This window comes from Schumannella soli (assembly GCF_006517435.1).
Classification (GTDB): domain Bacteria; phylum Actinomycetota; class Actinomycetes; order Actinomycetales; family Microbacteriaceae; genus Schumannella; species Schumannella soli.
This window is the reverse complement of the sequence record NZ_VHQG01000002.1, coordinates 529,097-586,514: the sequence shown is the minus strand read 5'-3', so window position 1 is coordinate 586,514 and position 57,418 is coordinate 529,097. Positions and strand designations below refer to the sequence as shown.

Sequence of the window (57,418 nt, the reverse complement as noted above, 5' to 3'; positions counted from 1 at the left end):
GCCCTGGACAACATCAGCCGCGACCCGAACGGCGGATTCCTGTCCCGCATCTACTACTACGTGCTCACCTCGGTCTACGAGAACGAGCTCGTGCGGCGCCTCTACCTGACCGATCCGCGCTCGCTCGGCCGCATGGTCAGCGCGATCGACGGCTTCGAGTTCCGCCCGCGTACGGCGATCCCCGAGCAGCTCGTGATCGATCTGCAGAACGCCGGCATCGTGCGTCACGACTCGCATCCGGCGACCGTCGCGGCGATCCTCACGGCGCTCTCGGCCGGACTCGCCCTCAGCGCGCCGACGATCGACTTCGATCGCGCCGCGCGCGGGGCCGAGGATGCGCTGCGCACGCTCGTCGACGCCGACATCGTCGACACCACGCGCGGCAAGGAGATCTACCACGCCTACGCGCTGGAGCTGCAGACCGCGTTCCGCTGACGCTGCGGACCGCAGCACGGCATCCGCGCCGAGCTCGGGCGCCATCCACGACGCCCTCGCCCCGTCGGCCTCGTCCCTTCGGCCTCATCGCGCGTCGGGTCAGTCGCGCGGCACGACGGCGAAGCGCCGCAGCGCGAGGGCGGGGTTGACCTCACGCACCTCGGCGACGCGCTGACGCGACACCCGCGCGACCGCGACGCCGGTCTGCTCCCCCAGCGACGCGAGCGCGACGCCCATCGGGTCGACGATCATGCTGCTGCCCGCGCCGATCGGCGGGGCGTGGTCGGGTGCGGCCACGTAGATCGTGTTCTCGAGCGCGCGGGCCGTCACGAGCGTGCGCCAGTGATGCTCCTTGAGCGGTCCGCGCACCCATTCGCTGGGGATCAGCACGAGCTCGGCGCTCGCATCCGCCAGCCGACGCGTGACCTCGGGGAAGCGCAGGTCGTAGCAGGTCTGCAGTCCGACGCGGATGCCGTCGACCTCGAACACGGCGGGCTCGACGATCGGCCCCGGCACGATGCGGTCGCTCTCGCGCGAGCCGAAGGCGTCGTAGAGGTGCAGTTTGCGGTACTCGGCGATCACTCCGCTCGCGTCGACCGCGACGAGCGTGTTCGAGAAGCGCTGCGACTCCCCCGGGATGCGCTCGGCCATGCCGGCGACGATCACGGCGCCAGTCTCGGCGGCGAGGGCCGCGAGAGCGGTGACGAAGGGCCCGTCGAGATCCTCGGCCGCCTCGAGCCAGGATTCGTCGAGCTGCGGGGCGAAGTACGACGAGTACTCCGGCGCGGCGATGAGCCGCGCGCCATCGGCGGCCACTTCGCGCGCCAGGGAGGCAAGCCGCTCGAGGTTCGCGGCCCGGTCCGCTCCGGGAGCGAACTGCAGCACGGCGACCACGAGCTCGGCGCTGGGTGTCGTTCCGCTCACCCGCCCACCCTACAAACCCACGCCACCTTCGTGCCGCACCGGGCATGACCGCGAGGTGCGTGACGTGCCGCGACAGAAGGAAGCGACCCCGACGTGCCCTCCGGGATGAGAACTCGCCCGCGCGACGTGCCGACCAGGAGCGGAGTTTCCCGCGCGACGTGCCGCCCGAAGGGCGGACCATAAGAGAGCAAACAAGAAGGCCCGTGACCGAAAGGTCACGGGCCTTCTTTCTTGACGTACCGCCCGAAGGGCGGACCATAGGAGGGCAAACACGAAGAGGCCCGTAACCGAAAGGTTACGGGCCTCTTCTTCGTGGTTGCGGGGACAGGATTTGAACCTGCGACCTCTGGGTTATGAGCCCAGCGAGCTACCGAACTGCTCCACCCCGCGGTGCGAGAACAACGTTACCACGGTTGCGGAGCGCTCTTGACCACGCGGGGCACGGAGGGTGAACGCCGTCAGTCTCCGGCGGCGGCGATCGCGGCTTCGACGGCGGCCTGCATGCGCTTGTCGGCTTCTGCCGCGGCGACGAGGTCGTTGTCGGCGTAGGCCTTGTTGCGGTCGGCGAGCGCGGTCGAGTAGTCGGAGAGCGCCTTCTTGAGGGCGGCGTTGTCACCGGTTCCGGTGCCGGTTCCGGTGCCCGAACCACTGCCCGTGCTGCCGTCGCCGGCGCCGGTGCCGCTGCCCGCGTCCGTGCCGCCGCTGCCCGAGCTGTCACCGCCCGAGCTGTCGCCGCCGTCGCCCGGTGTCACGCCGTTGTCGCCGGCCGCGGCTCCCGAGTCGCCGTCGAAGAGCTTGTCGAGCGCCAGGTTCAGGGTGTCTTCGAACTCGACCTTGTCGCCGAACGCGACCAGCACCTTGCGCAGCAGCGGGTACGAGGTCTCGCCGCTCGACTTCACGTAGACGGGCTGCACGTAGAGCAGTCCGCCACCGACCGGCACGGTGAGCAGGTTGCCGCGCACGACCGTGGTGTCACCGCGTTGCAGGATGTTCAGCTGCGTGGCGACGTCGTCGGAGCTGTTGAAGGTGTTCTGCACCTGACCCGGTCCGGGCACGGTGTCGTCCTTCGGCAGCGTGAGCAGTGTCAGCTTGCCGTAGTCGGCGCCGTAGTCGGCGTTCGCGGTGAGGTAGCCCTTGAGCACGCTGCGCGACTCTTTGGCGGAGGCGGGGATGAAGGTCGAGTAGAGCGTGAACGCGGGCTTGTCGGTGCCGGGCACCTTCATCGTGAGGTAGTAGGGCGGCTGCTTCTTGTCCGCCTCCTCCTTCGACGCGGTCGGGTCGGTGGGCGTCGCCCACTGGTCGTCACGCGCGTACCAGGTGCTCGGGTTGGTCACGTGGTACGTCTCGAGGATCGACCGCTGCATCTTGAACAGGTCCTCGGGGTAGCGCACGTGCTCGAGCAGCTGCGTGCTCATGTCCTTCTGCGACTCGAGCGTGCCGGGGAAGATCTTGCTGTAGGTCTTCAGCAGCGGGTCCTTGTCGTCCCAGGCGTAGAGCGTGACCTTGCCGCTGTAGGCGTCGACCGTGGCCTTGACGCTGTTGCGGATGTAGTTGACGTCATCGAGCGCGTACTCGGGCTGCGGCGTGTTCGTGTCGGCGATCGACGACGACAGCTGCTCGACCTGCGAGTAGGGATAGTTGGCGGTCGTGGTGTAGCCGTCGACGATCCAGACGACGCGCTTGTTCACGATCGCCGGGTAGGCGTTGCGGTCGATCGTCAGGTACGGCGCCGCCTTCTTCACGCGGTCGATCGGGTTGCGGTCGTAGAGGATCTGCGAGTCGCTGTTGACGGCGTCGGAGAGGATGATCTGCTCCGAGCCGAACTTGATGGCGTAGACGAGCTGCTTGAAGGCGTTGTCGAGCTTCGGCCCGCCGTCGCCGGTGTAGGTGTACTTGCGGGCGGCGCTGTCGTCGTCCTTGTCGCTCGACGGATAGTCGATCTCGACCGGCGACGTCGACTTCGGCGCCCCGACGATGGAGTACGTGGGCGACTTCTGCCCGAAGTAGATGCGCGGCTCGTAGTCGCCCAGCTCGCCGCGCGAGGGGATGCCGCTCTCGAGGAAGTTCGGCTGCCCGTCTTCGGAGCGCTGGTTGCCGTAGGCGGCGACGACGCCGTAGCCGTGAGTGTAGACGGCGGTGTTCGTCAGCCAGGTGGGGTTCTTCTGGTTGCTCTGGTCGAGCTCGCGCACGGCGATGACGGTGTCCTGCGTCGTGCCGTCGATCGTGTAGCGGTCGACATCGAGCTTGTCGTCGAACTGGTAGTACTGCTGCACCTGCTGCAGCTGCGCGAAGGTGGGGCTGACGACGTTCGGGTCGATCAATCGGATGCTCGCCGTCGTGTCGGCGTCATCGCGCAGGGCGCCCTGCTCGACATCCGTCTTGGCCGAGTAGGCGACGGTGTCGATGCCGTCGATGTTGTAGCCGACCTGAGTCGCCTTGATGTTGCGCTGGATGTAGTCGCGCTCGAGCGAGAGGGCGCTGGGGTCGACCTGGAAGCGCTGGATCAGCGCCGGGTAGGCGGTGCCGATCACGAGGCTCGCGACGACGAGGAGGCCGGTGCCGATGATCGGCAGGCGCCAGCGGCCGATGACCGCGGTCACGATGCACAGCACCGTGACGAGGGCGAAGGCGATCGCGAGGATGAGCTTGCCCGGGATGACGGCGTTGACGTCGGTGAAGGTGGCGCCGGTGAACAGGCTGCTCACGCCGCGGGTGTCGGTCAGCGTCGAGAACTGGTCGAGGTAGATGCTGACGGCCTGCAGCAGCAGGAACACGGCCGCGGTCACGGCGATCTGCACGCGGGCCGCGCGCGTGATGCGCACCTCGCGGTTGCCGACGCGGATGCCGCCGTAGAGATAGTGGGTGGCGAGCATCGCGATGCCGGCGACGATCACGACGGCCGAGGCGTAGCCGAGCACGCCGTGGAAGAACGGCAGCTCGAAGACGTAGAAGGAGTTGTCGAGGCCGAACTGCGGGTCCTTCACACCGAAGGGCGTGCGGTTCAGGTACTCGAGCACGGTCTGCCAGCGCATGGCGGTCGAGACGCCCATGAAGAGGCCGAGCACGGCCGGCACGCCGAACATGGCGAGACGGCGCAGCGGCTCGACGACCTGCTGGTAGCGGTCGAGCTGGGCGCTGAGCTTGGCGTAGACCGGCCGGCTGCGGAACGCGACCTGCACGCTGAGGAACACGGGGACCGCCATGCCCACGAAGCCGATCGCGAACATGACGATGCTCGCGAACCACTGCGTGGTGAGAACGTTCTGGAAGCCGAGCTGGTCGTACCAGAGGAAGTCGGTGTAGAGGCTCGCGAAGATGAAGAACGCGGCGACGATGGCCGCGACGATGATCGCCGCGATTCCGATGGTGCCGCGCAGGCGGGAACGAGCAGGCCGGGGGCTTGTGGCGGTCACGAGAGTGCTCCTGATGGTGTGCGCCGGTGCCGAGACGCCGCGGCGTCTTCCGATCCTAGGCGGCGGGCCGCGGGCCTCTCTGCGAGATGACCGAGGGGATGGCCCGGTTCGCGCAGGGCGGAGCGGTGCGCGTCAGCCCGCGCAGGTCGGCAGCGCCGAACGGCCCTTCCCCGACGCGATCGCGGCGACCGCCGTCTCGGCCTGCTTCAGCGTGCTCACCGAGTAGACGGTGAGCCCCGAGGGGATGTGGCCGACGACCTCGTCGCAGTTGCTCCTCGGCGCGAGGAAGAAGGTCGCGCCGGCGCGCTGGGCGCCGTACATCTTCTGCCGGATGCCGCCGATCGCGCCGACGTCGCCGGCTGCGTCGATCGTGCCCGTTCCGGCGATGTGCTCGCCGCCGGTCATCGCGCCCGGCGTCAGCTTGTCGACGATGCCGAGCGCGAACATCATCCCGGCGCTCGGGCCGCCGACCTTGTCGAGCTTGAGCTCGACGTCGATCGGGAAGGTGTACTCGATCGCCGTGTAGACGCCGACCGCGACCGTGTCGCTGCCGTCGGCCGCCTTGGTCGCGGCGGGCACGACCTCGATCGTGCGCTCCACTCCCCCGCGGCGTACGACCAGCGAGACCGCGCTGCCGTCGCCGTGCTTCGTGATCACGTCGCGCAGCGCATCCAGGTCGCCCACTGCCGTGCCGTCGGCCGAGACGACGACGTCATCGGCCTTGAGCTTGCCGTCGGCGGGGCTGCCCTTCTGCACGCCGGCGACCGTGACGGCGCCCTGCACGTCGTAGTCGAGGCTGCGCAGCGCCGCCGCGATCGCCTCCTGCTGCGAGTTCTGCATCTCGACGGCGCTCTGCTCGTCGACCTCCTTGTCGGAGACGCCCTCCGGGTAGATCGACTCGAGAGGCACGACGGCCTCAGCGGGGTCGAACCAGGCGAGGGCGATGTCGACCCAGTTGAGTCGCTGCTCGCGCGAGCCGAGGATGTTGACCGTCAGCAGGTCGAGCTGGCCCGACGTCGGGTAGGTCTTCGCTCCGTCGACCGAGATGAGCGGCGTCGACCTGCCGTCGACCTTCTGCGAGCCGAGGGTGTCGTACACGGGGCCGGGTCGCTCGATCACGTACGGCGCCGGCGTCATGCCGACGACGAGGGTGCCGACGACGCCGAGCACGAGCAGCGCCCATCCGACGACCACGGATCGCGGCGCACGGCGACGCGGACGCGGGGCGGGCGCCGGGGCGGGCTGGTCGGCGAAGAAAGTCATGCGCTGAGGTCTCGTCTCGGGAGGGGCTGACTCGCGGATCACGGCTCGTGCCGTGATCGCGGCGGGGCCGGGCGGTGTTCGCCAGAGGCGCACGGGAACCGGCCCGGAATGCCCCGTTTCCCCGGCTCCGCCGGAGGGGCGACGGCTAGCGTAGTCGCCATGTCTGAGGAACCCCGGCAGAGCGAACCCGGCGACGAGGAGTTCCGCGAGATGCTGCGGCAGTTCCTCGCGGGCGGCGGTCAGGGCGGCGATCTCGATCCCGCCAAGCTCGCCGCGGCGGCGGGCCTCCCCGCCGATCCCGAACTGCTGTCGCGCCTGATCGGGCAGCTGCAGCAGGCGCTGCAGAACTCGGCCGACGGCGTCGACTGGAGCGTCGGCCTCGACCAGGCGACGCAGCTCGCCACCCGCAGCAGCGTCGTCTCCACCCCCGCGGAGCGCTCGGCGCTCGAGCAGGCGCTGCACGTGGCCGCCCTGTGGCTCGACGAGGCCACCGAGATCAGCTCGCTCACCGCCGCGCCGGCTCTGCTGAGCCGCACCGAGTGGACGAAGCAGACGATGCCGGTGTGGACGCAGCTGGCCGCCCCGGTCGCCGACTCGATCGCGACCGCGCTGAAGCAGGTGCTCGAAGACGAGGGGGTCGGCGACGCTCCGGGCATGGAGGGCGTCGCGCAGAGCGCGGGTCGCATCATGCGCAACGTCGGCGGCACCCTGTTCGCGATGCAGCTGGGTCAGGTGGTCGGCCGGCTCTCGACGGAGGTCGTGTCGGGTGGCGACGTCGGCATCCCGCTGCTCGACGGCGAGACGACGCAGGCGGCGCTCGTGACGCAGAACGTGCACGAGTTCGGCCGCGACCTCGACATCCCCGACGACCAGGTCGCGCTCTACCTCGCGGTGCGCGAGCTCGCGCACGCCCGACTGTTCCGGCACGCGAAGTGGCTGCGGCTGCACCTGCTCACCCAGATCGGCGACTTCTCGCGCGGCGTGCGCATCGACACCGAGCGGCTGCAGGAGCTCGCGGCCGACTTCGATCCCTCGAACCCCGAGGAGCTGCGCGACGCGATGACGAGCGGCGCCCTGATCCCGCCGAAGAGCGCCGAGCAGGAGGCCGCGCTGCATCGCCTCGAGACGATGCTGGCGCTGATCGAGGGCTGGGTCGACGTCGTGACGCTGCAGGCGACCGCACGGCTGCCGAGAGCGGATGCGCTGGCCGAGACGATGCGCCGGCGCCGCGCGACCGGCGGCCCGGCCGAGTCGGCGTTCTCGACGCTCGTCGGGCTCGAGCTGCGACCGCGCCGGCTGCGCGAGGCCGCCGCGATGTGGCAGGCGGTGACGGATGCGGTGGGACCGGCCGGGCGCGACGCGCTCTGGGCGCACCCCGACATCCTCCCCGGCAGTCAGGACATCGACGACCCGTCGTTCCTCGTCACCCGCCTGACCGGCGGCCTCGGCGAGCAGGAGGACGACGTGGACCGGGCACTCGAGGAGCTGCTCGGCGACGAGGGCGGCGAGCGCCCGACCGAGTAGGCGCGCCCGCCGGCGCCCTGTGGATGATTCGCTCGCCGAGCGGCGCACCCGGCGCAGGATGTGCGCATGGTGCTGCGACTCGACCCCGACGTGCCGGTGCTGTGGCGCTCGCCCGACTCGCTGCAGATCGGGGCGCTGCGGGTGCACGGCGTCCTCGAGCAGGTCGGCCCCGCCGAGGAGCGCGTGCTGCAGGCGCTGCGCGGCGGAGCGAGCCGGGCGGCTCTCGAGGTGCTCGCCGAGCAGGCGGGCGGCACGCATCTGCCCCTCGACGCCGTGCTCGCGATGCTGCGGCCGGCCCTGGCTCGGTCCCCGCGCACCGGGACGCGCGCCGCGCTGTTCGGCGCCGGGCGGATCCCCGACGCCGTGCACCGGCTGCTCGCCGACCGCGACCTGCTCGATGAGGCGGGCCCGGCTCCCGGCGACACCGCTCGATCGGCGCGGCCGTCGTCCCGCACACGATCGGCCGGGCGGGGCGAGGTGATCGCCGTCCCCATCTCCCCGTGGATCATCCGGCCGGCCGACTCCGGGCATTGGCTGCGCCGCGACGCCCTGCACCTGCCGGTCGTGGTCGGCGACGGCGCCCTGACGATCGGGCCCCTCATCCGGCCCGGCTCGACGGCCTGCCTGCATTGCATCCACCGCCATCGGGTGGATGCCGACCCGGCGTGGCCGGCCCTCGCCGCGCAGCTGATCGACCGACCGGCGCCGAACCTCGACGCCCTCGAGTCAGCGCGGGCCGCCGTCGCGATCGCGGAGCGGATCGAGGAGGTTCTCGACGACCCCGCGGCCGCGCTCGGCCACCAGATCGAGGTCGACCTGCGGGCGCGCGACGTCAGCGGACGACGCTGGCCGCCGCACCCGGAGTGCCGCTGCGGAGCTCATCCAGGAAGCGACTGGGCGCACGCCGCCGCGCCGACGGCCCCGCCTCTCCTCCGCCCGGCGACGCCGACCAGCTGAGCGACAGGCGGCGACGTGCCCGCGTGATGCCGACGTACAGCAGCCGGCGCTCCTCGTCGATCGCGTCGAAGCCGCGCGCGTGCACGATCGGCAGCAGCCCCTCGCTGAGGCCCACCAGGTGCACCGCATCCCACTCGAGTCCCTTGGCGCTGTGCAGCGTCGCGAGGGTCACGGCGGCGATCGCCGGCTCGTGCTGCGCCTGCTGCCGTTCGAACAGCTCGTCGGCGAAGGCGCGCAGCGTCGTGCCCGCGGGGGCGGCGTCGGCGAGGTCGACGATCGCGTTGAGCAGCTCCCAGCGCTCGCGCTCGGCCGGGCCGGCGGCGGGCGGCTCCAAGGTCCAGCCCACGCTCTGCAGCACGTCGCTGACCGACTGGAACAGCGGCTCCTGACGCGGGGTCTGCGCGATGCTGCGCAGCTCGAGCATCGCCCGCTGCACAGCGGGGTGGTCGAAGAACCGGGTCGAGCCGAGCACCCGCGTGGCGATGCGCCGATCGGAGAACGCCTGCTCGAGGGCGATGCTCTGCGCGTTGACCCGGTAGAGCACGGCGATGCGGTCGGCGGGGATGCCGGACGCGAGCTCGTCGGCGACCGCGGCGGCGACGGCCTCGGCTTCAGCGCGATCGCTGTCGTGAGCGGTCACGCTCACCGGCTCGCCGCGGTCGCCGGCCGCGACCGGGTGCAGCTCGAGCGCGCCGGGCCGACCCCGCATGAGCCGGTTCGCGAGATCGAGAACGGCGCCGGTCGAGCGGTGATTGTTCTCGAGCTGCACGACGGTCGCGTCGTCGTAGCGCGAGCCGAAGCCGAGCAGGTAGTCGCTCGTGGCGCCGGCGAAGGAGTAGACGGTCTGACTCGCATCCCCCACCACGCAGAGATCGGTGCGCGGTCCGAGCCAGAGCTCGAGCAGTCGCTGCTGCAGCGGCGAGACGTCCTGGTACTCGTCGACGACGAAGAAGCGGTACTGCCCGCGCACCTCATCGGCGACGGCGGGCTCGGCGTCGAGCATCCCCGCCATCACGAGCAGCACGTCTTCGAAGTCGATGCGGCGCTGCTCGTCTTTGAGGTGCTCGTAGGCCTGATGCAGGCTCACCATCGCGCTGACGCCGAGACCGCCGGGCATCGGCTTGCCGTGCGCCTGCCGCTCGTAGGCCTCGAGCGTGAGCATCGAGACCTTGCGCCATTCGATCTCGCCGGCGACGTCGCGCAGCGCGGCCTTGTCGAGACGCAGCTTGAGCCGCTCCGAAGCCTGCGCGAGCACGCCGGCCTTGCCGGTGAGGATGCGCGGCGGCAGCCCGCCCGCGATCGTCGGCCAGAAGTAGTTGAGCTGCGACAGGGCCGCCGCGTGGAAGGTGCGCGCCTGCACGCCCCCGGCGCCGAGCGCACGCAGCCGGGTGCGCAGCTCGCCGGCGGCGCGCGCCGTGAAGGTCAGCGCGAGCACGCGGTTCGGCGCGTAGGCGCCCGTCTGCACGCCGTGCGCGATGCGGTGCGTGATGGCGCGGGTCTTGCCCGTGCCGGCGCCGGCGAGGATGCAGACCGGGCCGAGGAGGGTCTCGGCGGCGAGGCGCTGCTGGTCGTCGAGTCCCGCGAGCAGATCGGGGGCGCTCATCCGATCACCAGCTGTCGTCGCCGAGGTCGCCGCCGAACCACTCCTCGATGATCGCGCGGGCGATCGAGCTGCGGCCGGGCAGACGCAGCGCGCCGTCGGCGACGGCCGCCGCGAGCTCCTCCCGCGTCAACCAGCGCAGATCGAGGATCTCCTCGCCGTCGGGCCGCGTCTCGACGCCGGCGCCGTCGGCGACGCGCGCGAGGAAGCCGAGCATGAGCGACGCCGGGAACGGCCAGGGCTGGCTGCCGAGATACCGAGGGTCGGCGACGCGCACGCCCGACTCCTCGAACACCTCGCGCACGACGGCCGCCTCGAGCGACTCCCCCGGCTCGACGAACCCGGCGAGCAGCGAGAAGCGATCGGCGGGCCAGAGCGCGTTCGAGCCGAGCAGCAGCCGGTCGTCGGCGTCGGTCACGCCGACGATGATGGCCGCGTCGGTGCGCGGGAAGAACTCCTTGCCGGTCTCCGCATCCACCCGCACCCAGCCCGCCTGGCCGTGCTCGGTCGCGCGTCCGGATGCCGGGGCGAAGCCGTAGGAGCGGTGCCAGTTGGCCAGGGCGAGCGCCTCGGTGAAGATGCCCGCGTCGCGCGTAGTCATGTCGGCGCCGAGGCGGCGCAGGTCGCCCCAGGCGAGGTCGTGACCCGATGCGCGCGCCGCGTCGACCGCGGCGGAGGCGGCCTGCTCATCGGTGATGACGAGGGCCGAGACCGGGGCGCCGAGCACCGCATCCGGAGCGTCGACGAGGGTGCGCCCGAGGTAGAGCGCGAAGCCGTCCGCACGGGCGGCGACCGCCGCCGCGGCACCCGTCGGCAGGAGCACGAGCCGGGTTCCGTCGACCAGCGCGTGACCGTCGTGCAGCAGCACCACCCGCGCGTCAGCCGCGTCGAGCAGTTCGTCGATCGGGGTCGCCCGGCTCAGGTGATCGCGGTCGAGCTCGGCGCGGGACAGAGTGAGCCGCTCGGCGAACGACGGGGTCACGGCAATTCCTCCAGGCTCGCCGACAGCGGGGTCGGCGTTCGTCACGTGTTCGCTGCGGATTCCGACGCCGGCGCCGCGCAAGTCACGAGCCCGGGCGTGGCGCGGGCTCCGTGCGGGGCTTGCCGACCTACCCTGTGGGGCATGGCCAGAACCCCTCTCACTCTAGCCGCGCTCGCCACCTCGGCCGTGGCCGGACTCGACGTGGTCGCGGCCTCGCGCATCGGCTCGCCGCGTGCCGGCGACTTCGACACCGCGCTGCTCAGCACGCGCGACGAACGCTGGTACGTCGTGCGCGTTCCGCGCACCGAGGCGGCCGAGAGCCGCCAGTCGGCCGACCTGCTCGCCCTCGGCGCGCTCACCTCCGGCATCCGCTCGCGCCTGCCGTTCGAAGTCACCCTGCCCTCCGGCCAGGCGCCGATCGACGGCACCCGCGCCGTCGTCTACGAGTTCGTCGGCGGCGCGAAGACCCCCGTCTCGGCACTGACCGCCGACCTGGCTGCGTCGATCGGCCGGGCCGTGGCCGCCATCCACTCGCTGCCCACCAGCTGCGTCACCGAGGTGGGCCTGCCCTCCCTCGGGCCCGTGCACGCGCACCAGACCTCCGGCGCGATCGTCGGCAAGGCGATCGAGACCGGCCTGCTGCCCGCCGCACTGCGCGAGCGCTGGGAGGCCGCCCTCGCCGATGACCGGCTCTGGCAGTTCCAGCCGACCGTCGTCAACGGCGACCTCAGCTCGGAGACCGTGCTGAGCCACGCCGAGCAGGTCACCGGGGTGCTCGGCTGGCACGAGCTGCGCGTCGCCGACCCGGCCCGCGACCTCGCCTGGCTGTTCTCCGGACGGCGCAGCGAGCTCAGCGAGACCGTCGTCGCCGCCTACCTGCAGGAGCGCCCCGCCGCCGACCGTCAGATCGGGCAGCGCGCCAGCTTCTACGCCGAGCTCGAGATCGCCAGCTGGCTGCTGCACGGCACCCAGACCCGCAGCACCGAGATCGTCGACGATGCGGTGCAGATGCTGCACGGGCTCGTCGACGACGTGCAGTCGTCGCTCGGCAACCAGATCGGCACGCCGACCGGACCCGTGCTCGCCGCTCACGAGGTCGAGGAGCTGCTCGACATGGTCGAGAGGGACCGCGTCGAGCAGGCCCGCCGATCGGGGTCGGGCGACATCGCGTCGAGCGGAAGCGGCGTCGGTCGCGTCGAGCGCGCGAGCTGACCCGCGCGCCTCAGGCCGGTCGCGGGGTGATCCGCACCGGACGGCCCCGCCACGGCAGCGCGAACGTCAGCGCCAGGCGCCCGCGTCGGGCGAGCAAGATCGCGACGGTCATCGCCGTGAGCGCCGGGACCCCGCCCGCGACGACGAAGGCGACCGTGGGGCCGAAGGTCTCGGCGATCGCGCCCATGATCACGCCGCCCAGGGCTTGACCGCCGACGACCGTCATCAGATAGAACGACATGATGCGGCCGCGGATCGCGAGATTGGTCGAGAGCTGCGTCAGCGACTCCGCGCCGGTGGCGAAGGCGATGCGGGTCACGCCGATGCCGACGAGCGCGCCGAGGAACAGCGGGTACCACGGAGCGAGCCCCGCGACGACGGTCACGAGTCCGTAGCCGATCGCGGCGAGCACGATCGCCCGCAGTCGCAGCGCCCGACGGCGCGTCGAGAGGATCGCCCCCGCGAAGGCGCCGACCGCGGCGAGCGAGCTGTAGAGCCCGTAGCCGGCAGCGCCCGTGTGATAGCCCTCATTCGCCGACGCGGTGAACAGCACGGGCAGGTTCATGCCGAAGATCGCGACCGACGCGAGCACGATCATCGGGAACAGGATGGTCGGCTTGCCGACGAGGTAGCGCAGCGCCTCGCGGATCTGCCCCGGCGCCGACGGCGCGCGCGTCACCGCGAGGAGCTCGTGGCGGCGCATGAGCACGAGCGCGGTCACCGCGACGAGCGACGTCGTCGCGTTGATCGCGATCGACCAGCCCGACCCGACCACCACGATCAGCACCCCGCTGATCGCCGGGCCGAGCAGCCCGCCGAGATGGAAGATCGTCGCGTTCATGCTGATCGCGTTGCGCAGCCGATGCGTGCCGACCATCTCGGCCACGAACGCCGATCGCGACGGGCCGTCGATCGCCATCGAGGTGCCGGTGACCGCCGCGATCACGAACACGTGCCAGGCCTGCACGACACCGGTGAGCACCAGCGCGGCGAGCACGCCGTTCGCGACGGTGCCGACGCTCTGCGTGCCGATGAGGATCGTGTGCCGGCGGAACCGGTCCGAGAGCACGCCCGCCCACGGCCCGAGCAGAAGCGTGGGCGCGAACTGCAGCGTGACCGCGAGACCGACGAGCGCGACGTTGCCGGTCAGCTCGAGCACCAGCCAATCGATCGCGATGCGCGCCATCCAGCCGCCCGAGTTCGCGAAGACCTGGCCGAGCAGGTAGAGGCGGTAGTTGTGCGCCCGCAGCGCGCTGACGGTGTCGCGCCAGCGGGGCCGCTGCTCGAGCACCGGGATGGGCTCGGTCACGGTCGGATCGACGTACGGCGCTGCGCTGCGGGCGGGTCGAGAGGTCACCCTCCCAGGTGACCACGATCCCCGCCATTGAGCCAACCGATCGCGGCTATTAGTCTCATTGCTGACCGCAATGAGAGGTGGATGCCGTGTTCGATCCCCAGCTGCTGCGCTCGTTCACGGCCGTCGCCGAGACGCTCAGCTTCACCCGCGCGGCGGAGCAGCTCGGGCTGAGCCAGCCGACCGTGAGCCAGCACGTCCAGCGCCTCGAGAGCGCCGCGGGCCGCGCGCTCGTGCAGCGCGACACCCGCCAGGTCGCGCTCACCGACAACGGACGCGCGATGCTCGGCTTCGCGCGCGGCATCCTCGCCGCCCACGACGGCGCCGCCGCCTACTTCAGCGGCTCCGCGATGCGGGGCCGGCTGCGGTTCGGCTCGGCGGACGACCTCGCGCAGACCGAGCTGCCGCGCATCCTGCGTCGCTTCCGTCGCGTCCATCCGCAGATCACGCTCGAGCTGACCGTCGCGCAGAGCGGGATGCTCGCACGCCGCCTGGCCGCCGGAGCGCTTGACCTCGTCTTCGTCAAGCAGGAGAGCGGCAGCGCCGAGGGTCGGCTCGTGCGCCGCGAGCGCCTGGTGTGGGTCGCGCACCGCGACCTCGAGATCGACCCCGCCGCTCCCCTGCCGCTCGTCGCCTACCAGGCGCCGAGCCTGTCGCGATCGGTCGCGCTGCAGGCCCTCGAGGATGCCGGTCGCAGCTGGCGCATCACCTGCACGGTGAAGGAGATCAACGGCGTGCACGCCGCGCTGCGCGCCGGCCTCGGCGTCACCGTGCTGCCGCAGAATCTCGTGCCCGAGAACCTGCGCGACGTCACCGCCCAGCTGGGGCTGCCGCTGCTGCGCGAGGTCGACTTCACGCTGCTCGACAACCCGCGGGCGCCGCGCGAGCCGGTCGAGGCGCTCATCGCGGCGATCATCGGAACCGACGGCCCGGCCGGCTCCCGGCACGATCGCTGAGCTGCACCGCGGCCCGAGCCGGCTCGGACCGCAAGCTCGTCGGCTCGTGCCCGGCTCAGCTCGGCCGCGCGACGCGCGCCATCGCCTCCGCCCAGCGGCCGGACAGCGACTCCTCGTCGTCGATGCGCTCGGGACGGAGAACCTGGTCGTCGGCGACGAAGTAGAACGCCGCGTCGATGCGCTCCGGATCGACGCCGCGCCAGCGCGCGTAGGCGAGTCGGTACAGCGCGAGCTGCAGCTGCTTCAGCTCCCGGTCCGAGGCGTCGCGCGGCGCCTTGCCGGTCTTCCAGTCGACGATCTCGTAGCGCGCCGCATCCCCCTCGCCCTCGACGTAGACGGCGTCGATCTTGCAGACGACGGTGCGGCCGGCGAGCGGCAGGTGGATCTCGCGCTCGACGTCGACGGGGCGCCGATCGGCCCAGGGCGAAGCCTCGAAGGTCGCCCGCAGCTCGGCGAAACGTGCCGCGTCGACCGCCGTCAGGTCGTCGCCGTCCACGCCCAGGTCGAGCTCGCTGCCGAGCGCGTCCAGGTCGTCGAAGCCCGCCATCGCCGCATCGGGATCGCTGCGCTTCTCGACCCAGGCGTGGAAGAGGGTGCCCAGCCGGGTCGCGCGATAGGGGCGCTCGGGCATCGGCCGACGCAGCTCGGCGAGCACCCGGGCGGGGTTCTCGACCCAGTCCTTGAATCGTGACGCGGGGATGCGTTCGGGTACCGTCACCGCGTCGGCGCCGCGCAGTCGCTGGCGACGCTCCTCGAGCAGCAGCTCGACGTCGCGCGTCCACCGGCCCGCGTCGGCGGGGTCGGCGGTGCGCACGAGCTCGGCAGCCGCCTCCACCCGCTGACGGCGGGAGCCGAGCGGATCGCGCGGCCAGTCCACCCGCTCGGGCTCGGCCACGAGCGGGTTCTCCTCCGACTCGGGCGCCTCGGGCAGCGGCGGGATGATCCCGTCCTCCGCCAGCTCGCGCAGGAACGCGCCCGGCGACCGGGGCTTGGTCTGCGACGACCAGAACGAGCCGCTCACGAGGAGGTGCCGACGGGCGCGGGTGATCGCGACATAGGCGAGCCGGCGATCCTCGAGCAGCTGCTGCTCGCGCACCTCGCTCTTGAACTCGGCGAAGAGGTCGAGCACCTCCTTGCGCGTCGTCGCCTCGCGCCAGCGGAACTCCGGCAGCACCGAGGCATCGCCGCGGAACTCGTAGGGCAGCTCGCCGAAGGCGACCCAGGCACCGGTGTCGCGGGCGGCCGACGGCATCTCGCCCTCGACGAGCCGCGGCACCGCGACGAGATCCCACTCGAGGCCCTTCGAGCCGTGGATCGTCACGATCTGCACGCAGCCGGGCTCGGGCGGGTCCGACCGCGGCGAGAGGCGCTCCCGCGACTCCGCCTCGCGCAGCCAGCCGAGGAAGGCCCGCAGCGAATTCTGCTGGCCGAGCTGCTGGAACCCGGCGAGAGCGTCGAAGAAGGCCTCGAGCACGCGACTGGACCCGGGCCGCGCGTCGTTGGCCTCGGCCTCGATGTCGAGGCCGAGCTCCTGCAGCACGGTCGTCACGAGGTCATCCAGATCGAAGCGCACGCGACGGCGCAGGCGGGCGAAGGTCTCCCCCGCATCCCGCAGCCGCGCGAGGCCCTCCTCGCTGAAGCCGCGCACCGCACCGTGATCTTCGGCCGAGGTCGCCAGGAAGTCCAGGGCGTCGATGAGCGAAGCGCTGTCGTCGTCGGCGACGCTGGCGCGCAGCTGCCGAGCCACGTCCTCATCGAGCGGCTTCTGACGCAGGTCGCGCTTCTCGAACCAGCGCGCCAACTCGCGCAGTGCCGCGATGTCGGCCGTGCCGAGACGCCACCGCGAGCCGACCAGCAGCCGGATCAGCTCGGAGTTCGCGCCGGGATCGTCGACGACCGCGAGAGCGGCGACGAGGTCGGCCACGAGCGGCTCAGCGAGCAGACCGCCGACGCCGAGCACGTGATACGGGACGCCCGCGCGGCGGAAGGCGCCGAGGAACTGCTCGAGCGTGCCGCGCGAACGCAGGATGAGCGCAGCGGAGGGCGGCTGCGCCTCGCCGGCGTCGTCGGTGCCCCACTCGGCGCGGTCGGCGAGTCCGCCGCGGAACCAGGCGGCCACCTGATCCGCCTCCTCGACGACGGTCTCGGGATACAGCAGCCGCACGGGGTTGGCCTCGGCCCCGGGCCGGGCCGCGAGCGCCGCGACCGACACCGGCGAGCTGAGCGCGAGCGGGCGGATGAGCCGGTTCGCGGCGTCGAGGATGCGCTCGCCGTTGCGCCAGCTCGTCGTGAGCTCGAAGCGCGCATCCGACCCGAACCACGAGCCGAACTGTCCGAGCCCGGCGGCGCTGGCCCCGCGCCAGCCGTAGATCGACTGGTTCGGGTCGCCGACCGCCATGACCGGATGCCGTGCGAAGAGCAGCGCGAGCAGGCGCGTCTGCACGACGCTCGTGTCCTGGTACTCGTCGAGGATCACGACACGGTAGCGGTCGCGCAGCTCCGTCACGACGTGCGGGTTGCCCTCGACGATGCGCAGTGCGATCGCGACCTGGTCGCTGAACTCGATCGCGGCCCGGTCGCGTTTCGCCTGCTGCAGCTGTCGGGCGAGACCGAGCAGCACCGGCAGCGCCGCGATGCGATCGGCCATGGTCACGACGTCGGCGTAGGCGCCGCGGCCACCGCTCGGCAGGTCGCCGAGGGCGCGGAACTCCTCCGCCATCCGCTCGACGTCGTCGGCATCGGCGACGTTCTCGGCGAGCTGGGCGGCGAGGCGCACGACCGCGGTGGCGAGCGCATCCACCGACTTCTCGGCGTCGGCGAGGCGCAGGTCGTCGCTGCGGGTCACGAGCTCGCGGGCCAGCAGCCAGGTGGCCGCCTCGCCCAGCAGCACGGCGTCGCCGTCGTAGCCGACCAGCGGCGCGTTGTCGCGGAAGATCGCGCTCGCGAAGGAGTTGTAGGTCGACACGGTGGGGCTGTCGAGCAGCTCGGCGGCCGGATCATCGTCTCCGTCGCGCTCGGGCATGAGGCCGTTCTCGCGCAGCTGGGCGATGCGATCGCGCATGCGGTGGCCGAGCTCGCCGGCCGCCTTGCGGGTGAAGGTCAGCCCGAGGATCTGCGCGGGCGCGACGAGGCCGTTCGCGACGAGCCAGAGCACACGGAAGGCCATGGTCTCGGTCTTGCCGCTGCCGGCGCCGGCGACGACGAGGGCGGGGCCGAGATCCGATTCGATGACGAGCGTCTGCTCGGGGGTGGGCGGGTGCAGGCCGAGGCGCTCGGCGATCCTGCGCGCCGAGATGCGGGTGGCCGTCGTGGTGGTGTCAGTCACCGGTGACCTCTCCGGGCAGGTGGATGGCGCGCACGGCTCCGCCGTACGCGAAGGGGTCGTCGATGAGCGTCGCGGGATAGTGCGGCCCGGCGATCGTCGCGGCCGCCTCCCGCAGTGTGGTGCGGAAGCTCTCGAGCTGCTCGCCGTCGAAGGGCTTCTGGTCGCGCAGCGTGTACGGCGCGTCTCGCGTGCCCTTCTTCGTGAAGAGCAGACGCGCGCCGCCCGGCTGGTGGCCCTCGGGCAGATCGGCGAGAGCCCCATCGGCGTAGGCGAGCTGGTACGCCGACATCTGCGGATGCTCGGCCGCCTCCTTCGCCGCCAGCACGCTGCCGGTCTTGAGGTCGACGATCACGATGCGGCCGCCGTGCGACTCGACGCGGTCGATCTTGCCGTTCACCCGGGCCGGCGGCACGTCGAAGCGGAACGCGCCCTCCGAGCTCACCAGCACGGCGCCCTGCGCGTGCACCGCGCGCAGGTAGGAGCCGAGGGCCTCGATCGCTCCGCGCGCGCGACGCCGTTCCAGCTGCTCCGACCAGCTCGACTCGAAGACGAGCTCGCCCCAGCGCTGCTCGAGCAGACCCCAGAGCTCCTCGACCTCCACGCCCGTCGCGTGCTCGAGCGCGTGGTGCACGAGCGAGCCGACGTTCGCGCTCAGGCTGGAGGATCCGCCCGCCATGGTCTCGACGAACCACTCCATCGCCGAGCGGTCGAGCGTGCCGAGCGCGGAGGGCGAGACAGGCACCCGGGTCTCGTCGTCATCGAGGTCGTAGAGCGGCGCGTCGGTGCTCGCCGCGAGCGTGCCGTGCCACTGCCGCGGCTCGGCGCCGGGCACCTCGTCGCCGATGAGACGGGCGAGGGCCGCCGCGGCCGCACGACGCTGCTCGGGAGTCGAGCCGAGCTGGGTGACCGTGCGGCGCAGGCATCCGGTCATGCCGCGCAGGTCGAGCGGCGGCGCATCCCCGTCGGGCTCGACCAGGCGGTCGCCGGCGACGCGCGCCGCGAAGCCGTGGAACGGGCTCGGGATCTCGTCCTCGCCCGCGACCGCGGCGAGCACGACCCGGCGGCGCGCGCGCGATACCGCGAGCGCGAACATGCGCAGCTCGTCGGCGAGCACGACGCGACGCTCGTCGAGCACGGTGTCGGGCGGCCCCGGCCTCGTCGCCGCCGCATCACCGCGCAGAGGGGCGCCCGCGTCGGCCGACTCGAGGGCGCCGAGCAGATCGCCGGCGCGCAGCAGCGATCCACGCGGCCGCAGGTTGGGCCACTGCCCCTCCTGCAGTCCCGCGACCACGACGGTGTCGACCTCCAGCCCGACGGCCCCCGACGGCGTCGTGACGAGCACGGCCTCGGCCACGGTGCGCGGCGCGAGTGTGTCTTCGGGGATGTCGGCGTCGAGCACCGAGGCGAGGAACGCCTCCGCCTCGCGGTCGGGTTCGCGCTCGACGAAGCGCCGGGCGGCGGCGAAGAGCGCGACGACGCCGTCGAGTGCGCGGTTCGCCTCCTCGGCGGCGATCCCGGTGCCGAGCGCCGCATCGCGCCAGGCGTCGGCGACGCCGCTGCGCTCCCACGCCGACCAGAGCAGCTCCTCCACGGTGGCCGCCGCCGCGTGCTGCGCCCGCAACCGGGCGAGCAGCCGCGCCATGCGGGCGGCACGACGTCCGACCGCGTGATCGATCGTGGCGAATCCGTTCTCGACACCGAGGCCCTCGGCGAGCAGTCGCGCTCCGAGCCGGGCTCCCCCGCCCGCGAGCTCCTCCGCTCGCAGCGCGGCCCGCAGCCGACGCAGTCCGATCGCATCGAGACCGCCGAAGGGCCCGGTGAGCAGTCGCTCGGCGACGAGACCGTCGAGCTCGATCCGCCCCGTGCCGACCGCGACGATCTCGAGCAGCGCGGCCGCCGCCGGGTCGTCGCGCAGCGCCCGGCTGGCGGCCGTCGTGCGCGTGGGCACCTGCGCGAGCGCGAGAGCACGGGAGATCGCGGGGATCGCGGCGCCCGAGCGCACGATCACGGCGAGCTCGGACCAGGCGACACCGTCGAGGAGGTGACGTTCGCGCAGCACCCGCGCGATCGTGCGGTGCTCGGCGGCGGGGCTCGGCGCCGAGATCGCCGAGATCGCGGCGGGATCGTCGTCGCCCGACGCCGCGGCGGCGCGCTGGGTGCCGGCGCCCGCCGCGCCGATGCGGGCGGTCACCTCGGCGGTCAGCTCGCGCAGCACCGGACTCTGCCGGTGGACCCGCTCCAGCCGGAGCGTGCGCGTCGGCACGCCGACCCGCGCCGGGAATGCGGCCAGCGCATCCGCCTCTCCGCCGCGGAAGGCGTCGGTCGCCACATCCGGGTCGCCGAACGCCACGATCGTGACGCCACGGGCCGCGACGGCGCGCAGCAGTCGGATCGCGCCTTCGGTCGCCTGCTGCAGGTCGTCGACGACGACGAGCCGGGTTCGCGCGAGTCGCTCGCCGGTGTGTCCGTCGAGCACGGCGGACTCCGCGTAGGCCATGAGCTCGGCCGGATCGAGCGCGGTGCCCCCGACCGCCGAGACGACAGCGCGGTAGCTGTCGGCGAAGTCGGCGACGGCCTCCCATTCCGGCCGCGCGACCGCCTGGGCGATGCGACGGAGTCGCGTCGTGTCGATCTCGTATTCCGTCAGCCGCATGAGCATCTCGCGCAGCTCGGTGCGGAACACGGGCAGCCGCCGCACGGCCGCGGAGAGGTGGTCTGGCCAGGACCCCGGCGCGCCGTCGTCGATCTCGCCGTGCAGCAGCTCGGCGATGAGCAGATCCTGCTCGGGCCCCGACAGCAGGCGGGGCCGCGGCGCCCCCTCCGCGGCAGCGCGAGCCACGACCGCGTCGAAGGCGAGGGAGGGGAGCGTGCGAGCGAGCGGTCCTGCCGCGACGGCCCGGAGCCGACTCGCGAGCTGGTCGCGCAGCCGGTTCGCGCCCGCGCGGTTCGCTGCGAGGGCGAGCACCTCGTCGGCCGAGAAGCCGTCGTGCTCGACCCGGCGCGCGACGAGCTCGACCAGCGTCGAGGTCTTGCCCGAGCCCGGCGCGCCGATCACGACCGCCGTCGCGTCGGGGGGAAGGTCGAGCACGGCGCTCTGCGAGGGGTCGGGTTGCACGTCGATCACGCTAGCGACGCCGTCCGACAGCGGCCTCCTCCGCGCCGCGCAGCCGTTCTGCCGTGGGCGGAATCGGGAGCGAATCGAGCTCGACGCTCGCTAGCCTGACCCCGTGGACATTCGCATCGGCATCGCCAACTCCGCCCGTGAGATCTCGTTCGAGACCAGCCAGAACCCCGATGAGATCGAGAAGGCCGTCAGCACGGCCCTCGAGTCGGAGAAGTACCTCAAGCTGAGCGACGACCGCGGCCGCCTCTACATCGTCCCGGTCGCGAGCTTCTCGTACCTCGAGATCGGCGCCGAGGAGACCCGTCGCGTCGGCTTCGTCGCCTGACCTCCGGTCGGCTAGGGTTCCCGCCATGGAGATGATCTACGCCACCGTGGTCGGGCTCGGCATCGCGACGGTGCTGCGGTACCTCATCCCGGGTCGTCGCTCCTACGGCATCCTGCTGCTCCCCGCGGTCGGCGCCGCGTGGACCGCGGTCTCCTGGACCGGGCTGACCTGGGTCGGCTGGAAGCCGGATGAGCCGTGGATCTGGCTGGTCGCCCTCGGCGGCGCCGGAGTGCTGGCTATCGTGCTCGCTCTGGTGCTGAACCGCGCGCGTCATGACATCGACGCCCAGCGCCTGCACCGCCTCTCGGGGGGTCGCGCCTCGCGCGCCTGAGAGCAGCTTCCGTCGAAGCCCGTCGAGTCCGCTCGGCGGGCTTCGTCGTTCCCCGGCCGCGTGCGCGCACATCCGTCGAGCGGTGCGAGCCGGCCGCCGGTCCGCACCGCGGTCGAGCCGTCGAGCGCTCAGGCCGTCAGGCCGAGCGCATCCATCCGCCGGGTGTGCGCCGCGACGAGCTCGGTGAACACCGGCTCGATGCGCTCCTCGCCGGGCGCCTCGTCGCCGACGCCGAGCGCCGAACGCGCGACGAGCATGGTGTCGCCGACGAGTCGACGGCCCCACATCGCGAGACGCGAGCCGAGGCGCGGGTTCGCGTCGATCCCGGCGCGCAGTTCGTCGATCAGCACGTCCTCGCCGGCCTCGACGTCGAGCAGCGACTCGACGCGGCCCCGCAGCTCGGCGGGAAGCCCGGCGGCGAGCCCCAGGAAGAAGTCGGTGAGGAAGCCGGCGGTCACGTAGCAGGTGGCGAGGGTCTCGAACCAGTCCTGCCCGAGCGTGCGGCGCTGGAAGTCATCGATGTCGAGGCGGTAGGGCTCCATCGCCTCGGCCGGGTCGACGCCGCGCGCGACGAGCTCGGCGACGAGGCCGCGGTGCGCATCCAGGTGAGGTCCGGCGACGCGCGCGAGCGAGGTCTTCGCGACCGTCGACGGCGCAGCGGAGATGGCGCGCGAGACGTCTTCGAACAGCGCGAGCTGCAGATAGGCGGCGCGACCCAGGTAGGCGTCGATCGCGGGGGTGAGATCCGCGAGCTCGACGCGGGCGGTCACGGTCGATCGGGGTCTGCCGACGAGCACCGCGGGGGTCGCGGGACGCCGCCGCCGGAACCAGTTCGCCACGCCCTCATCGTAGGGCAGGGCCGCAGCTCGATCGCTCGTGGCGCCCGTCCTGCCCCGCGCGGCTCGACGGGAGAGGATGCCCGACCCGGGTAGACTCGGCGGATCGACTTCCACGACAGGTGATCAGTGACCTTCTCCGATCTTGACATCGACCAGGACATCGTCGACGCACTCGCCGCCAAAGGCATCGTCGAACCGTTCCCGATCCAGACTCAGACCATCCCCCTCGGGCTCGCCGGCCAGGACATCATCGGCCAGGCGAAGACCGGAACCGGCAAGACCTTCGGCTTCGGCCTGCCGGTGATCCAGGCGCTCGGCCTCGACCCCGCACCCGGTGTGCAGGCTCTCGTCGTCGTGCCGACGCGCGAGCTGTGCGTGCAGGTCGCCGAAGACCTCGAGCTCGCCACCTCGAACCGCTCGACGAGCGTCGTCGCGATCTACGGCGGCAAGGCCTACGAGGGCCAGATCGAGCAGATCAAGGCGGGTGCGCAGATCGTCGTCGGCACGCCCGGCCGTCTGCTCGACCTCGCCGGCCAGCGCCTGCTGAGCCTCGCGAACGTCAAGGTGATGGTGCTCGACGAGGCCGACAAGATGCTCGACCTGGGCTTCCTGCCCGACGTCGAGAAGCTCTTCGCGCAGACGCCGCCGGCGCGCCACACGATGCTGTTCTCGGCCACGATGCCCGGGCCCGTCGTCACGCTGGCGCGCCGCTTCATGAACCGGCCGATCCACATCCGCGCGAGCGACCCCGACGAGGGCCAGCTGCAGGCGAACATCAAGCACCTCGTCTACCGCGCGCACAGCCTGGACAAGGATGAGGTCGTCGCCCGCATCCTGCAGGCCGAGGGTCGCGGCAAGACCGTCGTCTTCACGCGCACCAAGCGCGCGGCGTCGAAGCTCGTCGAAGAGCTCAACGACCGCGGCTTCAACGCGGCGGCCGTGCACGGCGACATGACGCAGGAGGCGCGCGAGCGCTCGATGGCGTCGTTCAAGGCCGGCAAGAAGGATGTGCTGATCGCGACCGACGTCGCCGCGCGCGGCATCGACGTCGACGACGTCACGCACGTGATCAACCACACGATCCCCGACGACGAGAAGACCTACCTGCACCGCGCCGGCCGCACCGGCCGCGCCGGCAAGACCGGCATCGCGGTGACCTTCGTCGACTGGGACGACCTGCACAAGTGGGCCCTCATCAACCGCGCCCTCGAGTTCGGTCAGCCGGAGCCGACGGAGACCTACTCCTCGTCGCCGCACCTCTACACCGACCTCGACATCCCGGCCGGTTCGAAGGGCCGCCTCAAGCCGTCGCCGGCCGCTCCGCACGCGGAGAAGCCGCGCGGCGATCGCGGCGGCGGCGAGCGCTCCGGATCGTCGCGCTCGCGCAGCCGCGGCGGACGCGGACGCGGTCGCGGCGAGGGATCGGGAAGCGGCTCGGGCGCCCCCGCCTCGACCGACGGCGGCGCCACGACCACCACCGAGGAGGCCCGCTCCGAGGGCGGCGGCACGCACGACGGCGTCGCGCCCGAGCGTCGTCGTCGCACGCGTCGTCGCCGCGGCGGCAGCGGGAGCGGCGCGCCGACTCCCCCGCCCGCGAGCTGACGCTCAGCGCAGCAGACACGACGAAGCCGCGTCCGACCTCCGGGTCGGGCGCGGCTTCTCTGTCGACGAGGGCGGTCGAGTCGCGCACCACGCGGAGCGTGCGGCGCGTCAGCCGATGAAGGGCTCCGATCCGCTGCCGAGCTCGACGAGGCGGGCGTACTGCTCGCGCGCGGTGCTGTTCTCGCCGAGCCGGTTGGGCTTGCCGGCGCCGTGGTAGTCGCTCGAGCCCGTGATGACGAGGTCGTACTCGGCGGCGCGGCGCGTCCAGAGCTCCCGCGCCTCGGGCGGGTTGTCGCGGTGGTTCACCTCGACGCCCCCCAGCCCGGCGTCGACGAGGGAGCGCACCCGGTCGCCGGCGAAGAGCCGTTCCGGTCCGCGGGCGCCAGGATGGGCGATCACGGGCACGCCGCCGGCCTCGGCGATGAGGCGGATGCCGACGGTCGGCTCGGGGGCGCGGTGCGGTCGGTAGTAGCCGCCGCGCCAGTGCAGGATGCTGCCGAAGGCGGCGCTGCGGTCGGGCACGAGCCCCTTCGCGACGAGCGCATCGGCGATGTGCGGGCGGCCGACCGTGGCGCCGGGCGCCGTCTGGGCGAGCACGTCATCCCAGCTCAGGTCGTAGTCCTTCGCGATGCGCGCCACCATCGACTCGGCGCGGTGCAGGCGCTCCTCGCGGGTGCGCTCGACCTCGGCGAGCAGCGCGGGGTTGTCGGGGTCGATGAGGTAGCCGAGCACGTGCACGCTCGCGTAGTCGAGCTGGGTGCTGAGCTCCATGCCGGGCAGCACGGTCATGCCGGTGCCGCGCGCGGCGTCGAAGGCCTCGGCCCACCCCGCCGTGGAGTCGTGATCGGTGATCGCCATGACGGCGAGACCGGCCTCGACGCCGGCGCGCACGAGCTCCCGCGGCGACTGCGTCCCGTCGGAGACGGTGCTGTGCGTGTGGAGGTCGATCAGCCCCTCGGCGGGGCGTTCGGAGGGGCCGGCGGGCATCCTCTCATCGTAGGTGTCTAGGCTCGCCGGCGTGTTCCGCCGTGTGCTCGCCGCCCTGCTGATCGTCGCGCTGGCGGCGGCGCTGCTCGTGGCGGGGTGGCCCCAGCTCCTCGGGCTGCAGTGGCAGCTCGGGGTCGCCCAGGTCGTGTCGCTGCGGGCTCTCGCGGGCGGCCTGTCCGCGGTGCTCGCGGTCGTGCTCCTGCTGATTGCGCTGGCCTCGCGCCGAGCGCGGCGGCTCACCGCATCCCTCGCCGTGGCGCTCCTGCTCTTCACCGGACTCTCCGCGGCGGTGCTCGCGACGCGCGGCTGGGGGTCGGAGCATTTTGCGGCGAAGGGCGAGCAGGGCGTGACCGTGCTGAGCTGGAACACCCTCGGCGACGCCCCCGGCGCCGAGCGCATCGCCCGCCTCGCCCTCGACGACGGCGCCGACATCGTCGTGCTGCCCGAGACGAGCGTCGAGCTCGCGCAGCAGATCGCCGACCGGATGGGCGCGGAAGGCCGCACCATGGCCGTGCACAACATCACCTTCGACAAGATCGCGAAGGCGCGCACGACCTCGCTGCTGATCAGCTCGACGCTCGGCCGCTACCAGCCGGACACGAGCGCGGGATCGACGCGCGTCATCCCGAGCGGGGTCTGGCGCCCGGTCGACGGCAGCGGCCCGGCGATCGTCGCCGCGCATCCGGTCGCTCCGGTTCCGGGCGAGATGCCGGCCTGGCGCGAGGGTCTCGAGTGGCTCGCCGCACGCTGCACCGAGCCCGACCTCATCATGGCGGGCGACTTCAACAGCACGATCGACCACTGGTCGGCGCTCGCGAGGTCGGGTGAGCTCGGCGACTGCCACGACGGCGCGAAGGCGATGGGGGATGCGGCGATCGGCAGCTGGCCGACCCGCATCCCGGCCGAGCTGGGCGCCCCGATCGATCATGTGCTCTCCGGGTCCGACTGGCGCTTCACCGGGTTCCGGGTGATCCGCGACCAGGATGGCGCGGGCAGCGACCACCGGCCCGTGCTCGCTCAGCTGGAGCGCGTGAGCTGACCCGGTGGGACAATGGCCCCATGGCCGATTCCTCTCGCTCCACCACCGGCACGACCTCGACGACGACGCCCGCGTCGCCTCCGCGCGCGACGCAGAACCGGTCGACGACCCCGGTCTCCGACGCCTTCGCCGCCTACATCTCCTCGAAGTGGGCCGACCGCGCCGAGGCCCCGGTCACTCCGCGCGACGCGGCGAGCCACGCGGCCGAGCAGCGTCGCCGCATCTCGGCCCTGCACCTCGGCGAGCGCCTGATCATCCCGGCGGGCCCGGCGAAGGTCCGCTCGAACGACACCGACTACCCCTACCGCGCGCACTCCGCCTTCTCGCACCTGACGGGATGGGGCAGCGACACCGTGCCCGGAAGCGTGCTGGTGCTCGAGCCGCGCGGCGAGGGCGAGCCGGCAGGCCACGACGCCGTGCTCTACTTCCGCTCCCCCGCCGGCCGGGGAACCGACGAGTTCTACGCCAACCCCGACATCGGCGAGTTCTGGATCGGCGCCCGCCCCTCGCTCGACGCCGTCGCCGTCGAACTCGGACTGGCGACCCGCGACCTGGCCGAGCTGCCCGCCGTCATCGACGCCGTGGATGCGACCACCCGTCTCGTCCGCGGGGCCGACCGCGATCTCACCGACCAGATCGACGGCCGCCGCCTGCTCGCCGCCGAGGGCGCCGACGCCGCCGACTGGGCCGACGCGGTGGATGACGACGCGGATGCCGCGCTCGCCCGCGACCTGAGCGAGATCCGCCTGGTCAAGGACGCCTGGGAGATCGAGCAGCTCGGCGCCGCCGTCGACGCCACCAAGCAGGGCTTCGACGACGTGATCGCCGACCTGCCGCAGATCATCGCGCACCCGCGCGGCGAGCGTCTCGTCGAGGGCACCTTCAACCGCCGCGCCCGCGCCGACGGCAACGCGGTCGGCTACGACACGATCGCGGCGAGCGGACCGCACGCCTGCATCCTGCACTGGACCCGCAACGACGGCCCCGTCGTGCCGGGCGACCTGATCCTGCTCGACGCCGGCATCGAGCTCGACAGCCTCTACACGGCTGACATCACGCGCACCCTGCCGATCAGCGGCACCTTCTCCGAGGTGCAGCGCCGCGTCTACGAGGCCGTGCTCGAGGCGGCGGATGCGGCGTTCGCGATCGTGAAGCCCGGCATCCGCTTCCGCGAGGTGCACGCCGCGGCGATGCGGGTGATCGCCGCCAAGACGGCCGAGTGGGGGCTGCTGCCCGGCACTGCGGAGGACTCGCTCGAGCCCGAGAAGCAGTACCACCGCCGCTACATGGTGCACGGCACTTCGCACCACCTCGGCCTCGATGTGCACGACTGCGCGCAGGCTCGCCGCGAGATGTACCTCGACGGCGTCGTCGAGCCGGGCATGGTCTTCACGATCGAGCCGGGCCTCTACTTCCAGCCCGACGACCTGACGGTGCCCGCGGAGCTGCGCGGCATCGGCGTGCGCATCGAGGACGACATCCTCGTGACCGACGACGGGGCCGTGAACCTCTCGGCCGGCATCCCGCGCACGGCGGATGACGTCGAGGCCTGGCTCGCGGGGCGCTGACCCGGCGGCATCGCGACATCGACGGCGGCGGCGATCTTCGGATCCCGCCGCCGTCGTCGTGCCGGGATGTCCCGCCGATCGCCGTGATCCGCGCCGTTCCGGCAGCAGCCGACCGCATCCGGGTCGGTAGAACGGTCACGGCACTGGATCGGATCGCAACGCAGCGGTAACGTGACCGGAACATTTCAGATCACTTTGATCTGTTTAATGGTCGCGATGGATGAAGGAGTCCCCGTGTCCTACCGCATCGCCGGCTTGCAGCATCCCGGCGTCCCCGGTTCTCCCGCCGAGAACCTCCGAGTCCTCGAGCGCGCCGCCGAGCAGGCGGCCGCCGACGGCGCGCGCCTGCTCGTCACGTCGGAGATGTTCGTGACCGGCTACAACATCGGCGAGCGCGCCGCCGAGTTCGCCGCGCGCCCGCTCGAAGCCGAGCTCGCCGGGATCGCCCAGCGCACCGGCATCGCCCTCGTCGCCGGACTGCCCCTGCCCGCGCCGGGCGGCGTCGGCACGACGAACTCGCTGCTGCTGATCGACCGCGATGGCCGACGCGTCGTGCGCTACGACAAGACGCACCTCTTCGGCGAACTCGACCGTGCGATGTTCGTCGCGGGCGACGAGCTCGCCGAGCCCGTCGACTTCGAGGGCCTGCGTCTCGGCTTCCTCATCTGCTACGACGTCGAGTTCCCCGAGACGGTGCGCGCCGCCGCCCTCGCCGGCGCCGACCTCGTCATCGTGCCGACCGCGCAGATGGAGCCCTACGCCTTCATCGCCGAGCACCTGCTGCGCGTGCGCGCCTGGGAGAACCAGGTGCACCTCGCCTACGTGAACCACAGCGGAGCCGAGGGCGAGCTGCGCTACGTCGGCCGATCGAGCATCGTCGCGCCCTCGGGCGAGGTGCTCGCGGCCGCCGGCCCCGATGACGCCGAGCTGATCATCGCCGACATCGACGTGGATGCGGTGCCGCGCGCCCGGCGCGACAACCCCTACCTCGCCGACCGCCGCCCCCGGCTCTACGCGGCCGGCGGCGCCGCCTGATCCGCGACCTGCCCCTCCGCAGCCCCGCACCTCGATCCCTCTCCGCTCTTCCGCACCTCACCCACCCGGTTCCACTCCTGCGTCACCCGCCCATGAAAGGCCACCGCATGACCGGCTCCACCTCCCCCGCGGGCACCCCGTCCGCCTCCCCCGCTCCCCCCGCGGAGGCCGACCGCCTCAGCGGCCGGCTCGGCACCGGATCGATCGTCTTCATGGTGATCGCCGCCGCGGCTCCGCTCACCGTGATCGGCGGCAACGTGCCGCTCGCGGTCGGCGTCGGCAACGGCGTCGGCGCCCCGGTCGGCTTCATCGTCGCCGCGGTCGTGCTGCTGATCTTCTCGGTCGGCTTCGTCACGATGACCCCTCACGTGCGCGAGGCCGGGGCGTTCTTCTCCTACGTGACGACCGGCCTCGGCTCGCGCGCGGGCCTCGGAACGGCCTTCACCGCCCTGGTCGCCTACACGGCCGTGCAGGTCGGGGTCTACGGCTACCTCGGCTGGGCCGTCAACGACCTCGTCGTCTACTTCGGCGGACCCGAGGCTCCGTGGTGGATCTACTCCTTCCTCGCCCTCGTCGTCGTGGCGGTGCTCGGCTACCGGCACATCGAGCTCAGCGCCCGGGTGCTCGGCGTCGCGCTCGTGCTCGAGATCGCCGTCGTCGTGATCATGGATGTCGTGATCTTCGCCCAGGGCGGCCAGCACGGCCTGGTCACCGAGACCTTCGCCCCGAAGAACGTGTTCACGCCCGGCATCAGCGTCGCGATCCTGTTCGCGCTCACCGGCTTCATCGGCTTCGAGGCGACGGCCGTGTTCCGCGACGAGGCACGTGACCCCGAGCGCACCATCCCTCGGGCCACCTACCTCGCGGTCGTGATCATCGGCGTCTTCTACGCGCTCTCCTGCTGGGCGCTCATCACGGGCGTCGGCGCCGACAACGCCGTGGCGGTCGCGCAGCAGACGCTGGCGGGCAAGGGCAACTTCCTGCTCGACACCGCAGAGCAGTACCTGGGTCCGATCCTGCGCGACGTCATGCAGGTGCTGCTGATTTCGAGCCTGTTCGCCTGCGTGCTCTCCTTCCACAACGTGATCGCGCGCTACCAGTTCACCCTCGCGAACAAGGGCGTGCTGCCCGCGCGACTCGGTCACCGCAGCGCCAAGCACCACGCGCCGTCGTTCTCCTCGGTCGTGCAGACGGTCACGGCCGCCGTCGTGCTGCTCGTGCTGGTGCTGCTGCAGCTCGATCCGCTGGTCGGCGTCTTCGGCTCGATGGCCGGCGTCGCGACGGTCGGGATGGTGCTGCTCATGCTGACGACCTCGATCGCCGTGCTCGCGTTCTTCGCCCGCCGCCCGAAGCTCTCGGGCCGCCACGTCGTCACGACCCGCGTCGCGCCGGTTCTCGCGGTCATCGGACTCGCGGCGAGCATCTACCTCGTGCTCTCCAACTTCACCCTGGTGACCGGCGGGAGCGTGCTGGTCAGCGTGATCCTCGCGATCGTGCCGCCGATCGCCTTCGTGATCGGCTTCATCGCGGGAGGTCGTTTCCGTCTCACAGCCGACGGCGACGAAGATGGAGTCGACGGGATCTCGACCCCGTCCGCCGCCGATCCGATCGCGGACCAGCTGCCCGGCTGAGTCGGCCCCGGACGGCGTCGATCCGACGCACCGAACGGCAGGAGCCTTCCCGTGACCCGCGAGACCCTGCCGCTCGGCGCGATCCGACGCGTGACCGCCGTCGACGCCGTCCGGGCCCGTATCACCATGGCCGTCCAGCTCGGCCTGCTCGCTCCGGGCGAGCGGCTGCCGGTACCCGAGGTCGCCGCCGCGGCTCTCGGGGTCAGTGCGATGAGCGTGCGGCGCGCCTACCGGCAGCTCGACGACGAGGGGATGCTGCGCCGCGCCCGGGGTCGCACGGGGGGCACCTTCGTCGCCGACGATCCCGTCTCGACGCAGCCGCCCGCGCTGGCGGCGCTGGCCGCCTTCGATGACGACCGCGATCTCGTGCACGCCCTGATCGACGAGCGCGCCGCGATCGAGACCGGGCTCGCCGTGGTCGCCGCCGGACGCGCCGACCGCACGGATGCGCTCGCCGAGCTCGACGCCCTGGTCGAGCGGATGTCGGTCGCCGTCGACTGGGCCGACTTCCGCGACGCCGACGGGCGCTTCCACCGGCTGCTGGCCGAAGCGGCGCGCATGCCGGCCGCGGCGGAGCTGCATCACCGCGTGGCGAGCGAGCTCTACGCCTACTTCCTGCCGTATCGCATCGACTACCTGCGCGCCTCGAACCACGAGCACCGCGACATCCTCGAGGCGCTTCGACGCGGTGACGCGGGCGCACTCGGGGCGGCCGTGCACGCGCACATCGTCGAGCTGCACGAATCGATGTACGTGGCACTCGCCCAGCGACTCGAGCCGGCGACGGAGCCGGTGTCGACGCCGACGCGCGTCAGCGACCGGGGCTGATCAGCCGCGCGGCGTCGGCTCGGCCTGGGGCGCCGGATCGACGGGCGGGATGACCGGGCCGGCGGTGCCCGGAGCCTCGGCCGGCGGCGCGGCGGGAGGGGTCGCCGGATCCGGAGCGAAGGTCGGTGCGACGCTCACCGGGGCCTCGACGCCCAGGGCGTTGCGCGCCCGATGGATCAGCTCGGGATCGACGATCACCTGGTAGTTCGAGGCGAGCACGTTCGTCATCGACGTGAAGTCCTTGCGACGGCGGCTGACGGCGTAGCTTCCGAGCCCGAAGAACATGCCGCCGGCGGCGCCGATGAGGATCGCGGCGAACAGCGGCGTCAGCGAGGTCGAGCCGAGCACGGTCAGCAGCAGCCCCACCATGAAGCCGAACCAGAGCCCGGTCACCGCACCGCCGAGAGCGGCACGCCCCCAGGTCATCCGCCCGGTCACCCGCTCGACCGTCTTCAGGTCGTTGCCGATGATCGAGAGCTTGTCGACGGGGAAGTCGCTCTTCGCGAGCCGGTCGACGGCGTGCGCGGCCTCGAGGTAGGTCTCGTAGGTGCCGAGCACCTCGCCGCGGGGCAGAGTGGGGGCGGTGTTGCCGCGTCGGCCGAAGGCGCCGGGGGTGCTCATACGGCCATTGTCGCAAAGGCTGTCCGATACCGCCTGAACGCGACCCGCACGACAGCCGGACGCCGGCCGACGACGCGGGCACGGGGACCCGGCGGCGGAGGTTCGCGCTCCTCCGGCGAGTAGGCTCGACGCGTGAGCGCCACGAGAGTCTTCGTCGCCCGACTGGCCGGGTGCTCCGTCTTCGACCCCGCCGGCGACAAGGTCGGCCGCGTGCGCGACGTCATCGTCGTCTACCGCGCGAGCGGGGCTCCCACCGTCGTCGGCCTCATCGTCGAGATCCCCGGCAAGCGCCGCGTCTTCCTCTCCATCGGCCGTGTCACCAGCATCGGCTCCGGCCAGATCATCACGACCGGCCTCATCAACCTGCGCCGCTTCGAACAGCGCGGCGGCGAGGTGCGCGTGATCGCCGAGCTGCTGGGCCGCAAGGTCGTGTTCCGCGACGGCAGCGGCGAGGCGAGCATCGAGGATGTCGCGATCTCCGAGACCGGACCCGGCGAGTGGGAGGTCGAAGACCTCTTCCTGCGCCGCCCCCGCACCGGCGCATCGCCCTTCGGCCGCGGCAAGACGACCTTCGCGCGCTGGGAGCGCGTCACCGAGAAGACCACCGCCGGCGAGCCGCAGTCGGCCGAGCAGCTGATCGCGACCTACACCGACCTGCTGCCCGCCGACCTCGCATCCACTCTGCTCGACCTGCCCGAGGAGCGTCGCCTCGAAGTCGCCGAGGAGCTGCCCGACGAGCGCCTCGCCGACGCGCTCGAGGAGATGCCCGAGACCGAGCAGGTCGAGCTCATCACCCACCTCGACGACGCCCGCGCCGCCGATGTGCTCGACCAGATGCAGCCCGACGACGCCGCCGACCTCATCGCACAGCTGCCCGAGGCGAAGGGCGAGGCGCTGCTGCAGCTCATGCAACCCGAGGAGGCGGAGGACGTCCGCTTCCTGCTGAACTACGCGCCCGAGACCGCGGGCGGCCTCATGACGACCGAGCCGATCATCGTCTCCTCCGACGCGACCGTCGCCGAGGGACTCGCGCTCATCCGGCGCCACGAGCTCGCGCCCGCGCTCGGCGCCATGGTGTGCGTCACCCTGCCGCCGTACGAACCGCCGACCGGCCGCTTCCTCGGCGTCGTGCACTTCCAGCGGATGCTGCGCTACCCGCCGCACGAGCGTCTCGGCACCCTGCTCGACCCCAACCTCGAGCCGGTCTCCCCCGAGACCAGCGCCGCCGAGGTCTCGCGCATCCTCGCCAGCTACAACCTCGTGTCGCTGCCGGTCGTGGATGAAGCCCACCGACTCGTCGGGGTGGTGACCATCGATGACGTCCTCGACTATCTGCTGCCCGACGACTGGCGAAGTACCTCCGGCGACGCGGAACCCGAACCGGTTCCGCTGACCACCGGAACGATCCCCACCCGCGGAAGGAGGAACGGCGATGGCCCGCGACGAGCGCGATGACAGCAGGCTGACCGAGCCCAAGGGCTCCCGCGGCGCGTTCCGCCCGCGCCGGGTCGAGAGCCGCGACCGCTTCGGCCGCTTCACCGAGTGGGTCGCCCGCGCGATGGGCACGCCCTGGTTCCTCGTCGGGCTGTCGCTGTTCTGCGTGCTCTGGCTCCTCTACAACGTGACGGCGCCCGAGTCGTGGCGCTTCGACTCCGCCGCGAACGGGTTCACGGCGCTGACCCTGATCCTGTCACTGCAGGCCTCCTACGCGGCTCCGCTCATCCTGCTCGCGCAGAACCGTCAGGACGACCGCGACCGCGTGCAGATCGAGCAGGACCGCCAGCGCGCCGAGCGCAACCTCGCCGACACCGAGTACCTCGCCCGCGAGGTCGTGGCGCTGCGCCTGGCGATCAAGGACGTCGCGACGAAGGACTTCATCCGCGCCGAGCTGCGCTCGATCCTCGAGGAGCTGGATCGCGACCGCGACGCCGAGCGGGCGCGGGAGCGCGAGGAGGCCGCGGCCGCCCGGGCCGCGGCGGCCGGAGCGTCGGCCGACGCGGGCGCCGAGGCCGAGCGCTGAGATGAGCGACTCCCCCGCGGGCGATCCCCGCCTGCTCAGCGCGCTCGCGCGCGTCGACGATCCCGAGATCCGCCGGCCGATCACCGAGCTCGACATGATCCGCGGCGCCGAGATCGACGGCGGCGTCGCGCGCATCCGTCTCGCCCTGACGATCGTCGGCTGCCCGGCGGCGGACACCATCGAGCGGGATGTGCGTGCGGCGGCGAGCGGGGTCGACGGCGTCGAGGAGGTCGATCTCGAGGTCGGCGTCATGACGGTCGCCGAGCGCGAGGCCCTCGTCGAGCGGCTGCGGGGAACGCGGCGCCGGCAGTTCACCGCGGATTCGCTGACGAAGGTCTACGCGATCACGAGCGGCAAGGGCGGGGTCGGCAAGTCGACGGTCACGGCGAACCTCGCGGTCGCGCTCGCCGCGCGGGGGCTGCGCGTCGGACTCGTCGACGCCGACGTGTTCGGCTACTCGATCCCGGCGATCCTGGGGCTCGGCGATGCCAAGCCGACCCGCGTGGGCGACATGATCCTGCCGCCCGTCGGGCACGGCGTGAAGGTCATCTCGATCGGCATGTTCGTCGACGGCTCGGCGGCCGTGTCGTGGCGGGGTCCCCTGCTGCACCGCACGATGGAGCAGTTCCTCACCGACGTGTTCTTCGGCGACCTGGATGTGCTGCTGCTCGACCTGCCGCCCGGCACCGGCGACGTGGCGATCTCGCTCGGACAGCTGCTGCCGCACGCCGAGGTGCTCGTCGTGACGACGCCGCAGGAGGCCGCCGCCGACGTGGCCGAGCGCAGCGGGCTCGTCGCCCGGCAGACCGGCCAGACCGTGATCGGCGTGGTCGAGAACATGGCCGGGCTCGCGCAGCCGGACGGGTCGGTGCTCGAGCTCTTCGGCTCGGGCGGCGGCGACGAGGTCGCTCGCCGGCTGGAAGTGCCGGTGCTAGCCCGGCTGCCGCTGAGCATCGCGCTGCGCGAGGGCGGCGACGCCGGAGCACCGGTCGTGCTCGGCGACCCCGCGGATCCTGCTGCGGCCGCCGTGAGCGCCCTGGCCGCGCAGCTCGCGGCACGCGGGCGCGGACTCGCCGGACGCTCGCTGCCGTTCAGCACGGCCTGACGCCGGGCGCTGCCCGGCCGGACCCGGACATGCGAAAGGCCCTCCCGGAGGAGGGCCTTTCGTGATGAGCGTCGCGGTGACTCTAGAAGGTCGGGACGGATCCGATTCCCTGCACGGCTCGGATCAGCCCCGCCCTTCGAGAGACGCCGCGGCGCTCGGTGACGACCTCAGCGCGCGAGGAAGCGGCGGGTCGGGATGGAGCGGTAGCCGTCGCGGGCGATCGTGGCGATCGTGCCGCCGATGGCCAGTGCTCCGAGGGCGGAGAACAGGATGGTCGCGGTGAGCATGGAACAAGTACACCGCGCAAGCGTATGAAGCACAATCTCACGTTTCTGCATCCTGGATGTAGTTTGACTACATGGATGTGCGCCGCCTCGACCTGCTCCGCGAACTCGCCGACCGCGGGTCGGTGACCGCGGTCGCGCGGGCCACGCACCGCACGCCCTCCGCGGTCTCGCAGCAGCTCAAAGCCCTCGAACGCGAGGTCGGCGTCCCGCTCACCGAGCGCTCCGGCCGGGGCCTCGTGCTCACCGGCCCGGGCCGCGTGCTCGCCGACACCGCGAAGGATCTCGCCGCGGCGATCCAACGCGCGGAGTCCGTCTGGGCTGAGTTCCTCGAGCAGCCGCGGGGCGAGGTCACGCTCGTCACCTTCCCGACCGCCGGCGAGATGCTGCTGCCGGGCGTGCTGCACCGCATCGACGCCGTGCCCGGCCTCACCCTCGCCTGCCGCGATCTCGATCCGCTGCTGCCCGACTTCGCCGATCTCACACCCGACTTCGACATCGTGATCGCGGATGCGCCCGGTATCGCCCCGAGCTGGCGGGAGCGCGGCCTCACGGTCGTCGAGCTGCTGCGCGAGCCGCTCGACATCGTGCTGCCGGAAGGTCATCCGCTCGCCGCCAAGCGCTCCCTCTCCCCCGCGGATGTCGTCGACGAGACCTGGATCGGGGTTCCCGAGGACTTTCCCTACGACCGCATCCTCGACCGCATCCAGGCGATCACCGGCCACGAGGCGCGCATCGCTCAGCGCTTCATCGACAACAGCATCGTCGAGGCCGTCATCGCGGCCGGGCACGGCATCGGGATCCTGCCGCGGTACACGACGCGCGACCGCGAGAACGGCCTCGTCACCCGACCGCTCTCGGGCGTGCGGTCGGAGCGCGTGATCTGGGCGATCCTGCGCTCCGACCGGGCCGAGCGCCCCTCGGTGCGGCTCGTGCTCGACGCGCTGCAGGCCGAGGCGGCCGACTTCGCGGCGAAGCACCGCCCGGCGTGACGGCTCGGCGCGAGACCGCGACCGACATCGAGACCGTGACCTACTTCATCGTCCCCTGCGACACCGAGCCCTGCAGCTGACGCTGGAAGATCACGTAGACGATCAGCACCGGCAGCACCGTGATGACGACGCCGGCGAACAGCGCGCCGAAGTCGACGTCGTAGCCTGCCGCCGAGTTGAACAGGTCCATCGCCTGCGACAGCACCGGGGTGCCCGAGGAGTTGATCGCCGTCGGGATCAGGTACTGGTTCCAGAGCCCCAGGAAGTTGAAGATCGCGACCGAGGCGAGACCGGGTCGCGCCATCGGCAGCATCACCTGGAAGAAAGTGCGCCACTCGCTCGCCCCATCCATCGCCGCGGCCTCCGCGATCTCCGTCGGCAGGGTGCGGAAGAAGGAGTAGAGGAAGAACACGGTGAACGGCAGCGCGAACGCGACGTAGGTCAGGATCAGACCCGGCGTCGTGCCGAGCAGCCCGAAGCCCTTGAGCGTGAAGAACAGCGGCACGATCGCGAGGAAGATCGGGAAGGTGAGCCCGGCCATCATCAGGTAGTAGATGATCCGGTTCCCGGGGAAGTCGAAGCGCGCCAGGATGTACGCGCACATCGCCCCCAGCACCATGACCAGCACGAGCGCCGACCCGACCACGATGACGGTCTGCACCATCGCCGAGCCGATGCCGGCGGTGTTCCAGGCCTTGACGTAGTTGGAGAAGTCCAGGCTCCCGGGCAGGGCGAACGGCGAGGCGAAGATCTCCTTCGTCGTCTTGAACGACGTCATGAGCGTCCACAGCAGCGGCAGCACGACGATGGCGGCCCAGATGATGAGGATGACGTGCCAGATGACCGCGGGCACGCGATCCGTCGGCGGCATCGACCTCGCCGACTTCGCGGCGCTCGCGCGACCCGAGGCGACCGGCCTCGACAGGCTCTCGGCGCTCATGCTCGCCCCTCGTCTCGTCCGCGGGCCGCTCGCGCGATCGAGAAGACCACGAGCGCGAACAGCAGGGTGACCAGCGCGCTCGCGACGCCGATGGCGCTCGCGTAGCCGGCCTGGCCGTTGTGGAACAGGTTGAGCAGGATCTTCTGCGGCACGACCTGGGTCGTCGCCGGGCCGCTCGTGGTGAGACCTTGCGCGTAGACGTAGGCGTCGAGCGCCGTGATGCCGAGGTAGACGTAGGCGGTCTGGATGCTGTCGCGGATCTGCGGGATCGTGATCGAGAAGGTCATGCGCATCCGGCTCGCGCCATCGAGTCGCGCGGCTTCGTAGATCTCGGCAGGCACGCTCTTGATCGAGGCGACGAAGAGCACCATGTAGAAGCCGACGAAGGCCCAGACCATGACGAAGATCAGAGAGATGCGGGCCGTGGCCGGGTCTCCGAGCCAGGCGAAGTCGTCGAAGGGCAGTCCCAGGCTCGTGAGCACGGCGTTGAGGATGCCGTGCGAGGGGTCGAGAACGCCCGACCAGACGATGCCGATGATGATCGCCGGGATCACGTAGGGGAAGAAGGAGACGACCCGGTAGAAGCTCGAGCCGCGGATTCCGCGGATCGGCCCGATGCTGGGGCCGGCGACGGTCACGGCGCTGGCGAAGGCGAGCGCGATCGCGATCGTCACGATCGGCACGACGAGCGCCAGGATGACGTTGTTGAGGAAGGCGTTCAGCACGCCCTGGTCGCCGAGCAGCTTGATGAAGTTCGCCGGACCGGTGAACTGGTAGGTGGGCGAGAAGCCGCCGAAGTTGGTCAGCGCGTACCAGGCCGCCTGGATGAACGGCGAGATCACGAAGATCAGGAAGATCGCGAGCGGGAGCCCGAGGAAGACGATGAACAGGGTCACCCGGTCGAAGTTCCAGCGCTTGACCCGGCGACCGGAGCCGCGCCGGGCCCGGCGAGGAGGGGTGACCTTCCCGCCGGGCGCGGACGCGAGGGCGCCGCGGACGTCGCTGCTGCCCGCCAGACTCACTTGACCGTGATCTTCTTGATCGAGTCGTCCTTCGCGATCTTGTCGGAGATCTGCTGCAGCCCGTCGGTCAGCTGGTTCACGCTCGACTTGCCGTCGAGGAACGCGTTCCAGAGCACCAGCTGGTCGGTGTTCGTGCCGTAGTTGTCGACGAAGGTGAACGTGAACGTGTCGGACTTCGCCGCGTTGAGCATCGAGATCTGCGACGCCAGCGCGGTCGAGCCGAAGGCGTCATCCGGCACCGTGTCCTTCACGATCGAGGGCGCGAGACGCGTCTTGGCGAAGTTCGTCGCCGACTCCTTGCTGAGCATGATGCGCAGCACCTCCTTGCCGCCCGCGACGCTCTTCGCCGCCGACGGCACCGCGAAGGGCTCGCCGGCGGTGGAGCGCAGCGCGGTCTGCGGCAGCTTCGACCCGGTGGTGACGGTGAACTCCGGCGTCCCCGTCATCTGGAAGTCGGCCGCCGTCTGGCTCTTCATCTCGTTCTCGATCCACGAGCCCGAGGGGTAGAGCAGACCGGACTGGTCGTTCGACCACTGGGCCTGGGCCGCCGTGAACTGCGTGCCCGATCCACCCGGCTTGACGTACCCGGCGTCAATGATCTTCTTGAGCGCCGTGAGCACCTTCTGCACGGAGTCCTGCGACCACGCGCCGTCCTTGAGGTTGTCGAAGTTCAGGCGCACCTCGTCGCCGCCCTCCTTGATCGCCGAGTCGATGACGAGGGTCTGGTAGTACGTCGCGGCTTCCTTGCCCCAGACGAACAGGTACTTGCCCGCGGCCTTGGCCTTGCCGCCGAGCTCGTAGGCCTCATCCCAGGTGGTCGGAGGCGTCCAGTTGTTCTTCTCGAACAGCGATGCCGAGTACCAGACGGCGTAGAGCGTCAGAACGTAGTTGAGCGCCTTGAGCTTGCCGTCGAACTCGCCCGGCGTGAGCACGCCCGGGTAGAGCGTGTCGCTGATCTTCGTGCCCTCGAGGTTGTTCGCGTCGAGGACGTCCTGCAGCTCCTCGAGCTGATCGAGGATCGAGTTGAAGCCGATCGCGTCGGCACCCGAGTTGTCGATCAGGTCGGGCGGGTTGCCGCCGACGAAGCGCGGCTGCAGGGTGGTGGCGATCTTCGTCTCGGGCTTGACCTTGACGCTCGACCCGGAGTGCTCCTTGGCGAGGATCTTGCCGGCGAAGTCGACGTAGTCGGTCTTGTAGCCGCCGTTGAAGATGACGGCATCCACCGTCGTGTTGTCGGCCATGCCGAAGGGGTTCTTGGCGCTCTTCTGGCCGGTCGCGCCGCCGCCGCCTCCGGTGGAGCAGGAGGCGAGGGTGACGCCGAGGGGGATGGCGACCGCGCCGGCGAGGGCCGCGCGGAGGAAGTTGCGTCGGTCCAGCGACGCTGACTGCAGTGACATTCGGTGGTGCCTACCTTCCAGGTGTGGTGGGGGTGTGGAACGGTCAGGCCGAGCGGCGGATGCGGCCGCGATAGCGGTCTTCCAGCGCTCGGTTGTGCTCATCACCTCCCGGGATGTTGGCGGAGATGTACACAGGCGGGGTGGCGCCGGTCGCGGCGATGCGCTCGGTGACGCCGATGGTCAGCAGCTGGGCGATGAGCGCCGCGGTGATGGATGACACGGCGCCGACGACGACGCCGCCGTCGACGGGGAGGGTCGTGTCGCCGAAGGGCGCGAGGTTGTCGATCACGACGTCGGCGACTTCGCTGAGTCGCTTTCCGCTGGGATGCTTGGGCTCGACGGCGTTGGTGTGCTCGAGGCTCGTGACCGCGATCACGGCGTGGCCGCGGCGCTTCGCCTCCAGAGCGACGCCGACGATCGAGCCGTTGACGCCGGAGTTCGAGGCGATGACGAACACGTCGTCGGGGCCGATCGTCGAGACGGCGAAGAGGTCGTCGACGACGCTCGGGTCGCGCTCGAGCTCGCCGCCGGTGAGGTTCGCGCGGTCGCGGTCGCCGACCGTGAGCACGTCGCGCAGGTAGATGCCGCTGGTCGGGATGAGCCCGCCGGCTCGTCCGGAGAGCTCCATCACGAAGGCCTGCGAGTGCCCGGTGCCGAACGACTGGATGACCCCGCCCTTCTCGAGCGCGCTCACGAGCAGGTCGACGGCCGGCTCGAGGCCTCCCTCGGCGGCGAGGTCGGTCAGCTTCTGCAGCCGGGGGACGACCTGGTCGAGGTAGGCGCGGGCGCTGTCGGTCATGCGGGGGTCCTTCCGGTGGTGGCGCGGGGGATGCGGGCGCCGCGCGGTGAGCTGGTCACCCGGCGGTGGCCGGAGACGGCGAGGCGCGAGCGGGTGAGCCGGGTGGCGGTGGCGGTGAAGTCCTGCTGGGCGACGAGCAGGTAGATGAGGTCGAGCACGAGCAGCTGCGAGGGGCGGGCGGCCAGGTCGGTCGGCTGCAGATAGACATCGGGGCTGGCGGTCGTGATGCACGACTCGGCGACGCGGGCGAGAGCGGAGTCGCGGTCGCTCGTGATCGCGACGGTGCGGGCGCCGCTCGCGGCCGCGCGGGCGAGCATGTCGACCGTCTCGGCGGTGCGGCCGCTCGTCGAGATGCCGATCGCGACGCAGTGCTCGTCTTGGAACTCCGCGCTCACGAGCCCGCTGTGCGGCTCACCCCAGGCGTGGCAGTCGATGCCGATGCGGTAGAGCCGGCTGTGCAGCTCGTTGGCGACGGCCCAGCTGCCGCCGACGCCGTAGATGTCGAGGTGACGCGACGACCAGATGCTCTGCGCGAGCGAGGTGACGAGCTCGAGGTCGATGAGGGATGCGGTCGCCTCGAGGGCGCGCGACTGCACGGAGAGCAGGGTGCGCAGCACGTCCGACGGCGAGTCCTCGGGGGCGAACTGCCGCCCGATGTCGACCTTCCAGGTCTCCTGCGCGTCGTCGCCCGCTCCCCCGTCGACGAGTCCGAGCCGGAACTGCGCGAATCCCGGGTAGCCGAGCAGGCGGCAGAAGCGGGTGACGGTGGCCGCCGAGGTCCCGGCGCGCTCGGCGAGCTCGGTGATCGACAGCTCGAGCGCGGCGGGCGGATCGGTCAGCACGAGCTCGCCGATCTTGGCCATGGCGGCGGACATCTGTGGGAGATTGGCCCGGATGCGGGCGGCCGCTCGGAACCCGTTCTCGAGGGTCTCCGCACGAGCCATCAAAAATCCCTTGCATCATTGTCGGGTCAGGGTTGAAAGACATTTTCATCATCCGTGCGAGGGGAGTCCAGACGCCGTTATGAAAACGAGACATTCCGAGATCGTCGTCGGCGTCGACGGCGGCGGGTCGTCGACCCGGGCCCTCGCGATCGCCCCGGACGGCACCGCCCTGGGCTACGCGGTCGCCGGGAGCGGCAACCGCACCGCCGTCGGCGATGAGCACGCGGCGCTGGCGATCACCGAGGCCGTCGTGCGGGCGCTCGACGCGGCGGACGTGCCCCGCGACGCCCCGCGCACGCTGTCAGTCGCCTTGGCAGGCGCCAGCGGCACGGGACCCGACTGGCTCAGCGGCCCCCTCGCCGAGAACGGCGTCACCGGCCGCCTCGTGATCGAGGCCGACCTGGTCGCGGGCTACCTCTCCGGCACTCTCGCGGAGGTCGGCTACGCCGTCGTCGCGGGAACCGGCGCGATCGCAGCCCGTGTGCGCGGCCGGCAGCTCGAGGCGGTCGCCGACGGACTCGGCTGGCTGCTCGGCGACGACGGCAGCGGTTTCCAGATCGGCCTCGCGGGCGTGCGCGCCGCGGCCGCCGAGCTCGACGGCCGCGGCCCTGCGACCGCCCTCACCTCCGGCGTCCTCGCCGAGCTCGACATCCTCCCGCCGTCCGACGGCGAGGAGCGCGACGGCCATCGCCGTCCGCGCCTGCTCGCCGCGCTGCTTCGGCGCGTCTACGCCGAGCGGCCGGTGACCCTGGCGCGCTGCGCCCGCGTGGTGTCCGAGGCGGCGACCGCCGGCGACCCGGTCGCCCGCGGGATCGTGGATGCCGCCGCCGCCGGACTCGCTCGCACGCTGATCGCCGTGCTCGACGTCGAGCATCCGGGTCCGATCGTGCTCGGCGGCAGCGTGCTCGCGCACCAGCCGATCGTCGTCGACGCCCTGCGAACGGCCCTCCCCGAGGGCGCCGAGCTCACCACGGTGCCCGACGGCGCGGTGGGCAGCGCCATCCTCGCGCTCGCGCACGCCGGGCTGCCGGTCGATGCGGAGCGCTGGGCGCGCATCCACTCGACACTCGCGACGCTGCGCTGAGGGCACACGCCGCGCTCAGCGCAGCCGACTCTCGGCGGTCACGTCGGAACGCGACGGGTTCGGATCAGGTCGCTTCGCCGTCGAAAGGCGCCGGGCGCCCCTTGCCTTGCTTGCGCTGACGCTGCTCGTATGCCGATTCGATGTAGCGCGGGCGCTCGGCGGCGGTCGCCGTCGCCGTGCCGCTCGCTGCGGCGACTCCGGCGCCGGCCGCCGCCGCGGAGGGGGCATCCTCGGTGAGCGCGTCGCGGATGATGCGGCGCGGGTCGTACTGGCGCGGATCGAGCTTCGACCACTCGATGTCGTCGAACTCGGGGCCCATCTCCTCGCGCATGCGGTCTTTCGCGCCGTTCGCCATGTCGCGCACGCCGCGGGCGAGGCGCCCGAGCTGGGCGGCATAGCGGGGCAGGCGCTCGGGACCGATGAGGAAGACCGCGATCACGAGGATGATCAGCAGCTTGTCGAAGGTCAACCCGAGGGACACCCCGACAGGATACGTCCCGCGCACCGGGAAGCCCCATAGGGTTGCGGCGGAAAGGGGCGCACCATGGCCGATCGAGATCTCTCCTGGAAGTTCGCGGAGGAGTTCGTCGACGAGCCGGAAGCCGCTCAGACGGCTCGCCGCAGCTCGCTCGAGCACGGCGTCGAGGCCGTCTCCCCCGCCGTCGGAGCGCAGCTGTCGGTGCTCGCCGCCGCGGTCGGAGCGCAGTCGATCGTCGAGATCGGCACCGGCTTCGGCGTCAGCGGGCTCTGGATGCTGCGCGGCGCCCCCGGCGCATCCCTCACCTCGATCGACACCGAGGCCGAGTATCACGAGTCCGCCCGGGCGACGTTCGCCGAGGCGGGCCACCCGGCGACGCAGGTGCGCCTCATCGGCGGTCGTGCGCTGGACGTGCTGCCGCGCATGAACGACCGCGCCTACGACCTGGTGCTCGTCGACGCCGACCCGGCGAACGTGCTGGCCTACGTCGAGCACGGTCTGCGACTGGTGCGCCCGGGCGGGGTCGTCGCCGTGCCGCACGCACTGTGGCGTGGACGCGTCGCCGACCCCGCTCAGCGTGACGGAGCCGTCGCCGATTACCGTGCGCTTCTCTCGACGGTCGCGGAGTCCCCCGCGGTCACCGCGGCGCTGAGCACCGCGGGTGACGGGCTGCTTCAGCTGGTTCCGACCGGCGTCTGAGACGCCGGCCCGATCCGGCCGAAGCGACCTGCTCGGTATCGGGGCACCGAGCGAAGCCCGGCGGACTCGCCGCCGGGCCGTGAGCTGGAGCTAAGCCGACACGACTGCCGCGAGGGCGTCGTGCAGCTCCTTGGCCTCCTCGTCATTGACGGAGACGACAAGTCGTCCGCCGCCCTCGAGAGGAACGCGCACGATGATCAGGCGACCCTCCTTAACAGCCTCCATCGGCCCGTCTCCGGTCCTCGGCTTCATGGCTGCCATGGGTAGTCCCCTTTCCGTGGATGCGAGTCCATTATCCCGTATGCGGGTGACACGCGAAAACCAGGGGCGCTCAGTTCCCCCGGATCTCACCCGTCAGCCAGGCGCGCAGACCCGCCTCGCAGCGCTCGATCTGCTCGACCGGAACCCGTTCGTCGTCGGCGTGGGCGAGCATCGGATCGCCCGGACCGTAGTTGACGGCGGGGATGCCGAGTGCCGAGAAGCGCGCGACGTCGGTCCAGCCGTACTTGGGCCGGGCCTCGCCGCCGACGGCGCGGAGGAAGTCCTGGGCGAGGGGCGCGTCGAGACCGGGTCGGGCGCCCTCGGAGAGGTCGGTCACGACGAGCTCGACGCCGGGGAACAGCTCGCGCAGCAGCTGTTCGGCCTCGGCGCCGGAGCGGCTCGGGGCGAAGCGGTAGTTGACCGTGACGACGGCCTCGTCGGGGATGACGTTGCCCGCGACGCCCCCGCGGATGCCGACGGCGCTGAGGCTCTCGCGGTAGACGAGGCCGTCGACCTCGACCTCCTCGGCCTCGTGCTCGGCGAGGATCGTGAGCGCGGCGGCGGCGGCGTGGATCGCGTTGACGCCCTTCCAGGCTCGGGCGGAGTGCGCGCGGCGGCCGGAGAAGCGCAGCTCGACGCGGATCGTGCCGTTGCAGCCCCCCTCGACCTCGCCGTTCGAGGGCTCGCCGAGCACCGCGAAGTCGGCCTCGAGCAGCTCCGGATGCGCGCGGGCGAGTCGCCCGAGGCCGTTGCGGGTGGCCTCGACCTCCTCGTTGTCGTACCAGACCCAGGTGACGTCGACGGCCGGCTCGGTCAGCTCGACGGCGAGCTTCAGCTGCACGGCGCAGCCGCCCTTCATGTCCACGGTGCCGCGGCCCCAGAGCACGCCCTCGTCGTCGAGACGGGTCGGCAGGTTGTCGTTGATGGGAACGGTGTCGATGTGCCCGGCGATCACCGCGCGACGCGCGCGGCCGAGGTTCGTGCGGGCGACGATCGCGTCGCCGTCGCGCGTCACCTCGAGGTGCGGCGCCGCGCGCAGCACCTGCTCGATCGCATCCGCCAGAGCCGTTTCCTCGCCCGACACCGAGTGGATGTCGCAGATCGCGCGGGTGAGCTCCACGCTGCCGAGAGAGGGGTCGAGTCGGGGCGTCGCAGTCACCCGTCGAGTCTAGGTCGGCACGCCACAACGCCTCGCTTCGTTAGCGTTGGACGCGTGCCTTCCGCTTCGCGAGCACGGCGCCATGCTCGCGCTTCGGTAGCGTTGACATCATGACTTCCGCTTGGGGCCATGCCCTCGTGACGCTGACCGCCTCGGGCTCCGTGCTCGACGCCTGGTTCCCCTCCCCCGCGCTCGGCCCCGTGCCCGACGACGTCGACCGCGTGCTGCCGCCGACGGATCTCGCCCCCTGGATCGACGACGACGCCGTGCGCGAGACGCGCCGCGACTGGCAGCTCGTCGAGATCGACACCGAGGTCGCACCCGCGTCCACTCCTGATGCCTACCTGCGCCTGCACCTGCTCAGCCACACCCTCGTCGCGCCGAACAGCGTCAACCTCGACGGCGTCTTCGCCCAGCTGCCGAACAACGCCTGGACGAGCGCCGGACCGGTCGAGGCCGAGTCGCTGAACCGCCTGCGCCCCGCCCTGCAGAAGGCCGGCTACACGGTTCTCGGCGTCGACAAGTTCCCGAAGCTGCTCGACTACGTCACGCCCGATCGCGTGCGCATCGCCGACGCCTCGCGCGTGCGCCTGGGCGCCCACCTGGCTCCGGGCACGGTCGTGATGCACGAGGGCTTCGTCAACTTCAACGCGGGCACGCTCGGCGCCTCGATGGTCGAGGGCCGCATCTCGCAGGGCGTCGTCGTCGGCGACGGCTCGGATGTCGGCGGCGGCGCCTCGATCATGGGCACCCTCTCGGGCGGCGGCACGCAGCGGGTGCGCATCGGCGAGCGGGCGCTGCTCGGCGCGAACGCCGGGGTGGGCATCTCGATCGGCGACGACACGGTCGTCGAGGCGGGCCTCTACGTCACCGCCGGCACGAAGGTGCACCTGATCGACCCCGAGGCGGGAGCGCACGGCGCGAACGCGACCGTGCCGAACACGGTCAAGGCGGTCGAGCTGTCGGGCGTGCCGAATCTGCTGTTCCGTCGCAACTCGCTGACCGGCGCGGTCGAGGTGCTCGCCCGCAGCGGCGCCGGCATCCAGCTCAACGCGGCCCTGCACGCCTGAGCCCTGCGGCAGCGGATCGCACGAACGAGAGAACCCCCTCGAGCACCTGGCTCGAGGGGGTTCTGCGTGTCAGCGGCGCCGACTCAGCGGTCGACGGGCCAGCTGCGCGCGTCGGGGCCGACGTAGAGCTGCTGCGGGCGGCCGATCTTCGTCTTGGGGTCGACGTTCGACTCGCGCCACTGGGCGATCCACCCGGGCAGTCGGCCGATCGCGAAGAGCACGGTGAACATGCGCGTCGGGAAGCCCATGGCCTTGTAGATCACGCCGGTGTAGAAGTCGACGTTCGGGTAGAGCTTGCGCTCCACGAAGTAGTCGTCGCCGAGCGCGACCTCCTCGAGCTGCTTCGCGATGTCGAGCAGCGGGTCGTTGACGCCGAGGTCGGCGAGCACGGCGTCGGCGCTCTCCTTGACGAGGCGGGCACGCGGGTCGAAGTTCTTGTAGACGCGGTGGCCGAAGCCCATCAGGCGGACGCCGTCCTCCTTGGCCTTCACCCGCTCGACGAACTTCTCGACGCTCTCGCCCGAGTCGCGGATCTTGCCGAGCATCGTCAGCACCGCCTCGTTCGCTCCGCCGTGCAGCGGGCCCGAGAGAGCCTGGATGCCGGCCGAGATGGAGGCGAAGAGGTTCGCCTCGGTCGAGCCGACGAGGCGGACGGTCGACGTCGACGCGTTCTGCTCGTGGTCTTCGTGCAGGATCAGCAAGCGGTCGAGCGCCTTCGACAGCACCGGGTTGACCTCGTAGGGCTCGGCGAGGTTGCCGAAGTTCAGCTTGAGGAAGTTGTCGACGAAGCTCAGCGAGTTGTCCGGGTAGAGGAACGCCTGACCGAGCGCCTTCTTGTGCGCGTACGCGGCGATGACCGGCAGCTTCGCCAGCAGGCGGATGGTCGAGAGCTCGACCTTCTCCGGGTCGTGCGGGTCGAGCGAGTCCTCGTAGTAGGTCGAGAGCGCCGAGACGGCCGCCGAGAGCACCGACATCGGGTGCGCGGTGTGCGGCAGCGCCGAGAAGAAGCGCTTGAGGTCCTCGTGCAGCAACGTGTGGTGCCGCACCTTGTCGTCGAACTCGCCGAGCTGGTCGGGTGTCGGCAGCTCGCCGTAGATCAGCAGCCAGGCGACCTCGAGGTAGGTGGCGTTCGCCGCCACGTCCTCGATGGAGTACCCGCGGTACCGCAGGATCCCCTCGTCGCCGTCGATGTAGGTGATCTCGCTCTTGGTCGAGGCCGTGTTCACGAAGCCCTGGTCGAGGGTCGTCAGCCCGGTCTGCTTCGTCAGCGTCGAGATGTCGATGCTGTCTTTGCCGTCGACGGCACGCAGGATGGGGAACTCGGCGGTACCGCCCGGGTAGGACAGTGTGACCTTCTGAGAGGCGTCGGTGGTTCCAGAATCGCTCACGGATACAGCCTAGGCGGTCGCCGGGAACACTGACGAACCCGCTCAGCGTCGACGTCAGGCTTTGGAGAAGTCCGACAAACGCGCCGCGGCGGCCCCGATCCGCTCATCCGTCGCCGTCAGCGCGAGGCGCACGTGCTGCGCTCCGGCCTCGCCGTAGAAGGCGCCCGGCGCGGCCAGGATCCCGATGTCGGCGAGTGCGGCGATCGTCGTCCAGCAGTCCTCGTCGCGGGTGGCCCAGAGGTAGAGCCCCGCGTCGCTGCGGTCGATGCGGAACCCCGCGGCGTCGAGCGCGGGCCGCAGCACGTCGCGGCGCGCGCGATAGAGCTCGCGCTGCGCATCCACATGCTCCTCGTCGCCGAGCGCGGCGATCATGGCGTGCTGCACGGGCGCCGGCGGGATGAGCCCGGCGTGCTTGCGCACCTCGAGCAGCTGGCCGACGAGCTCGCTGCAGCCGCCGATGAACGCGGCGCGGTAGCCGGCCAGGTTCGACTGCTTGCTCAGCGAGTAGACGGCGAGCGTGCCGCGGCGCGATCCGCGGGTGACGCGCGGGTCGAGGATGCTCGGTGTCGGCCCGGAGCCCTGCCAGTTGAGCTCGGCGTAGCACTCGTCGTTCGCGATCACCGCGCCGATCTCGCGGGCGCGGTCGACGGCGCGGATGAGCGTCTCGATCGGATCGACGTGCCCGTCGGGGTTGCCGGGGCTGTTGAGCCAGACGAGCTTGGTGCCCTCGGGCCAGGCGTCGGGATCGTCGGCGGCGACGGCGGAGGCTCCGGCGATCGCGGCGCCGATCGCGTAGGTGGGGTACGCCACCGTCGGGTGGACGACGACGTCGCCCTCCCCCAGTCCGAGCAGCGTCGGGAGCAGCGCGACGAGCTCCTTGGATCCGATCGTCGGGATGACGTTCGCCGTCGTGAGATCGGTCGCCCCGCGGCGACGGGCGAACCAGTCCACGAGCGCCTCGCGCAGCGGCGGGGAACCCGCGGTCGCGGGGTAGGCGTGCGCGTCGGTCGCGTCGGCGAGAGCCCGGCGCACGACCTCGGGCGTCGGGTCGACGGGCGAGCCGACCGAGAGATCGACGATGCCGTCGGCGTGCTCACGGGCTCGCGCGGCGAAGGGGACGAGCGAGTCCCAGGGGAAGTCGGGAAGCTGCAGGGCCATGCGCGGAGCCGGTCAGGCCTGCGGGGGCAGAGCGGCGATCAGCGCGTGGTCGCCCGGGATCGGACCGACCTTGGCGGCGCCGCCCGGCGAGCCGATCTCCTGGAAGAACTCGACGTTGGCGTTGTAGTAGTCCTTCCACTCGTCGGGGAGGTCGTCTTCGTAGTAGATCGCCTCGACGGGGCAGACGGGCTCGCAGGCGCCGCAGTCGACGCATTCGTCGGCCTGGATGTAAAGCATCCGGTCGCCCTCGTAGATGCAGTCGACGGGGCATTCGTCGATGCAGGCGCGGTCTTTCACATCGACGCAGGGCAGGGCGATGACGTAGGTCACTGATCGATTCTATTCACTCGGGGTGCCGCCGCCGGACACGGCGGGGCGGGGCGTTCGGGGCTGCGTCCGGCGTGCCAGGCGGGGCCAGGCGAGCACGACGAGCGCGATGACGGTGGGGGCGATCGACCAGGTCCAGCCGAGTGCGTCGTTCACGACGAGCACCGAGCCGCCGGGACCGCGGAGCGCCAGCAGCGCGGTGGCGCCGAGCACGCCGAGGGCGGCGCCGCCGGCGACGAGCCGGCTGTCGAAAGCGAAGCGGAAGCCGGCGAGCAGGCACCCGGCGAGCACGATGGCGATCAGGAGCCCGAGCGGGATGCCGCCGACGATCCACTGCCGATGCAGCACGGTCGTCACGGCGCCCACGAAGGCGCCGATGGCCGCGGCGAGGAGGGTGCCGACGATCGACCCGATGATGCCGAGGCCCAGATCGGGCTGGTCGTCGTGCGGGTCCTGCTGCGCGGCGTGCGACGCGGGGTCGACGGGCACGGCGGAGGACATCCGACCAGGATAGCCAGTGGGCGACAGGCGCAGCTGAAAGGTTAGGCTAGGCTTACCTGCGGCTCGTGCCCGCGAGCTCGCACTCCTCCCCGAAAGCCGCCCGTGCTCGCGAACTATCTGATCGGACTCCGCGAAGGCCTCGAAGCCGGACTCATCGTCGGCATCCTCGTCGCCTACCTGCGCAGATCCGGGCGGCGTGACCTGCTGCCCAAGCTCTGGATCGGCATCGGCGCCGCGATCGCCCTGTCGCTCGGCGTCGGCGCGATCCTCACCTGGGGCCCCTCGACCCTGAGCTTCCAGGCGCAGGAGACGATCGGCGGCGGGCTCTCGATCGTCGCCGTCGGCTTCGTCACCTGGATGGTGCTGTGGATGGCGAAGCACGCCCCCACGCTGAGTCGCGAGCTGCGCGAGCGCGCCGACGCCGCGATCGTCGGCGGCGGCGTAGGTCTCGTGGTGCTGGGCATCATCAGCGTCGGACGCGAGGGCATCGAGACGGCGATCTTCGTGTGGGCCACCGTCGCGTCGACTCAGGACCCGGTCGCGAGCTTCATCGGAGTCGTTCTCGGCATCCTCACCGCCGTCGCGCTCGCCGCGCTCATCTCGCTCGGCTTCCTGCGCATCGACCTCGGCCGCTTCTTCCGGTGGACCGGGGTCGTGCTCGTCGTTGTCGCCGCCGGCGTCTTCGCCTACGGGATCGGCGACCTGCAGGAAGCCGGAGTGCTGCCGGGCGTCGGAGTGCACGCCGTGAACCTCGCGGCCGTCATCCCGCCGACGAGCTGGTGGGGCATCGTGCTCGCCGGCCTCTTCAACGTCACCGCCGAGCCGACCTGGCTGCAAGTCATCGTCTGGGCGCTCTACATCGCGATCGTGCTGCCGCTCTTCGTGCTGCGGCAGCGCGCGACGCGACCGCGCGCGAGCGCATCCGGGGCGACGAACGCCGCGAGCGGCACCGCCCCCGCCTCCGACTCCGCCTGACCGGCGGTCCTCCACCACAGCACTGCACTCCCCCTTCCTCGACGACAGGAGAACCATGTCCGCACGACTCCGACCGATCGCCGCCGTGGCCGCGATCGGCGTCGTCGCCCTCGCCCTCGCCGGCTGCGTGCCGAATCCGCGGGCGACCGGCGCGTCGACGGCTCTCGACGTGAAGGTGGCCGACGACAGCTGCGAGGTCTCGGCCTCGACCGCGAAGTCGGGCACCGTGACCTTCAGGATCGCGAACACCGGAACCGACGTGAACGAGTTCGAGATCCTCGCCGACGACAAGCTGCGCATCGTGGGCGAGAAGGAGAACATCACCCCCGGCCAGACCGTCTCCTATGTCGCCCAGCTCAACCCGGGCACCTACTACACGGCCTGCAAGTTCCAGCAGGTCGGGCAGCCCGTCGGCCTCGCGTCGTTCACGGTCAGCGGCGAGGAGATCGAGAGCGACGCCTCGGAGAAGAAGCAGATCTCCGCCGCCGTCACGAACTACGTCGCCTACATCAAGTCCCAGGTCGGCGCGCTCGTGCCCGCGACGAAGGCGTTCACCGACGCCTACCGCAACGGGGATGACGCCACCGCGCGCACGCTGTTCGCCTCGACTCGCGTCGCCTACGAGCGCATCGAGCCCACCGCCGAGGCCTTCGGCGACCTCGACCCGAAGATCGACTACCGCGAGGTGGATGCCGACGCCGAGGGTCTCGACTGGACCGGCTTCCACCGCATCGAGAAGGACCTCTGGCCGCCGGCAGCCGGTGACAAGAACTCCGACGGCACCGATGCTCTCGCGGGCTGGGCCGCCTCGACCCCCGCCGAGCGCGCCCAGTTCGCCGACGGACTCGTCGCCGACGTCGCCCAGCTGTCGGAGCTCGTGAACGCGAAGGACTTCACCGTCGGCATCGCCGACATCTCGAACGGCGCCATCGGGCTGCTCGACGAGGTCGCCACCGGCAAGATCGAAGGCGAGGAGGACTGGTGGTCGCACACCGACCTCACCGACTTCGCCGCCAACGTCGAGGGCGCCCACGTCGCCTACGGCATCGTGCGCGACATCGCGAAGAACAAGGACGCCGACGGCGCGAAGCTCGTCAAGACCATCGACGCGCGCTTCGACGACCTCGAGGCCGAGCTGGCGAAGTACGGCAGCATCGACGGGGGCTTCACGCCCTACGATGAGGTCACCGACTCGCAGCGCAAGGAGCTCTCGGACGCCGTGAACGCCCTCGGAAAGCCGCTCTCGCAGCTGACCCACACCGTGCTGGGCGTGAAGAAGGCGTGACCTCCGACGAGTCCGGCCGCTCCCTGTCGCGGCGAGGCCTGATCGGCCTCGCCGGCGCGGGAGCGGCCGGGCTCGCACTCGGCGGTGCCGGCGGCGCGGTGATCGCCGCGAACGTCGCCGGAGCCGCCGCCTCGAACGGCGTCGGAACCGTGCACGCCTTCCACGGCGAGCACCAGGCCGGCATCAGCACCCCCGCGCAGGATCGCCTGCACTTCGCCGTCTTCGACGTCGACTCCACCGCCTCACGCGACGACCTCATCCAGCTGCTCAAGGACTGGACCGCGGCGGCGGCGCGCATGACCGCGGGCGAGGAGGTCGGCGGCGGCGCCGACGGATCGCCGCTCGCTCCCCCGGACGACACCGGCGAGGCCCTCGGCCTGCCCGCGAGCGCCCTCACCCTCACCTTCGGCTTCGGCCCCGCCCTCTTCGAGACCGCCGACGGCGATGACCGCTTCGGCCTCGCCGACCGCCGACCGCCCGAGCTGACGGCGCTCCCCCGCTTCCGCGGCGACGCCCTCGTCGAGCAGCTCACCGGCGGCGACCTCTGCATCCAGGCCTGCGCCGACGACCCCCAGGTCGCCGTGCACGCCATCCGCAACCTCAGCCGCATCGCCTTCGGCACAGCATCGCTGCGCTGGTCGCAGCTCGGCTTCGGGCGCACCTCGTCGACGTCGACGAGTCAGGCGACCCCGCGCAACCTCTTCGGATTCAAGGACGGCACCGCGAACGTCAAGGCCGAGGAGCAGAAGGCCCTCGACGAGCAGGTCTGGGTCGGGGCCGAGCAGGGTCCGACCTGGATGGTGGGAGGCAGCTACCTCGTCGCCCGCAAGATCCGCATGGTCATCGAATCGTGGGATCGCACCCGCCTCGAAGAGCAGGAGCGCGTGATCGGGCGCAGCAAGGGCGAAGGCGCGCCGCTGAGCGGCGGCACCGAGTTCACCGAGCCCGACTTCCACACGACGGGGGCGACCGACGCCCCGCTCATCGACCGCGACGCGCACGTGCGTCTCGCCCACCCCGACCTCAACGACGGCATCCGCCTGCTGCGCCGCGGCTACAACTACGTCGACGGCAACGACAGCCTGGGGCGGCTGGATGCGGGGCTCTTCTTCCTCTCGTACCAGTCGAGCCCGGAGCGCTTCGTCACCGTGCAGCGCAGCCTCGCGAACGACGCCCTGAACGAGTACCTCAAGCACGTCGGGTCGGCGGTGTTCGCGATCCCCCGCGGCATCGCGACGGGGTCGTGGATCGGGCGCGAACTCTTCCGCTAGGCGGGCAGCCCGTCCGCGGTGCGACCGCCGTCCCGCTCGGCGTCCGAGGGGTCCGAGTGGCGCGGCCTCAGCCCGCGGGCGTCGCGGACGGCGACGGCGAGGCGGTCTCCGCGGTCTGCGTCACCGCGTAGTCGGCGATCCAGCCGAGCTTCTTGTCCTGCGTGACGAGCAGGATGACCGAGTAGGGCGCCTTCGCGAAGGTGCCCGAGCGGCCGTCGGCATCGGCCCCGGGCGTCGACGAGGCGGTGAAGCCCGCTGCGACCAGCTGGGCCGAGATCGTGTCGAAGGCGGCGCCGTCGGCGACCTTCTTCGTGACCGACCAGGACTTGTTCGAGCCCTCGACGATGCCGGCGCCGTAGACGACGTCGCCCTCGACGAGCGGCACATCCTTCGCGGGGAACGACTTCGGCAGACTCTCGCCGCCGATGTCGACCTTGTCACCCGATGCGCCCTCGACCGCGTTCTGCACGATCGCGCATCCGCTCAGCGCCACCGGAACGCCCAGGGCGATCGTGGAGGCCAGCGCGACCACGGCCAGACGACGAGAGAGTCGGCGCATCGATCGAGCTCCAGGAGGGATGGGGCGGGGGAACCCGCACGAGTCTAGTGAACGACAGTTGACCACGAGATGAGGGCGAGCACTGATCGGCCGGAGCCGATGCGCTCGCCCTCACCCCTGTGGAGCGGATGGATCGGATCAGCCGGCGACGGACGCGTCCTGGCGCTTCGCGCGCGAGGTGGCGCGGGCGCGCTCGCTCGGGTCGAGGATGACCTTGCGGATGCGCACGACCTCGGGGGTGACCTCGACGCACTCGTCCTCGCGGGCGAACTCCAGGCACTCCTCGAGGGTGAGGATGCGCGACGGCGTCAGCTTCTCGAAGTTGTCGGCGGTCGCGGAGCGCATGTTCGTGAGCTGCTTCTCCTTGGTGACGTTCACGTCCATGTCCTCGGCGCGCGAGTTCTCGCCGACGACCATGCCCGCGTAGACCTCCTGCGTCGGCTCGACGAAGAACGACATGCGCTCCTGCAGCGCGATCATCGCGAACGGCGTGGCGGAGCCGGCGCGGTCGGCGACGATCGAGCCGTTGACGCGGGTCGTGATCTGACCGGCCCAGGGCTCGTATCCGTGCGCGATCGCGTTGGCGATGCCGGTGCCGCGGGTGATCGTGAGGAACTCGGTGCGGAAGCCGATGAGGCCGCGCGACGGCACGACGAACTCCATGCGCACCCAGCCGGTGCCGTGGTTCGACATGTTGTCCATGCGTCCCTTGCGGGCGGCGAGCAGCTGGGTGATCGCGCCCAGGTGCTCCTCGGGGGTGTCGATCGTCAGGTGCTCGAAGGGCTCGTGCAGCTTGCCGTCGATCTGGCGGGTGACCACCTGCGGCTTGCCGACGGTGAGCTCGAAGCCCTCGCGGCGCATGTTCTCGACGAGGATCGCGAGCGCGAGCTCGCCGCGGCCCTGCACCTCCCAGGCGTCGGGCTTGCCGATGTCGAGCACGCGCAGCGACACGTTTCCGATCAGCTCGCGGTCGAGGCGGTCCTTGACCATGCGCGCCGTGAGCTTGTGGCCCTTGACCTTGCCGACGACCGGCGAGGTGTTGGTTCCGATCGTCATCGAGATCGCCGGCTCGTCGACCGTGATGGCCGGCAGCGGACGGATGTCCTCGGGATCGGCGATGGTCTCGCCGATGGTGATGTTCTCGATGCCCGCGACGGCGACGATGTCACCGGCCGAGGCGCTCTCGGCGGGGAGGCGCTCGAGCGCCTTCGTGATGAGCAGCTCGGTGATGCGCACGTTCGAGTGCGAGCCGTCGTGACGCACCCAGGCGACCGTCTGGCCCTTGCGGATCGTGCCGGCGAACACGCGCAGCAGAGCGATGCGGCCGAGGAACGGCGAGGCGTCGAGGTTGGTGACCCAGGCCTGCAGCGGGGCCTCGTCGTCGTAGGCGGGGGCCGGCACGTGCTTGAGGATCGCGTCGAACAGCGGCTCGAGGTCGGCGTTGTCGGGCAGCTCGCCGTCGCCGGGCTTGTTCCAGCTGGCGGCGCCGTTGCGGCCCGACGCGTAGACGACCGGCACGTCGAGCAGGGCGTCCACGTCGAGGTCGGGCACGTCGTCGGCGAGGTCGCTCGCGAGGCCGAGCAGCAGGTCGTGGCTCTCCTCGACGACGGCGTCGATGCGCGCATCCGGGCGGTCGGTCTTGTTGACGAGCAGGATGACGGGCAGCTTCGCCTCGAGCGCCTTGCGCAGCACGAAGCGCGTCTGCGGGAGCGGGCCCTCGCTCGCGTCGACGAGCAGCACGACGCCGTCGACCATGCTCAGGCCGCGCTCGACCTCGCCGCCGAAGTCGGCGTGGCCGGGGGTGTCGATCACGTTGATCGTGACGGGGCCGTCGACCGCGTGCTTGCCCGAGTACGACACCGCCGTGTTCTTGGCGAGGATCGTGATGCCCTTCTCGCGCTCGAGGTCGTTCGAGTCCATCGCGCGCTCCTCGACGTGAGCGTGCTCGCCGAACGAGCCGGTCTGACGGAGCATGGCGTCGACGAGCGTCGTCTTACCGTGGTCGACGTGGGCGACGATCGCGACGTTGCGCAGATCAGTACGGCGGGCATCAGCCATGACGGGATTCCTCGGATGAAGTGGAGAGAGGCGGCGGGTCGGCATCGGACCTCGCCGGCGGGCGAGATGCCCGGGACCTCATCCCAGTCTACCCGCTGGAAGAGGATGACGCCGTCGGCCGCCAGGTCCATGCCGTCGCGAGCACTCCGCCTGCCATCGGCGAGGCCCGCACGTCGCCCAGCCCGTCGCCGACGAGGGTGAGCGTCGGGGCCGCGGCGAAGGGCGCACCCCAGGCGTCGGCGGCGATGCGGCCGTCGAGCTGGGCCAGCAGCCGGTCGCGGTCGCGCGCGTCGGCGGCGGTGTCGATCCGGCCGATCAGCCGGTCGGTCTCGGCGTCGGAGTATCCGGTGAAGTTCGACACCGAGGCGGTGCGGAAAGGCTGGGCGAGATCCTCGGGCGGCAGGTCGGCGGTGTCCCAGGCGAACAGCGCCGCGTCGTAGGCGCCGTCGGTGCCGAGCTGCGACATCCAGTCGGTCGACGAGCAGTCCTGCACATCGAACCCGGCTTTCGCGGCGGAATCCCGGATGAGCTCGAAGGCCGCGCGGCGCGGCGCGCGATCCGGATCGAAGAGGATGCACACGGCCGGAGCGTCGACGTCGGCCTGCGCGAGCAGGCGGCGCGCGGATGCGAGGTCGGGCTTCGTGCGCGCCGCGAGTCGCGTCGCCTTCTCCCCCGCGGCGAGTCCCGGCGAGCCGGGCCGGAACACGAACGACGACAGCGGGGTCGCCGCCGGATCGACGCGGCCCGCCATAGCCTCGACGATCGCGGCGCGCGGGATCGTCGCGAGGAACGCCCGCCGCACCCGCACGTCGGCGAACACGCCCGACTTCGAGCCGGTCTGCTTGAGCTCGAGGTGCTCGACGCGGGCGCGCACGCCGTACCGCGGATCGAGATCGCGGTCGCTGCGCAGCAGGGTCGCGACATCGGCGCTCGGCTCGGGCGCGGCCACATCCACCTCGCCGTCGCGGAACGCCTTCACGGCGCTGAGCGGATCGGTGAGCACGCGCAGCTTCAGCTCATCGACGCCGGGCTGGCGCGTCCCTCGGTAGTCGGCGCGGGCTCGCAGCGTCGCGGAGCCGTCGGCGCCGAGCGCGGCCAGCTCGTAGGGGCCGGAGCCGACGCGCAGACGCGCGTCCGGCAGCTCCGCGCCGGGGGCGATGGCCCAGGCGGAGTTCCAGGTGCGGGCGAGCGGAGCGAGGGTCGCGGCCTGGTCGCGGCGCACGGCATCGCTGACGAGCTTCTTCGCCGTGGCGCCGTCACGCTGGTGTCGAGCGTCGAGCGCGACCTCCGCCGCGATGTGCGCGGGCACGGAGGGCGCGATCAGTGCCGGCAGGTTGCCGACGCGACGGTCGAAGACGACGGTGATCGAACGGCCGTCGTCGCCGACCGTCGGCGACCCGACGCTGTGCTCCAGCCCGCTCGTGCGGGCGCCGTCGAAGTAGACGGCCGAGTCCGGCAGCGCCGTCAGCAGCCCGGTATCGGGATCGACGTAGTCGTCGACCGCGAGCCCCGGCGTGGTCAGACGACCCGAATCGGCGGCCCAGGCCAGCAGCAGATCGGCGGCGTCGACCGGCACGCCGTCCGACCAGGTCACGCCGGATGCCACGCGCCAGCGCACCGTGAACGGCTGCTGCGCCACGACGTCCACCGACCCGAAAGCAGGATCGGCGACCCACTCGCCGTCGTCGCCCCACCATCCGAAGCCCGACTGGGTGAGCTGCGCCACCGCGCCGTCGACGCTGTTCGCGCGTGCGGCCGAGGTGCGCG

At 71.7% G+C, this 57,418-nt stretch carries 48 protein-coding genes, 1 tRNA gene and 1 pseudogene (2 of these 50 cut by a window edge); 23 read left to right on the top strand and 27 right to left on the bottom strand.

The genetic code is table 11. The annotated features are described in order from the left end of the window. Nucleotides 1-435, top strand: the 3' portion of a protein-coding gene (locus FJ657_RS08410) for a hypothetical protein (RefSeq protein WP_141163228.1). Its footprint begins 198 nt before the window's first position; only the last 435 of its 633 coding nucleotides appear in the window; its start codon lies off the left edge, out of view; its stop codon occupies nt 433-435. A gap of 99 nt (nt 436-534) precedes the next feature. Here the strand turns inward: FJ657_RS08410 and FJ657_RS08405 are convergent, their stop codons facing one another. The 4 genes from FJ657_RS08405 to FJ657_RS08390 all read right to left on the bottom strand — a co-directional run bounded on the left by FJ657_RS08405 (nt 535) and on the right by FJ657_RS08390 (nt 6,035). After that, nucleotides 535-1,359, bottom strand: coding sequence for a carbon-nitrogen hydrolase family protein (locus FJ657_RS08405; RefSeq protein ID WP_141163227.1), 825 nt, complete (start codon nt 1,357-1,359; stop codon nt 535-537). Nucleotides 1,360-1,672: 313 nt separating this feature from the next. Then, a tRNA-Met gene (locus tag FJ657_RS08400) sits at nt 1,673-1,749 on the bottom strand. Between the two features lie 68 nt (nt 1,750-1,817). Continuing rightward, complete coding sequence (locus FJ657_RS08395; protein WP_181408918.1) at nt 1,818-4,772, bottom strand: UPF0182 family membrane protein; 2,955 nt, start codon at nt 4,770-4,772, stop codon at nt 1,818-1,820. 132 nt (nt 4,773-4,904) lie between these two features. Further along, nucleotides 4,905-6,035 (bottom strand): YlbL family protein, encoded by a 1,131-nt coding sequence (locus tag FJ657_RS08390; protein ID WP_141163226.1) that lies wholly within the window; start codon nt 6,033-6,035, stop codon nt 4,905-4,907. A 159-nt stretch (nt 6,036-6,194) separates the two neighbouring features. On the opposite strand from FJ657_RS08390, the gene FJ657_RS08385 reads away from it, so the two are divergent. Both FJ657_RS08385 and FJ657_RS17370 read left to right on the top strand, forming a co-directional pair. Further along, on the top strand, nt 6,195-7,559 hold the full coding sequence (locus tag FJ657_RS08385) for a zinc-dependent metalloprotease (RefSeq protein WP_141163225.1): 1,365 nt from the start codon (nt 6,195-6,197) through the stop codon (nt 7,557-7,559). Nucleotides 7,560-7,625: 66 nt separating this feature from the next. Continuing rightward, a pseudogene (locus tag FJ657_RS17370) lies at nt 7,626-8,426 on the top strand (hypothetical protein); the annotation flags it as partial. On the opposite strand, the gene FJ657_RS08375 reads toward FJ657_RS17370, so the two are convergent. After that, nucleotides 8,392-10,119: an ATP-dependent helicase gene (locus FJ657_RS08375; protein ID WP_141163223.1), complete on the bottom strand. Its 1,728-nt coding sequence runs from the start codon at nt 10,117-10,119 to the stop codon at nt 8,392-8,394. The pseudogene FJ657_RS17370 and the gene FJ657_RS08375 overlap by 35 nt on opposite strands. Before the next feature lie 4 nt (nt 10,120-10,123). Continuing rightward, nucleotides 10,124-11,098: an NAD(+) diphosphatase gene (gene nudC / locus FJ657_RS08370; protein ID WP_141163222.1), complete on the bottom strand. Its 975-nt coding sequence runs from the start codon at nt 11,096-11,098 to the stop codon at nt 10,124-10,126. Between the two features lie 141 nt (nt 11,099-11,239). Here nudC and FJ657_RS08365 point away from each other — a divergent pair, with 141 nt between their 5' ends. Continuing rightward, nucleotides 11,240-12,310, top strand: a complete 1,071-nt coding sequence (locus FJ657_RS08365) for a phosphotransferase (protein WP_141163221.1) — start codon at nt 11,240-11,242, stop codon at nt 12,308-12,310. Between the two features lie 10 nt (nt 12,311-12,320). Here the strand turns inward: FJ657_RS08365 and FJ657_RS08360 are convergent, their stop codons facing one another. Then, nucleotides 12,321-13,667, bottom strand: coding sequence for an MFS transporter (locus tag FJ657_RS08360; protein WP_141163220.1), 1,347 nt, complete (start codon nt 13,665-13,667; stop codon nt 12,321-12,323). An 86-nt stretch (nt 13,668-13,753) separates the two neighbouring features. On the opposite strand from FJ657_RS08360, the gene FJ657_RS08355 reads away from it, so the two are divergent. After that, a complete protein-coding gene (locus FJ657_RS08355; protein ID WP_141163219.1) occupies nt 13,754-14,620 on the top strand; it encodes a LysR substrate-binding domain-containing protein in 867 nt (288 codons plus the stop codon). A gap of 55 nt (nt 14,621-14,675) precedes the next feature. Here FJ657_RS08355 and FJ657_RS08350 read toward each other — a convergent pair whose 3' ends face one another. Both FJ657_RS08350 and FJ657_RS08345 read right to left on the bottom strand, forming a co-directional pair. Continuing rightward, a complete protein-coding gene (locus tag FJ657_RS08350; RefSeq protein WP_181408917.1) occupies nt 14,676-17,945 on the bottom strand; it encodes an ATP-dependent helicase in 3,270 nt (1,089 codons plus the stop codon). Further along, entirely contained in the window at nt 17,938-21,060 is a 3,123-nt protein-coding gene (locus FJ657_RS08345; RefSeq protein WP_141163218.1) for an ATP-dependent DNA helicase, read from the bottom strand. The genes FJ657_RS08350 and FJ657_RS08345 overlap by 8 nt, the downstream gene beginning before the upstream one ends. A gap of 112 nt (nt 21,061-21,172) precedes the next feature. On the opposite strand from FJ657_RS08345, the gene FJ657_RS08340 reads away from it, so the two are divergent. Together FJ657_RS08340 and FJ657_RS08335 are read left to right on the top strand one after the other, a co-directional pair. Next, nucleotides 21,173-21,394 (top strand): DUF3107 domain-containing protein, encoded by a 222-nt coding sequence (locus FJ657_RS08340; RefSeq protein ID WP_141163217.1) that lies wholly within the window; start codon nt 21,173-21,175, stop codon nt 21,392-21,394. Between the two features lie 25 nt (nt 21,395-21,419). Next, complete coding sequence (locus tag FJ657_RS08335) at nt 21,420-21,725, top strand: hypothetical protein (RefSeq protein WP_141163216.1); 306 nt, start codon at nt 21,420-21,422, stop codon at nt 21,723-21,725. A 128-nt stretch (nt 21,726-21,853) separates the two neighbouring features. Here FJ657_RS08335 and FJ657_RS08330 read toward each other — a convergent pair whose 3' ends face one another. After that, complete coding sequence (locus tag FJ657_RS08330) at nt 21,854-22,564, bottom strand: ferritin-like fold-containing protein (protein WP_141163215.1); 711 nt, start codon at nt 22,562-22,564, stop codon at nt 21,854-21,856. Nucleotides 22,565-22,690: 126 nt separating this feature from the next. On the opposite strand from FJ657_RS08330, the gene FJ657_RS08325 reads away from it, so the two are divergent. Continuing rightward, the gene (locus tag FJ657_RS08325; protein ID WP_141163214.1) at nt 22,691-24,166 is read left to right on the top strand and encodes a DEAD/DEAH box helicase; all 1,476 of its coding nucleotides are present in this window, start codon (nt 22,691-22,693) and stop codon (nt 24,164-24,166) included. Nucleotides 24,167-24,274: 108 nt separating this feature from the next. On the opposite strand, the gene FJ657_RS08320 is transcribed toward FJ657_RS08325, so the two are convergent. After that, a complete protein-coding gene (locus FJ657_RS08320) occupies nt 24,275-25,153 on the bottom strand; it encodes a PHP domain-containing protein (RefSeq protein WP_141163213.1) in 879 nt (292 codons plus the stop codon). 31 nt (nt 25,154-25,184) lie between these two features. Here FJ657_RS08320 and FJ657_RS08315 point away from each other — a divergent pair, with 31 nt between their 5' ends. The 5 genes from FJ657_RS08315 (at nt 25,185) to FJ657_RS08295 (ending at nt 31,254) form a co-directional block, all read left to right on the top strand. After that, a complete protein-coding gene (locus FJ657_RS08315) occupies nt 25,185-26,192 on the top strand; it encodes an endonuclease/exonuclease/phosphatase family protein (RefSeq protein ID WP_141163212.1) in 1,008 nt (335 codons plus the stop codon). A gap of 20 nt (nt 26,193-26,212) precedes the next feature. After that, the gene (locus FJ657_RS08310; protein WP_141163211.1) at nt 26,213-27,760 is read left to right on the top strand and encodes an aminopeptidase P family protein; all 1,548 of its coding nucleotides are present in this window, start codon (nt 26,213-26,215) and stop codon (nt 27,758-27,760) included. A 234-nt stretch (nt 27,761-27,994) separates the two neighbouring features. Next, nucleotides 27,995-28,795 (top strand): carbon-nitrogen hydrolase family protein, encoded by an 801-nt coding sequence (locus FJ657_RS08305; RefSeq protein ID WP_255447219.1) that lies wholly within the window; start codon nt 27,995-27,997, stop codon nt 28,793-28,795. Nucleotides 28,796-28,902: 107 nt separating this feature from the next. After that, on the top strand, nt 28,903-30,426 hold the full coding sequence (locus FJ657_RS08300; RefSeq protein WP_141163209.1) for an APC family permease: 1,524 nt from the start codon (nt 28,903-28,905) through the stop codon (nt 30,424-30,426). 51 nt (nt 30,427-30,477) lie between these two features. Then, complete coding sequence (locus FJ657_RS08295) at nt 30,478-31,254, top strand: FadR/GntR family transcriptional regulator (protein WP_219995889.1); 777 nt, start codon at nt 30,478-30,480, stop codon at nt 31,252-31,254. Here the strand turns inward: FJ657_RS08295 and FJ657_RS08290 are convergent, their stop codons facing one another. Further along, nucleotides 31,255-31,875, bottom strand: coding sequence for a YflT domain-containing protein (locus FJ657_RS08290; protein ID WP_181408916.1), 621 nt, complete (start codon nt 31,873-31,875; stop codon nt 31,255-31,257). 132 nt (nt 31,876-32,007) lie between these two features. Between FJ657_RS08290 and FJ657_RS08285 the strand changes: the two genes are divergently transcribed. From FJ657_RS08285 to FJ657_RS08270, 4 genes are all read left to right on the top strand, one after another. Then, nucleotides 32,008-33,330, top strand: coding sequence for a magnesium transporter MgtE N-terminal domain-containing protein (locus tag FJ657_RS08285; protein ID WP_141163208.1), 1,323 nt, complete (start codon nt 32,008-32,010; stop codon nt 33,328-33,330). Continuing rightward, complete coding sequence (locus tag FJ657_RS08280) at nt 33,308-33,895, top strand: DUF1003 domain-containing protein (RefSeq protein ID WP_141163207.1); 588 nt, start codon at nt 33,308-33,310, stop codon at nt 33,893-33,895. The genes FJ657_RS08285 and FJ657_RS08280 overlap by 23 nt, the downstream gene beginning before the upstream one ends. Before the next feature lies 1 nt (nt 33,896). Beyond that, the gene (locus tag FJ657_RS08275) at nt 33,897-35,000 is read left to right on the top strand and encodes an Mrp/NBP35 family ATP-binding protein (protein ID WP_141163206.1); all 1,104 of its coding nucleotides are present in this window, start codon (nt 33,897-33,899) and stop codon (nt 34,998-35,000) included. 358 nt (nt 35,001-35,358) lie between these two features. Further along, entirely contained in the window at nt 35,359-36,276 is a 918-nt protein-coding gene (locus tag FJ657_RS08270; protein ID WP_141163205.1) for a LysR family transcriptional regulator, read from the top strand. 40 nt (nt 36,277-36,316) lie between these two features. Here the strand turns inward: FJ657_RS08270 and FJ657_RS08265 are convergent, their stop codons facing one another. The 5 genes from FJ657_RS08265 to FJ657_RS08245 form a co-directional block, all read right to left on the bottom strand. Further along, nucleotides 36,317-37,147: a carbohydrate ABC transporter permease gene (locus FJ657_RS08265; protein WP_255447307.1), complete on the bottom strand. Its 831-nt coding sequence runs from the start codon at nt 37,145-37,147 to the stop codon at nt 36,317-36,319. Nucleotides 37,148-37,212: 65 nt separating this feature from the next. After that, complete coding sequence (locus tag FJ657_RS08260) at nt 37,213-38,238, bottom strand: carbohydrate ABC transporter permease (RefSeq protein ID WP_255447218.1); 1,026 nt, start codon at nt 38,236-38,238, stop codon at nt 37,213-37,215. Continuing rightward, entirely contained in the window at nt 38,235-39,635 is a 1,401-nt protein-coding gene (gene ngcE / locus FJ657_RS08255) for an N-acetylglucosamine/diacetylchitobiose ABC transporter substrate-binding protein (RefSeq protein ID WP_141163203.1), read from the bottom strand. Before ngcE ends, FJ657_RS08260 begins: the two co-directional genes overlap by 4 nt. A gap of 43 nt (nt 39,636-39,678) precedes the next feature. Continuing rightward, a complete protein-coding gene (locus FJ657_RS08250; protein WP_141163202.1) occupies nt 39,679-40,434 on the bottom strand; it encodes a sugar isomerase domain-containing protein in 756 nt (251 codons plus the stop codon). Continuing rightward, on the bottom strand, nt 40,431-41,378 hold the full coding sequence (locus FJ657_RS08245; protein ID WP_141163201.1) for a MurR/RpiR family transcriptional regulator: 948 nt from the start codon (nt 41,376-41,378) through the stop codon (nt 40,431-40,433). Before FJ657_RS08245 ends, FJ657_RS08250 begins: the two co-directional genes overlap by 4 nt. Nucleotides 41,379-41,457: 79 nt before the next feature. On the opposite strand from FJ657_RS08245, the gene FJ657_RS08240 reads away from it, so the two are divergent. Then, on the top strand, nt 41,458-42,462 hold the full coding sequence (locus tag FJ657_RS08240) for an N-acetylglucosamine kinase (protein ID WP_181408915.1): 1,005 nt from the start codon (nt 41,458-41,460) through the stop codon (nt 42,460-42,462). Nucleotides 42,463-42,526: 64 nt separating this feature from the next. On the opposite strand, the gene FJ657_RS08235 is transcribed toward FJ657_RS08240, so the two are convergent. Beyond that, nucleotides 42,527-42,943, bottom strand: a complete 417-nt coding sequence (locus FJ657_RS08235) for a twin-arginine translocase TatA/TatE family subunit (protein WP_141163199.1) — start codon at nt 42,941-42,943, stop codon at nt 42,527-42,529. Between the two features lie 63 nt (nt 42,944-43,006). Here FJ657_RS08235 and FJ657_RS08230 point away from each other — a divergent pair, with 63 nt between their 5' ends. Next, nucleotides 43,007-43,639 carry an O-methyltransferase gene (locus tag FJ657_RS08230; RefSeq protein ID WP_141163198.1) on the top strand — a complete coding sequence of 211 codons (633 nt, stop codon included), beginning with the start codon at nt 43,007-43,009 and terminating at the stop codon, nt 43,637-43,639. Between the two features lie 90 nt (nt 43,640-43,729). Here FJ657_RS08230 and FJ657_RS08225 read toward each other — a convergent pair whose 3' ends face one another. Both FJ657_RS08225 and dapE read right to left on the bottom strand, forming a co-directional pair. Then, nucleotides 43,730-43,900 (bottom strand): DUF3117 domain-containing protein, encoded by a 171-nt coding sequence (locus FJ657_RS08225; RefSeq protein WP_141144785.1) that lies wholly within the window; start codon nt 43,898-43,900, stop codon nt 43,730-43,732. Between the two features lie 70 nt (nt 43,901-43,970). Further along, the gene (gene dapE, locus FJ657_RS08220) at nt 43,971-45,059 is read right to left on the bottom strand and encodes a succinyl-diaminopimelate desuccinylase (RefSeq protein WP_141163197.1); all 1,089 of its coding nucleotides are present in this window, start codon (nt 45,057-45,059) and stop codon (nt 43,971-43,973) included. Between the two features lie 110 nt (nt 45,060-45,169). Between dapE and dapD the strand changes: the two genes are divergently transcribed. Further along, nucleotides 45,170-46,129: a 2,3,4,5-tetrahydropyridine-2,6-dicarboxylate N-succinyltransferase gene (gene dapD, locus FJ657_RS08215; RefSeq protein WP_141163196.1), complete on the top strand. Its 960-nt coding sequence runs from the start codon at nt 45,170-45,172 to the stop codon at nt 46,127-46,129. Between the two features lie 83 nt (nt 46,130-46,212). Here the strand turns inward: dapD and FJ657_RS08210 are convergent, their stop codons facing one another. The 4 genes from FJ657_RS08210 to FJ657_RS08195 are packed head-to-tail and all read right to left on the bottom strand — an operon-like array spanning nt 46,213 to nt 49,503. Then, complete coding sequence (locus FJ657_RS08210) at nt 46,213-47,517, bottom strand: citrate synthase (protein ID WP_141163195.1); 1,305 nt, start codon at nt 47,515-47,517, stop codon at nt 46,213-46,215. Between the two features lie 54 nt (nt 47,518-47,571). Further along, a complete protein-coding gene (dapC, locus tag FJ657_RS08205; RefSeq protein WP_141163194.1) occupies nt 47,572-48,675 on the bottom strand; it encodes a succinyldiaminopimelate transaminase in 1,104 nt (367 codons plus the stop codon). A gap of 12 nt (nt 48,676-48,687) precedes the next feature. After that, nucleotides 48,688-49,005 (bottom strand): ferredoxin, encoded by a 318-nt coding sequence (fdxA, locus tag FJ657_RS08200; RefSeq protein ID WP_141144780.1) that lies wholly within the window; start codon nt 49,003-49,005, stop codon nt 48,688-48,690. A 9-nt stretch (nt 49,006-49,014) separates the two neighbouring features. Then, the gene (locus tag FJ657_RS08195) at nt 49,015-49,503 is read right to left on the bottom strand and encodes a hypothetical protein (RefSeq protein ID WP_141163193.1); all 489 of its coding nucleotides are present in this window, start codon (nt 49,501-49,503) and stop codon (nt 49,015-49,017) included. Nucleotides 49,504-49,605: 102 nt separating this feature from the next. Here FJ657_RS08195 and efeU point away from each other — a divergent pair, with 102 nt between their 5' ends. The 3 genes from efeU to efeB are packed head-to-tail and all read left to right on the top strand — an operon-like array spanning nt 49,606 to nt 53,034. Beyond that, on the top strand, nt 49,606-50,478 hold the full coding sequence (gene efeU, locus FJ657_RS08190) for an iron uptake transporter permease EfeU (RefSeq protein WP_141163192.1): 873 nt from the start codon (nt 49,606-49,608) through the stop codon (nt 50,476-50,478). Between the two features lie 55 nt (nt 50,479-50,533). Continuing rightward, a complete protein-coding gene (gene efeO, locus FJ657_RS08185; protein WP_141163191.1) occupies nt 50,534-51,763 on the top strand; it encodes an iron uptake system protein EfeO in 1,230 nt (409 codons plus the stop codon). Continuing rightward, nucleotides 51,760-53,034: an iron uptake transporter deferrochelatase/peroxidase subunit gene (efeB, locus tag FJ657_RS08180; protein ID WP_141163190.1), complete on the top strand. Its 1,275-nt coding sequence runs from the start codon at nt 51,760-51,762 to the stop codon at nt 53,032-53,034. The genes efeO and efeB overlap by 4 nt, the downstream gene beginning before the upstream one ends. Nucleotides 53,035-53,101: 67 nt before the next feature. Here efeB and FJ657_RS08175 read toward each other — a convergent pair whose 3' ends face one another. The 3 genes from FJ657_RS08175 to FJ657_RS08165 form a co-directional block, all read right to left on the bottom strand. After that, entirely contained in the window at nt 53,102-53,593 is a 492-nt protein-coding gene (locus FJ657_RS08175) for a hypothetical protein (protein WP_141163189.1), read from the bottom strand. A 138-nt stretch (nt 53,594-53,731) separates the two neighbouring features. Further along, a complete protein-coding gene (typA, locus tag FJ657_RS08170; protein WP_141163188.1) occupies nt 53,732-55,651 on the bottom strand; it encodes a translational GTPase TypA in 1,920 nt (639 codons plus the stop codon). Nucleotides 55,652-55,739: 88 nt separating this feature from the next. After that, on the bottom strand, nt 55,740-57,418 hold the 3' portion of the coding sequence (locus FJ657_RS08165) for an ABC transporter substrate-binding protein (RefSeq protein ID WP_181408914.1). It continues 142 nt past the right edge of the window; only the last 1,679 of its 1,821 coding nucleotides appear in the window; its start codon lies beyond the right edge, outside the window — the gene reads right to left on this strand; its stop codon occupies nt 55,740-55,742.

Excerpts from the sequence above, each read along its gene's own strand:
- FJ657_RS08230 (WP_141163198.1), top strand. The coding sequence starts at position 43,007 with ATGGCCGATCGAGATCTCTCCTGGAAGTTCGCGGAGGAGTTCGTCGAC.
- FJ657_RS08195 (WP_141163193.1), bottom strand. The coding sequence starts at position 49,503 with ATGTCCTCCGCCGTGCCCGTCGACCCCGCGTCGCACGCCGCGCAGCAG.
- FJ657_RS08390 (WP_141163226.1), bottom strand. The coding sequence starts at position 6,035 with ATGACTTTCTTCGCCGACCAGCCCGCCCCGGCGCCCGCCCCGCGTCCG.
- FJ657_RS08310 (WP_141163211.1), top strand. The coding sequence starts at position 26,213 with ATGGCCGATTCCTCTCGCTCCACCACCGGCACGACCTCGACGACGACG.
- FJ657_RS08265 (WP_255447307.1), bottom strand. The coding sequence starts at position 37,147 with ATGCCGCCGACGGATCGCGTGCCCGCGGTCATCTGGCACGTCATCCTC.
- FJ657_RS08375 (WP_141163223.1), bottom strand. The coding sequence starts at position 10,119 with ATGAGCGCCCCCGATCTGCTCGCGGGACTCGACGACCAGCAGCGCCTC.
- FJ657_RS08240 (WP_181408915.1), top strand. The coding sequence starts at position 41,458 with ATGAAAACGAGACATTCCGAGATCGTCGTCGGCGTCGACGGCGGCGGG.
- FJ657_RS08300 (WP_141163209.1), top strand. The coding sequence starts at position 28,903 with ATGACCGGCTCCACCTCCCCCGCGGGCACCCCGTCCGCCTCCCCCGCT.
- FJ657_RS08245 (WP_141163201.1), bottom strand. The coding sequence starts at position 41,378 with ATGGCTCGTGCGGAGACCCTCGAGAACGGGTTCCGAGCGGCCGCCCGC.
- FJ657_RS08365 (WP_141163221.1), top strand. The coding sequence starts at position 11,240 with ATGGCCAGAACCCCTCTCACTCTAGCCGCGCTCGCCACCTCGGCCGTG.
- typA (WP_141163188.1), bottom strand. The coding sequence starts at position 55,651 with ATGGCTGATGCCCGCCGTACTGATCTGCGCAACGTCGCGATCGTCGCC.
- FJ657_RS08270 (WP_141163205.1), top strand. The coding sequence starts at position 35,359 with ATGGATGTGCGCCGCCTCGACCTGCTCCGCGAACTCGCCGACCGCGGG.
- ngcE (WP_141163203.1), bottom strand. The coding sequence starts at position 39,635 with ATGTCACTGCAGTCAGCGTCGCTGGACCGACGCAACTTCCTCCGCGCG.
- FJ657_RS08225 (WP_141144785.1), bottom strand. The coding sequence starts at position 43,900 with ATGGCAGCCATGAAGCCGAGGACCGGAGACGGGCCGATGGAGGCTGTT.
- dapD (WP_141163196.1), top strand. The coding sequence starts at position 45,170 with ATGACTTCCGCTTGGGGCCATGCCCTCGTGACGCTGACCGCCTCGGGC.
- FJ657_RS08275 (WP_141163206.1), top strand. The coding sequence starts at position 33,897 with ATGAGCGACTCCCCCGCGGGCGATCCCCGCCTGCTCAGCGCGCTCGCG.
- FJ657_RS08335 (WP_141163216.1), top strand. The coding sequence starts at position 21,420 with ATGGAGATGATCTACGCCACCGTGGTCGGGCTCGGCATCGCGACGGTG.
- efeO (WP_141163191.1), top strand. The coding sequence starts at position 50,534 with ATGTCCGCACGACTCCGACCGATCGCCGCCGTGGCCGCGATCGGCGTC.
- FJ657_RS08175 (WP_141163189.1), bottom strand. The coding sequence starts at position 53,593 with ATGCGCCGACTCTCTCGTCGTCTGGCCGTGGTCGCGCTGGCCTCCACG.
- dapC (WP_141163194.1), bottom strand. The coding sequence starts at position 48,675 with ATGGCCCTGCAGCTTCCCGACTTCCCCTGGGACTCGCTCGTCCCCTTC.
- FJ657_RS08320 (WP_141163213.1), bottom strand. The coding sequence starts at position 25,153 with ATGCCCGCCGGCCCCTCCGAACGCCCCGCCGAGGGGCTGATCGACCTC.
- FJ657_RS08385 (WP_141163225.1), top strand. The coding sequence starts at position 6,195 with ATGTCTGAGGAACCCCGGCAGAGCGAACCCGGCGACGAGGAGTTCCGC.
- FJ657_RS08280 (WP_141163207.1), top strand. The coding sequence starts at position 33,308 with ATGGCCCGCGACGAGCGCGATGACAGCAGGCTGACCGAGCCCAAGGGC.
- FJ657_RS08250 (WP_141163202.1), bottom strand. The coding sequence starts at position 40,434 with ATGACCGACAGCGCCCGCGCCTACCTCGACCAGGTCGTCCCCCGGCTG.
- FJ657_RS08290 (WP_181408916.1), bottom strand. The coding sequence starts at position 31,875 with ATGAGCACCCCCGGCGCCTTCGGCCGACGCGGCAACACCGCCCCCACT.